The organism is Enterococcus sp. M-BR2 (genome assembly GCF_056612775.1).
The window spans coordinates 1,512,501-1,570,171 of sequence record NZ_CM152743.1; the positions used below are offsets into that span (position 1 = coordinate 1,512,501).

Genomic DNA, 57,671 nt, shown 5'->3' on the forward strand with positions numbered 1-57,671 from the left:
TACCGCACCTTCAACCTGGACATGGGTAGATCACATGGTTTCGGGTCTACGACTACATACTCAAACGCCCTATTCAGACTCGCTTTCGCTGCGGCTCCGTCTCTTCAACTTAACCTCGCATGCAATCGTAACTCGCCGGTTCATTCTACAAAAGGCACGCCATCACCCATTAACGGGCTTTGACTTGTTGTAGGCACACGGTTTCAGGTTCTATTTCACTCCCCTTCCGGGGTGCTTTTCACCTTTCCCTCACGGTACTGGTTCACTATCGGTCACTAGGGAGTATTTAGCCTTGGGAGATGGTCCTCCCGGATTCCGACGGAATTTCTCGTGTTCCGCCGTACTCAGGATCCTCCTAGGTGTCTTCCACATTTCGTCTACGGGGTTTTTACCCTCTTTGACTGACTTTTCCAAGTCATTCGACTATCTGAAAGAACGACCATATTGGAGTCCTACAACCCCAACAAGCAAGCTTGTTGGTTTGGGCTTTTCCCGTTTCGCTCGCCGCTACTCAGGGAATCGAATTTTCTTTCTCTTCCTGCAGGTACTTAGATGTTTCAGTTCTCTGCGTCTACCTCGAATGTGCTATGTATTCACACAATCGTAACATCCTATTAAAGATGTTGGGTTCCCCCATTCGGAAATCTCTGGATCATAGCTTACGTACAGCTCCCCAAAGCATATCGGTGTTAGTCCCGTCCTTCATCGGCTCCTAGTGCCAAGGCATCCACCGTGCGCCCTTATTCACTTAACCTTATCAACCTTTCGGTTGGGTTTTGATCCTTCTTCTAGCGATAGAAGTTAGATCAAGAAAATAAGCAATTGAACTTATTAAAAAACTCTATCCAGCTCACAAATCAGCCTGTGCGGCAAAAAGATCGATCGTCTCATAAAATCAAAGATTTCATGGTCGTCCGCCTATTTTGCTTCAGGCTAAACAATTTGTTTAGCTTTCAAATTCAACGCGGTGTTCTCGGTTTGTATTACTTACATTTACTTCAAATATCCAGTTTTCAATGAACAAAAGTGTTTGAGAGTAAACCTCTCAAAACTGAACAAAGTAAAAACAAATTGTGTAGTCTCCGTAATGTTCCTTAGAAAGGAGGTGATCCAGCCGCACCTTCCGATACGGCTACCTTGTTACGACTTCACCCCAATCATCTATCCCACCTTAGGCGGCTGGCTCCAAAAGGTTACCTCACCGACTTCGGGTGTTACAAACTCTCGTGGTGTGACGGGCGGTGTGTACAAGGCCCGGGAACGTATTCACCGCGGCGTGCTGATCCGCGATTACTAGCGATTCCGGCTTCATGCAGGCGAGTTGCAGCCTGCAATCCGAACTGAGAGAAGCTTTAAGAGATTAGCTTAGCCTCGCGACTTCGCAACTCGTTGTACTTCCCATTGTAGCACGTGTGTAGCCCAGGTCATAAGGGGCATGATGATTTGACGTCATCCCCACCTTCCTCCGGTTTGTCACCGGCAGTCTTGCTAGAGTGCCCAACTGAATGATGGCAACTAACAATAAGGGTTGCGCTCGTTGCGGGACTTAACCCAACATCTCACGACACGAGCTGACGACAACCATGCACCACCTGTCACTTTGCCCCCGAAGGGGAAGCTCTATCTCTAGAGTGGTCAAAGGATGTCAAGACCTGGTAAGGTTCTTCGCGTTGCTTCGAATTAAACCACATGCTCCACCGCTTGTGCGGGCCCCCGTCAATTCCTTTGAGTTTCAACCTTGCGGTCGTACTCCCCAGGCGGAGTGCTTAATGCGTTAGCTGCAGCACTGAAGGGCGGAAACCCTCCAACACTTAGCACTCATCGTTTACGGCGTGGACTACCAGGGTATCTAATCCTGTTTGCTCCCCACGCTTTCGAGCCTCAGCGTCAGTTACAGACCAGAGAGCCGCCTTCGCCACTGGTGTTCCTCCATATATCTACGCATTTCACCGCTACACATGGAATTCCACTCTCCTCTTCTGCACTCAAGTCTCCCAGTTTCCAATGACCCTCCCCGGTTGAGCCGGGGGCTTTCACATCAGACTTAAGAAACCGCCTGCGCTCGCTTTACGCCCAATAAATCCGGACAACGCTTGCCACCTACGTATTACCGCGGCTGCTGGCACGTAGTTAGCCGTGGCTTTCTGGTTAGATACCGTCAAGGGATGAACAGTTACTCTCATCCTTGTTCTTCTCTAACAACAGAGTTTTACGATCCGAAAACCTTCTTCACTCACGCGGCGTTGCTCGGTCAGACTTTCGTCCATTGCCGAAGATTCCCTACTGCTGCCTCCCGTAGGAGTTTGGGCCGTGTCTCAGTCCCAATGTGGCCGATCACCCTCTCAGGTCGGCTATGCATCGTGGCCTTGGTGAGCCATTACCTCACCAACTAGCTAATGCACCGCGGGTCCATCCATCAGCGACACCCGAAAGCGCCTTTCAAATCAAAACCATGCGGTTTCGATTGTTATACGGTATTAGCACCTGTTTCCAAGTGTTATCCCCTTCTGATGGGCAGGTTACCCACGTGTTACTCACCCGTTCGCCACTCTTCTTTTTCCGGTGGAGCAAGCTCCGGTGGAAAAAGAAGCGTACGACTTGCATGTATTAGGCACGCCGCCAGCGTTCGTCCTGAGCCAGGATCAAACTCTCATAAAAAGTTCGAACAATCTTACGATTGTTAAGCTCAATTTGTTTGCTAGCATATTGCTTGCTTGTTAAAAATGTTTGTTGTCTTGAATTGAATCAAGACGCCCTACACATTTGGTTTGTCTTACTTTGTTCAGTTTTCAAAGGTCTACTTCATCGGAAATGTTTTTCCGATTTGTTTTGGCTGCCGTAGCAACTTTTATATCATATCAGAGTGACAAGTGATTGTCAACTCTTTTTTAAAAGTTTTTTCGATTTCGTTTTTCGAAATCTTTCAGCAACTCATTTATCATAACTTGTCGTTTGTTATTTGTCAAGAACTTTTTTGAAGTTTTTTTCGATAGAATCAAGCTTCGCAAGCTGTTCTTTTTTAACGACTCAGTTATCTTATCATGTCATCATAAACATGTCAATAACTATTTTTTAAGTTTTTTCAGAAACGTGATATAACGTCCACTTCGGAATCAACGCTGTTAAATTTATCATGTATTTCTTCCTTGGTCAACTATAAATTAAGCATTACTTTGTGAAATGATTTTTCGATCAATTATTATTATTCGTTATACAACCGTTTTCTACATATTTTGAAAACAAAATGCACTAAAAAATTATCTATAGCAGAACATTTCATTGTCTTTTTTGGATCAAACAATAAAAAAAAGAAGTTTGAAAAAAATTCAAACTTCTTTGCTCGCTTAATCTGTATTTTAGAAGAAAGGCACTCCCTCTACTTCGTAAGTTCCAAGAACAGAGCGCATTTGACCTGGTTCTTCCCAAATATATCCTTCGCCTAATTCTTCTCTTTGATTCTTTTGTTCAGTCTCAAAGACAAACAACGGAACATTTTCCTGATTAATATGTGTATTTGTCAATTCCATCAAACTAATCTTGCTAACATCGATATGAACTATTTCTTTTAAGAAATTAAGTATATTCGCTAAACCAGTCTTCCCTTCAGAAAGTTCCGCTAACGCAAATTCCAACTTGTCATCAATTGAATGGACCAAAAATTTTTTAGAACCATCCTCCAAATGCAACATAATTGTACCAGCAACTCTTTTGCTTGCCAAAATTTCCACCTCGATCACCTTGTTCTATGGCTTACATAAAAATTCTAGCACATTTTCAGAAAAAATACACACTTTTTATTTCTTATTTTCTTTCCGTTCTAATTCAGATAACGCTTCTTCTATCCAAATAGGTAACTGCTCCGCAATAGTGGCAAAACCGATTTTACGATTTTTATTCGTGAAATATCTTTTTCTACGATAAGGAACAGCTGGATTTGTTTTTTCTAATGTTCTTAAAGATAAACTGATTTTTTTGGAATATTCATCAATGTCGATGATCTGAACGGTTACTGGCTGCCCGACTTTTAACAATGAATGGATATTTTTCGTATAACCGGATTGTACTTCCGAAACATGAATAAGTCCTTGCGTCTCATTATCAAGAGAGACGAATGCCCCATAAGGCTGTATCCCTGTTACTTTTCCTTCAATTATTTGTCCAATTTTATAAGTCATCTAATTCCCTCTCTTCGCATTTATCATTATACTGTAAATAGCGCAAAAAAAGAAGCGACGAAAATGACTGGAGGTATTGAGATGATCGAATTTGATAAAAAGATTTCAAGAAAAGATACAGAAAGTGTAAAATGGGACGCGATTGCCGAGACATATCAAATGGATGATTTACTTCCTTTGTGGGTAGCAGATATGGATTTCTTATCTCCCGAGGGGGTAGCTAATGCGTTTAGTGAATACATCAAACACGGAATCTTTGGTTATGCCACTCTATCTGATAAACTCTATCAGGCTATCATTCATTGGGAACGTCAACGCCATGCTGTTGAGTTGACGAAAGAAAATATTGTTTTTACAAGTGGTGTGTTGACTAGTTTAGCTGCAGCAGTACAAACTTTTACAAAACCAGGCGATTCTATTTTGATTCATGACCCAGTTTATCCTCCATTTTCCTCTATTATAGAAACAAATCAACGTCACATTGTTCGAAGCTCTTTGCTAGAAAAAAATAATCATTTTGTCATGGACTTTTCTAACATGGAGAAAAAAATAGAAGAAAACAATGTAAAAGCAATGATCTTGTGCAACCCTCATAATCCAGGAGGTCGCGTTTGGAGCAAAGAAGAATTGAAACAATTAAGCGAATTGTGTTTAAAACATCGAGTGTTTCTGTTTAGTGACGAAATCCATCAAGATTTGACTTTATTCGATCATACATTTACTTCCATGCTGACGATTAATCCCGATTTGGACGATTTGCTCATTGCCTTTACTTCTGCAACAAAGACTTTCAATTTAGCTGCAATCAAAAATTCAATGGTATTTATCAAAAATCCAGAGCTGGAAGCTAAATTTGAAAAACATCTAGTGATGAATCAACAGCACGAAATCAACACTTTTGGTTTGATTGGGACTCAAGCGGCTTATGAGACCGGTGGAGAATGGTTAAACCAACTGATTCCTTACCTAGAAAAAAATGTTCAAACAGTTAATCAGTTTTTTGAACAGCATCTTCCGAAAGTGAGAATAATGAGCCCTGAAGGAACTTATTTAATGTGGTTGGATTTTACCGCTTATATTTCAGACGACCAGAAATTAGAGAATACTCTAGTGAGAAAAGGAAAAGTCGTATTAAATCCTGGTATCACATTTGGTCCTTCCGGTCATGGACATATGCGCTTGAATATTGCTTGTCCAGAAGAAACTTTACTAGAAGGACTTCATCGAATCAAGCACGCTTTAGAAACAACCGAATAAATCAGTTATCAAAGTAAAAGGACGAGACCTTACTAGGTTTCGTCCTTTTCTATAAACACTCCGTATCATACCAAACTATTCTGAAATTTCGATTGTTTCAATCACTATGTCATGTACAGGGCGGTCTTGCGGACCACGTTGCACATTTGCAATTTCATCTACTGTATCCATTCCTTCCAGTACATGTCCAAAGACTGTATGTCGGAAATCTAACCAAGGGGTTCCGCCACCTTTATACGCTTCAATGATTTCTGATGGGAATCCAGCACCTTCCAATTGTCCAAGCATATTAGCTGGCACATTTGTGTTATTTACAATAAAGAATTGGCTTCCGTTTGTGTTTGGACCTGAATTTGCCATAGATAAAGCTCCGCGAAGGTTGAACAGTTCACGACTGAATTCATCTTCAAAACTTTCTCCATAAATACTTTCTCCACCCATTCCTGTTCCAGTTGGATCGCCGCCTTGAATCATGAAATCAGGAATAACACGGTGAAAAATCACGCCATCATAATAACCTTTTTTGGAAAGTTCAATGAAATTTTGAACCGTCTTCGGTGCTAGTTCAGGGAATAATTGGACAGTAATGTCACCACGGTTTGTTTTGATAACAGCTTTTGGTCCTTTTTCACTTTTTAAATCTAGTTGTGGGAATCCCATATTGTTTCCTCCTATTATTTGCATACTTCATAAATAATAATAACATAATACCTAACCTTCCGTAAAAATACCAGATTTGTTTTTCTTTATTTTTTCATCACTGCCTGCATTCCATGAATAAATTCTATGACTGACCATTTCAACTTCAAATATTTTTGAGAAGCATTCTCAATTAAATTCTGCTATAGTGTGAAAAGGGAGGAATTTTTTATGGAAATCTATGACATTACAATTATCGGTGCAGGTCCTGTAGGGATGTTTGCCGCTTTTTATGCAGGAATGCGCCAAGCTAAAACAAAAATCATTGACAGTCTACCTCAACTTGGTGGTCAATTAGCAACATTATATCCTGAAAAATATATTTACGATATCCCAGGTTATCCAGCAATCAAAGCAAGTGAATTAATCGATCAATTAGAAAAACAGTTAACTACTTTTAATCATACATTTCATTTAAAAGAAGAAGTTCTCTCGCTTACTCGTGAAGACGAAGTTATCGAGATCACTACAAATAAAGGCATACATTATTCTAAAGCAGTCATTTTAACTTTAGGGAATGGTTCATTCCAGCCGAGAAAATTGAATTTAGATAATGCTGAAGCATTCGAAAACCACGGATTGGATTATTTCGTAAATGATTTGATGAAATATGCCGGAAAAAAAGTTGCTATTGCTGGAGGCGGCGATTCTGCTATCGATTGGGCATTGATGTTGGAGCCTATTGCAAGCGAAGTTTACCTGATCCATCGTCGTCCGGAATTCCGTGCGCATGAACATAGCGTATCGCGTTTGAAGTCTTCAACTGTCAACTTGCTTACTCCATATCTAATCGATGGATTGTCTGGCAACGCTGGAGAACTGTCAGACATCCGCTTAAAAAAAGTGAAGAGCGATGAAACAATTGATTTGATGATTGATGCTCTGATCGTCAATTATGGATTCACTTCTAATTTAGAACATCTCTCTTCTTGGGGACTTGATAGTACTAGAAATGCCATCACTGTAAAATCAGATATGTCTACTTCTATTCCAGGTGTTTATGCAGCTGGTGATATCTGTATCTATGAAGGAAAAGTGAAACTGATTGCTACTGGGCTCGGTGAAGCACCTACCGCAGTGAACAATGCTTTACACTACATTAATCCAAAAGAACGGACTCAGCCTGGTCACAGCACAAGCTTATATGATAAAAATCTTCGGCCTAGTTGATTTTTTAGATTCCTCTGTATTTCAAGCGAGATCCAAAAGCAGTTTCTTGCATTTTTTTCATGTTCCGTTAACATGAAATAGAGAAAGAAAAAATAAAGGGGGAGCAATAATATGGTCGTCAAAACTGAGACTTTAGAAGAAAAGGCAAGAGAACTATTGAAAGAACGTGGCGTAACTGTAGAAGATATCGCACAACTTGTCATGTTTTTACAAAAAGACTATATTTCTGATTTGACTTTGGCAGATTGTACTGAAAGTGTCAACAGCGTATTAACAAAACGTGAAGTACATAACGCCATTATCACCGGAATCCAATTAGATATATTAGCAGAAAAGAAAAGATTGATGGATCCGTTGCAACACATTATCGAAGATGACGAAGGTCTTTACGGTATCGATGAGATCTTAGCTTTATCAATCGTGAATGTTTACGGTACGATTGGCTTTACGAACTATGGCTATATCGATAAAGTGAAACCGGGTATTTTAAAAGAACTAAACAGCCACGATGGCGTTCATGTCCATACCTTCTTAGATGATATCGTCGGAGCAATCGCTGCTGCTGCTGCCAGTCGATTAGCACACAAAGAACCAGAAAAAAGAAGTCGACTTACTCAATAAATCAAAAAAAGAAAGAAAACGTCTATTTAGACGAGTTCTTTCTTTTTTGTTTGTTTCAAACTATTTTTCCCTAAGAAAAGAAAAATAGCAAAAAATACTTCTAATACTACAAAGAACAAGATAAAGCTATGCATGAAAAATTCTTCTGGAAGTACATTGATGATTGGATCAGTTACAGGATCGAATAACCAGTCATCGTTGTTGAAAAACGTTTCATGAAAAAGGATAAAAAAGCGATCAAATCCAATCATCATGAAAAAACCAAAAATGACTGGCAGCAACATGCCAATCTGAAACGGACGAATCAATCGCCAAAGACGATCATTCTTTTGCAAATATCTGATAAACAAAATACTTGGGATCAGAGTGATGAAAAATACAGCATAATCCACTAAAAACAAAATTTTCACTTCATAAAAATGATGAGCTCCGCTAGCAGAAACTGGAAAGTCCGGCAAACTGAGGACTGTTTGGAAGGGATTATTAAGATAATTCATCAGGTGATCAAAATTTTTCAGTAATGTCTCTTGGTCTAAAGAAGTATAATCCAAAATATGCAAATGTCCGATATCAAATACATACAGCGGTCGAAAATTGATCGTCACTCCAACTGCCAAACTGATCAGTGTCAGAAACAGGCTGAATAATCCGGCATATTCCAACCACCGCCATCTCGAATTTTTCATATTAGAAGCTCCATTCATCCAATGATCGTTTCACAAAGGTAGCTGGGATAGGCAGCCCAGGTACATCTTCTTCTTTTGTGAAACCTGATAAAACGAGCAAAGTATCGATATTATTACGTATCCCTGCTTGGATATCTGTTTCATAGTTATCTCCAACCATGATTACTTCTTCTTTTTGCAGACCTAATACTTCAACGGCTTTATCCATAATGATTGCTTCTGGTTTTCCGATATAAATTGGTGGAGTTTGGGTTGCTGTCTCGACGAAAGAGATGACTGACCCAGCTCCAGGAAGAAGACCACGTTCTGTAGGGATATTCTTATCCGGATTCGTTCCAATGAAAGTAGCCCCTTTTTGAATAGCAAGAGTTGCTTTGACGACCTTTTCATAGGTCAAATAATTATCTAGCCCTACTACTACATAGTCAGGAACCTCTTCTTCCCATGTAAATCCGGCAGCTAAAATCAAGTCAATTAATCCGGCTTCTCCGATAACATACACTTTTTTTCCTTTTCCATCTGCTTTCATGAAATCAATTGTAGCCAAAGTAGCTGTATAAACTGTTTCTGGTGCTACATGAATGTCAAACTCATCTGCTAGACGATTAGCCACTGTTTCTGGCGACTTAGTCGTGTTATTCGTAACAAATAAGAAAGGCAATTTCCTTTTTTGTAATTCTTCCACAAACCGTTTCCCTGCCGGTATAGGTTCCGTCCCGCGATAAATCGTCCCGTCTAAATCAATTAAATATCCTTTATAGTCCATTCATCCACTACTCTTCCCTTTTTCTTATCGTAAATGCTGTTTTTGTTTTTTCCACTTGATTAGATTGTTCTTGTTTTTTTACTTTTTCAGAGGTTTTTGCTGACTCTGTTTTTCGATTTTTAATAACCGGTTTTTTACGATTAGATGTGACTGGTCCTTTTTTCTCATCGATATACGCACGATTATGGTTTTTTTTCTTTTTTCGGCGCTGAGTTGTCTTTTCTTTTTTACCGCCGATTCTTTCGATGACAAAATACGCACAACCAAAATTGCAATATTCGTAAAGATAGTCTTCCAATGAATCAATTCGCTGATCCGGATGCGCCCGTCGATTATCCGCTCGGAAGAATCCTTTTAAACGTAGTTGTTCATAACCCCAATCTCCTACGATATAATCATATCGGGCTAGTACATCACTGTATCGTTCTCCCAGTTTTTCTGCATTAAATCCTTCACGATAATCGGACACAAGCCGATAATGTCTTTCGCCTACCAAAAAATTACTGTCATCTAACAGCGTCACTACTTCACCTTTGACTTTTTCTGCTTTCGGCTCCTCGACGATTTCTTCCAAAGCAGCTGTCAATTCTTCTGTGACTGTTGTTTCCTGTTCAGCTGATGATTTTTTCTTAGCAATTTCTGTTTTATGCTCAACGTTCTGCTGTTCATTTTGTTTTGCAGACATGCGTTCACCACCTATCTTTTTTATTATACCTTGTTTTTATTTGATTGGGTAGTGAGCTTTCAAGTAATCTCCTACCACGCTTCGGATAAATTCAGGAAACAAAAATTCATTTTTTCCAACAATTTCGATCGTTGGAAAAAATGGGACAAACATTAGATGATCGACGGTAGTAAAAGTATAATTTTTAGTCAGATCGACTGGCTTATTCTTCCAAAAAACTTGATGGTTAACGGAGTCATACATGATTCCATTATAGACCATCTGTCCAAAAATCTTGCCGCGAAATCCCATTCCCTTCATCGGATAGTTACGTAAAAACTGACGATTTTTTTCTATTTCTAAAACTAAACGAATCAGATCATTTCCACCCAATGTGACATTCAGCAAGTGCATTGGATGCGGCAATGCCGTGTGAAGCTGATCCTGGTTGACCCGACCTTTTGGAATTTCAGTTAAAAACAGACCACTGTTTAATATTGCGGCGTCCGTCTTTCCTCGTTCTTTTACCGCCTCAAGGGCTACTTGGATAAACGAATGCTCACTGAAGATATCTAGGCTTAAAGAAAACGGCAAATCCGCTACTTCTTTTTCTTTTAGCAGCTCATGCCCCTGTTCTAAGTAACCGTTTACCTCTTGTTCATCTTCTGTAAAAGCTGTCATTGTTTCTGTAGGGATGGCTTTGGCCGAATGCTTAAGGATTTTTTTTTCTTCATCGATGGTTAAATGGACTTCTCCTACATATTGACCGTATTTGCCAGCTGCTGCTATTTGGACATCGTTGACTACATGACCTTCTCTGAATAAATGATGGGTGTGCGAACCTAAAATAACATCAATTGCTGGTATTTCTTTTGCAATTTGTAAATCATCTTGAATCCCGAGATGACTCATCAAAACTAAAACATCCACTTGTGGACGTAAATCTTCGACTAATTCCGGCAAAATATCATATGGATTGCGTATGTCCCAGCCATTTGGATTATACGTAAGCGGGAACGGGGCAGTAAATGCAATCAAGCCAATTTTTGTCTGGTGTTTCGTTGTAATGATTTTATACGGTTTCGTCCATATCGGTGGCTGCAACGTATTTTTATCAAACAAGTTATCAAGGATGATATCAAACTCAGCATGATCATATAAGTGGTTTAGATCTTCTTTGGAATTTCCTACGCCTTCATTGTTTCCTATCGTCGCTGCATCATAACCAACTTCATTCATCAGCAAGATATTCGCCTGTCCATTCGTTGCCTCTGATAATGGATGCCAACGATCCACAAAATCACCTAGATCGACTGCAATCGTTGTCGTATTTTCTTTCTTTTCGTTTTCTCGTTTACGCTGATCTAAGAATCTTCTGATCCTTGGCCAATTTTCTAAATGTGAATGCAGATCATTCGTATGTAAAATCACTATTTTTTCCATGTGTCCTCTCGCCTCTCTTTATCTTCATCATACCACAGGCAGCTTTTTCTTCCATTGAAACAAGCTCCATTTCAGAGCTTTTCCTGTCTCGAAGCAAATTACATAAGTATAATATTCGATAAAATAGTCTGGCTAAAAGAACGAAAAACTATTCAGTTTTACAGCCTAATTATTTCTAGAAATAAAAAAAACAGACCCGAAAGTCTGTCGTCGTTTCATTATAATCAGACACATGGCGGAACCTGCTTAGTGCTGCTTCCTTCCAGACCTGACACGCTTCACAAGCCCACCATTGTCCTAGCCTTTCGGCAAAGAATAGTATACCTTATTTTTCATTCGTTGACCAGTCTTTTTTTAATTTCTTTTTTCGCTGACGTAGCTTTCGGAAAAAGTCAGTCAAAACCCTTCCGCATTCGTCTTCTAAAATGCCACCTTCTACATACGCTTGATGGTTGAATCGTTCGTCTTCCAAAAGATTCATCAAAGTGCCGGCTGTTCCGCCTTTCGGGTCATATGCACCGAAATAAACTTCTGCTACACGAGACAAAATCATCGCGCCACTGCACATAGGGCAAGGTTCCAAGGTAACAAAAAGCGACGCATTTTCTAAGCGCCAACTTCCAACTTTTTCACAGGCTTCCTTGATTGCAAACATTTCTGCATGTGTAGTAGCATCTTGTGTCGTTTCTCTAAGGTTATATCCTTTTCCAATCACTTCTCCCTCTAATACAACCACTGCTCCAATCGGAACTTCATGGAGCACTTCTGCTTTTTTTGCTTCTGCCAATGCAAGGCGCATCCATTTTTCTTTATCTACTGCATCAAGATTTGTATTAACCAATTAACCTTCCCTGCCTTTGTTTTTTCTTGTTTTACTTTAGCATATGACAAAAAGGCTGTAACTAACTTTTTTTTCTATGGTAAAATAAATACAAGAGGTGAACAAGATGAAAATGAATAAATTACTTGCTCTTTACCCACAAGCACAGAAAAAAAACTGTCCAGCGTCAGAAGCTGATATCCTTTCTTTTGCAGTTGATGATGCTTTTATTTGGATTAAAAGCGATTCACTATCCCAACAAGAAACTAGTCTTTTGAAAGCGTTATTCCCTATAGTCAGCGATCAAAAAAAACATCCGTGGTATCACTATCTTTTTAAAGATGCTTCTTGCATCCAAGAAAAAAGCTTTCGTTTGATCCAGCTTCACGTCGAATCGAAAGGAGAATTCTTAAAAAAAGAATGGCAAGATACTATTTTGGAATTATTTCGCTATTCTGCTGATTTCTTCTTTTATACAGACACTGATGCTCTTTTGATCGAACAAAAAAATTGTGATTATCTTGATGCTGCTGAGATCAATGGTATTTTTCTATCTTTAGATGCTGATTTTGATACGACAACATCTGTATTCGTTGGTTCTTTTCATTCACCAGGTAGCGACCTTGTCCCTTTGTTTGCTGAAGAAAGAAGAATTTTTTTAACAGAGCAAAACAATCTCTATACTCACAGCCGTACTTTTTCTATGCAAGATGTTGCTTTACATTACTATACAAAAGATGTCATGAAAGATAGTGCGTTGATCAAAAGTTACATAGAACTGATCAAACAAAATGAAATGGAAGAGATCATTCAAGAATTATGGAATGAATTAGGTAATGTCAGCTCTGCTGCAAAAACGCTGTTTCTTCATCGGAATACACTAAAATATCGAATCGAAAAATTTCAAGAACAATCAGGTTTCAATCTAAAAAAAGCCAATGATTTACTGTTTTGCTACCTTTTATTGATTCATGAGCATGATTAAAGATAAGTTAAAGGGGTTATGACAATAAATTTTGTCACAACCCCTTATTTCAAATGAATAGTGTTCAAAAGCTAGTTTCTCTTACATCATTTTTTCAACAAAATGCATAAGCCGATCTTTTACGTCTTCGGTTGAGTCTTTGATGGAATCACCGTAAACAGAGATTTTCTTTTTTCCTGATTTTATTTTTGCTAACATCCCCATCAAAGAATCCAAGTCACTATCTGACAGATCATCTACGATTTCCATCAATTTTTCATTTCCATCGAATTTGTCGTGGACGAATTTTTTTACTTTTGTCCGAGTAGTCATATGATGGATCTTTTCCATTACTTTTCCCGATACGACGACTGCTGTCGCTACACTGGCAGCGGCTGCTACGCTTAATCCAATTGTTACTTTTGTTGATGTTTTCATAAGTATCAGCTCCTTTTTATCTACTTCAATCATAGCATAGACAAAAAAATAAACGAACTAATCCACTCATCGAAATCAGCGAAATCTTAATCCTTTAGGAAAAAAGTTCTTTACTGTTCCTTTTACTTGTTTACCAAAACCGACAGGTATCTTATCCAATACTAATAAAACCCATCCTTGATCCCCATCACGTTGAAATGTTTCTCCTGCTGTGTAAGATTGCCATTCCTTTTGAGTGATCGACAAACAAGGGATGTTTTCTGTCTTTTTCATAGCAAGTGCTAAGGCATAGCTAGGTTCAAATCGATTCTTTTTGAAATCTCCTAAATGCAAACCTGTACGCATGACTTTCAAACCATCAAGAGAAGGGAGCAACTCAGGAACTTCCCAAAGATGATCGTTGAACACTAAAAGTCTCCCAGTGATTTCATAATGGAAATCCATTGAAAATTCCGTCCAAAGTTTTTCCTGTTCTTTTGTCAATTCTTCTTTCCGTTTCTTACGTACTTTCTTTTCTTTACGTGTTGGGTTTTGTCCATGAAAAGTCAACTTTGCGACAAAATGCCCTTCTCCTTGATTTTCATGAGGCCATATACGTACTGTTTTGTCCAAACCATCTACGCTTCCCCATTCAGGACGTCCTGAACTAACGGTTTGAGACAAAGGGATTTCTTCAATTGTTACTGGATAATTTTCTACAAGCCAGCTAATAATCTCTTCATTTTCTTCTGGTGCAAACGTACAGGTAGAGTAGATCAGCTGCCCTTCATGTTTTAGCATCTTTATTGCTGAAGACAAAATCTCTTGCTGACGTTTTTGACAGTGTAGCGGAGATTCTTCTGTCCACTCTTTTACTGCATTCGGATCTTTTCTGAACATCCCTTCCCCTGAACAAGGCGTATCAACCACGATCCGATCAAAAAAACCGGAAAAATGAGGAACAAGCTCTGCAGGTGCATGATTTGTCACTATTGCGTTCGAAACTCCCCATCGTTCTATATTTTCTGATAGGATCTTCGCGCGTTTCGGAAATATCTCATTTGACACTAACAACCCTTTGCCTCTCATTTGAGCAGCTAATTGGGTCGATTTACCGCCGGGAGCCGCACACAAATCCAACACTTTTTCTCCTGGTTTTGCTGCAGCAGCTGTTCCAACGATCATTGCACTTGGTTCTTGGCTATATTCGTACCCAGCTTGATGGAGGAAAGACTTTCCATTCACGGTGCCAAGAAATCCCTCATTGCTGTAGGGAGCGGGTTGCAATTCTTCACTATGGTAAGTTTGAACCATAGCCAATCCTGCCGGTTTTAGTGGGTTCCACCGAAATCCTTTTTTTGCGCTTCCTTGCTCAAGTGCGCAAAAAAATTCAGTTGATTCTTCTCCTAAAAGAAGACGATATTTTTTGATAAATTGCTGTGGTAACGTTGTAGCTTCCTCCTTCATTCAAATGTTTCGTTAGACATTTTACAATCTTTTTTACGAAAAATAAAGGTGGCTGATCTACTTTTTCATGTTGCTTCCTAAGATAACTGTTCCTTTAAGATACTTTCCAAGTATTCATCCGTCACCTCATTTTTATCCCAAACAGCGTTCATCGTTTCAAAAAAATCTTGAGAAAAATTATCTGAGCTCAAACTTCCCAATGCATTAAGCCAAAGCAATTCAAGCAACTTTTCCTCTTTGATTTTCGTGTGGCCTTTGATGTATGAAAAAAATGGCCGTTTAAATAGCGAATTCATGTCTAATTCAGATTTTGCAATGATTCCACGGATACTTTCATGGATAGAAAAAAAATCTTTCAGCAAGTAGACTGTGCTTAGAACATCATTGGAATTGCATTCAGCTAAGTATCGTTCAAAGCAAACAGTGATTTCTTCTAATATTTTCTCCTTTAACCCGCTGATCGATTTGAAATGTGTATAAATCGGATATGTAGAGCACCCGCAGAAATCCGCCAAATCTCTTGCAGTAATTGATTTCATTCCATATTCTTCCACATATACCATACTTTTGAACAGCAAGTATTCTTTACTATAATTTGTTACTCTCCCCATCATTCTTACCTCCGTCCCTCTTCATCTACCCTCTAATAAATAACGTACAAAATTAAAAAAAAAAAGTGAAATAATCACTGATAATCTTCATAATCACTTTAGATATATCCATTAAAAATCAAGTATATTTACTTATGATACAAGAAAAACTTGACAAAACGCCCTATGAAATAAACAATAGAATAAACAAGGTGATAACAAGATTTAAATAACAATATATACAAACAAAAGGCGATACTCTGTAAGAATAACACACACTGAAATGACTTTCCACTCACAGTTTTTGTCTAACTATATACAAAAACAGAATAAAAGGAGGCTATTATGTTAATTGAAGCAAGAAAAAAAGAGTTGCTTGTTCTGCACAGGGTCATTCAAAAAAAAAATTGTTCTTTACAGGAATTAGCCAATGAATTGCATATTCCAAAACGAACAATCAAAGAGTTGATTCGGAAAGTAAATTTTTCGCTCAAGCAATTTTTATTGATGGAGGAATTTATTTATTCTAACCATAAAGGAGAAATCTACACCAAAGAAACCGATCAGTCTAAAAAGCTAGCTGTATTTTATAAGTTAAGATTACGCTACCTACAAGAATCCAATCGTTTTAATTATTTAATGTTGCTGATTAATTATCCACAATCTGCTGTACCAAAAAAGTATTTACTTGAACAACTTTATATATCGCCCTCCTATCTCGAAAAGCTGACAAAACAACTCAATCATTCATTAAATAAATTCCATTTAAGGATCGTATCTGTACAAAACTGCTGTGTTCTTGAAGGAAACGAATTATCTATCCGCCTTTATCTTTATTTTTTTCTTTCAGATACATTCGAAGGAGACGATTGGCCGTTTTCCTCTCTTGAATTAAATACACTAAAAAAGAAAAGTAAGGATGAGCACAGAGAAAAAAATCCAAAACAAGAAAAAAACATCTATTTATTACTTGCTTTATTCATATGTCGTAACAGACAACAGGCACGTTTTTCGAAAATTTCTCCTGAAATTACTGAATTAATGGATTTGTTGCAGCGTACACATGATTATTCAGAATGCTTTACTTCTTTTTCAGCGATTTATCCCTGTGAAGAGGTAGAAACGGAAAGAGCCTACTTCAATTATTTTTTCTATTGTTTTTTTCCAAATCAAATTTCATTCCAACAAAAACAGGTGATTGGTTTCTTATTTTCCACAAGCAAAAACCTTATTTGCCAACAAGTCGATCAATTGATGACTTACTTAACTCAACAGTTTCCTATCAATCATTTGGAAGACAAAAAACCGATCTATTTTTATTTTCTCGTACTAGCAGTTATTCTTTTGGAACTGTTAGGTGAATCTAGCAGTAGCTTTTCTACACTCTGTTTTCCAGAAACTACCTCCAATCAAACGGCTTCTTTTATACAGGAAAAAAAATTAAGAGAAAAAATCGACACAATTTTTTCAAACTCTAGAAAAAAATTTCAATTAAGTCAATACCTTATTCAATTGATCCAACACTTATTACAAACAGAAATGAAAGAACAATTACTTATCCACTTGCAGATAACCAAACCATTCACAGGGAATTACCATCTGCAAGATCATTTACAGAAACTATTTCACAATGAAGCAATCAAGATTATCGAATGTCCTAAACATGCTGATTTGATTATTACAGATCAACATGAGAAAATATCAGCTGAAACGGAAACTTTCTATCTAGATACAAACCACGATACAGTATTATTCGGTGAGTTGATAAAAGCGATTCAAGAACTGTATATGAAAAAAAGATATGAGAATAAAACAAAGAGCGTGGGACAAAAGTAAAGAACACTTTTGTCTCACGCTCTAAACACGTATAAACGGCGGAAGCAGAAGCAACTCCTTCGGAAATAAGCTGAAATTCACAAAAATTTGAAAAGTAATTTTCGTGAATTCCTTCTTATTTCTTGGAGTTAAACGCTTCTGTCCCAGCCTCTTTATGTTAATCTCTTCGGTTGCCGCCGAACAATAAAATCAAGCGCAACAGCTGAAGGAATGTCGAAAGCGCTGCTGCAACGTAAGTCAATGCCGCTGCAAACAATACGTGTCTTGCCATCGGTACTTCTTCTTCCGTCAGCAGTCCGCCCTCACTCAAAATTTGGATTGCTCGACGAGATGCGTTGAATTCAACTGGTAATGTCACCAATTGAAAGAGTAAAGCTAAAGAAAAAGCAAAAATCCCGATATTGATCAACGTAGAGTTCCAACTAAGCAATACACCTACCATAATCAATGGGAACGAAATCATCGAACCAAAGTTAGCTGCGGGAACAAGTGCCGCACGGATCTTCAATGGGACATACCCCGAAGCATCTTGAACCGCATGTCCGCATTCATGAGCTGCTACACCTATCGCAGCAACTGAAGTAGATTGTGCAGTCGCTTGAGACAGGCTCAGCATCTTATTACCTGAATTGTAGTTATCTGTGAGATCTCCGGCAATTTGTTGAACGCCAACATCATTTATTTGTTGGCTTTGCAATATATATTGTGCTGCTTGTGTACCAGTCACGTTGTTTTTGCTTCTCACTTGATCATATTTGCGGAAAGTACTATTGACATAAGCTGACGCAATTCCGGAAATGACTAATCCAAGAATGACCAAAAGAAATGTCGGATCTAAAAAACCATACATTCCATAACCATACATTGTCGTTTCACTCCTTTTTGTTTCCTTTATTTTATCATTAGTAGCAAGAAAAGAATGTGAAAAGACCTTGAATATTCTTTAATTCTTTTTCACAAATTCCGATTTCAGTTTCATCGGCCCAAATCCTTCTACCTTGCAATCGATATTATGGTCGCCTTCTACTAAGCGGATGTTCTTGACTTTCGTTCCTTGTTTAATGGCACCTGATGCACCTTTTACTTTCAAATCTTTGATCACTGTCACGCTATCACCTTCTGACAGACGGTTTCCATTTGCATCTAATACCACTAATCCGTCTTCTGTGACAGTTTTTTGCTCTTCTTTGCTCCATTCGTTCCCGCATTCTGGGCAAATCAACAAACCTCGATCTTCATATGTGTACTCTGAGCCGCATTCTGGGCAATTTGGTAATGTCATCTTCTTTCTCCTTTAAAATCTTTAGTGAGCACTATTGTAACGGAAAAAGAAGATGTTGAAAAGATACATTTGTGATTTTTACCACAAAAGGAACGTTTTCGAATGAAGTTGTTACTTCGTTTCTCTACTCTTATACGATTGGCAAATGTCTTGAATCTCTTTATAGATTTCCTCTACTTCTGCTAAATCTTTTGCATTCGCACCACTTGCTAATGGGTGGCCTCCCCCATGATGGCGTTTCGCTAACTCATTGATGACTGGTCCCTTAGAACGTAAGCGTACGCGGTAATGTCCTGAAGGTTGCTGAACAAAAATACCCCAAGCTAGTACTTCGTCGATCACTCCAGGAAGAGAAACGATTGAAGCCGTCTCTGAATCATCGATGCCATATTTATCAAGAATTTCTTGCGGAAGGATTATTCTTCCTGCACCATTTTCATCCACCTGGATATTTTGATAAAGATAACCGGAAAGTTTAGCGACTTTCATCGGCATTTGCTCAATCTCTCTATTCAAAGCACTTGCATCAAATGGATAATTTCTCAATATCGATGCAATCTCTAATGTACGGGACGTCGTGGAGGGATACAAAAAGCGCCCTGTATCTCCGACGATTCCCGCATAAAGCAACCGTGCAGCTTCCACGTTCATCTTAAATAATTCAGGAAACATCAAAGCAAATTCTGCAATCATCTCACTACAACTGCTTGCTTTTGTATTTACCCACACAAGATCTCCATAAGGGTCATCATTGGGATGATGATCAATTTTGATCAGCTTTTCTGCTAACTGATATCTTTGATCACTGATTCTAGGTGAATTAGCTGTATCGGTCACGATGACTAGCGCTCCTTGATAAAAGGCATCTTCAACTTCTTGCATTTCTGCTAAAAAGCGAAGACCTTCAATCGTTTCACCTACTTGTCGTATTTCTTTTTCTGGGAAACTTTCCCGTAATAGTTCGGCTAATCCTACTTGTGATCCTAACGCATCAGGATCAGGGCGCAAATGCCTGTGGATAATGATTTTATCGTATTTTTTTATTGTATCTACTATTTCTTGCTGTACTGTCATTTCACTCCTGCTTTCTAAGAACGTTCCATTACTTGACAAACAACGATTGCTTTGGAAACGATGGTATTTTCAATAAATACTTCGATATCCAATTTAGCGGAACGTCTGCCGATTTCCAATACACGTGGACGAATGTCCAACTCGCTTTCCAATTGGATCAGCCGCAAATAATGTAGGTTCACTTGTTCAATCAAGATGTTTCGTTTTTGGTTCATCACCATTGTTTTTTGTGCGACATCAGAAATGATTTCGCTAAGCACGCCAAAAGAAATGGTTCCAACACCATTGACCATTTGTGGTGTCACTACAAATTTGAACTTAGGATTTTCCAAACGATTCCCTTCACGATCGGTATCAATCGTATGGATATTTTCAGATATCTGATCTGAAATCGTATCTGCAATCTGCGGTTGTCGCTGGACAAGCTGCATCGCTTTCATTACATCTTGCCGGGTAATCAAGCCTTCCAATGTCAAGTCATCGGAGACGACCGGCATGACCTCCAGCCCATCCCAGATCATTTGATGACTAACAGAAGCAATACTCATTGTTTTCTTTACACTAATTGGTTCTTTCGTCATCACTCGATCAATGATCTGATTTGGTGATTTCCCTAAAACGTCTTTTGCCGTAACGATCCCCATCAAACGGTGATGGCGATTAACGACTGGAAAACGTGAATGTTGCGTTTCTTCTGACAAACGTTGATAATCAGAAATCGTATCCATCTGATGCAAATAATGTGTCTTTTCCGCCGGCATGTAGATATCGCTAACAAGCATGATATCTTTTTTGATCAATTGGTCACTTAACGCTCGGTTGATCATGGTAGCGACTGTAAATGTATCATAAGAAGTGCGCAAGATTGGCATTTCAAGTTCATCGGCTAGCTTTGCAATCTCAGTAGTCGTATTGAATCCTCCTGTGATCAATACTGCAGCGCCATCTTCCAATGCTAATTTTTGGACTTCCGCCCGATTGCCGACGATCATCAGTGATCCTGGTGTAATATAGCGTTCCATGGCATGTTTAGTCATCGCACCAATGACAAATTTATTCAAGACCTTGTCTAATCCTGCCGAGCCACCTAAAACGTCCCCCTCAATAATCCTGACGACTTCGCCAAATGTCAAACGTTCAATATGTTTTTTTAATTTACGTTCGATACGGATCGTACCTACTCGTTGAATCGTTGAAACTAGTCCGACATTTTCCGCATCTTTGATTGCACGGTACGCTGTTCCTTCACTGACATTCAATTCTTTTGCGATGCTTCTTACAGAAATTCGATTGCCCACAGGTAAACTTTCAATATATTCTAAAATTAAATCATGTTTTGTCGCCATTTTCTGCCTACACTTCCAGCGTTTCCGAGACGCTCATTATTTTTCCTTCGCTATCTTCCAGTAATGCTACAAAAGATTCAGGATCTTGTTCAATGACAGGGAACGTATTGAAATGGATTGGAACGACTTTCTTGGCACGAATTGTTTGTGCAGCCCGAGCCGCATCCTCTGGTCCCATCGTATAGTTATCACCAATCGGCAAGAAAGCAACATCAATATCGAACTCTTCTGCAAGCAATCCTAAATCACTGAAATAAGCTGTATCTCCTGCATGATAAATCGTTTTGCCTTCTGCTTGGATAATGATTCCGCTAGGCTCACCCATATACTGAACGATACCGTCTACTTCATAGCTTGAACTATGCTGTGCATGTACGAATTTTACTGTGCCGAATGGAAATGCATGTTTTCCGCCGATATTCATACCGAAAGAATCTACTCCTCTGCTATTTGCATAATCAGCAATCTCAACAATACTAATAATCGTGGCTTGATTTTCTTTTGCAATAGGAATCATATCTCCTATATGGTCACTATGTCCATGAGTAATCAGCAACCAATCTGTCTTTACTTCTTCTGCAGTTAAATCTGACAACGGGTTTCCTGTAATAAACGGGTCAATCATCACACGTTGGCCATTTTCCATTTCAATCGTTAAACAAGAATGTCCATGATACGTAATTTTCATATTCTACACCTCACGTTTTCTCTGTATCTTTTTTATTAAAACCGATTTCATTACTTGCACATCAATGAAAAAATATAGTTAATAAATATATTTTCATTGGATTGATAGTACAGTATGCACAAAGCAATTGTAACAGATAATACAGGATGCACCAAGTACCAAGCAGATATAATCTCAAGTTTGAGCTCTCTGCTTGGCTCCCCTTCTCGTCACTTAACTAATTAAATCAGCGTAAATAGGATGGACGATTTTTTCTAAATCAGTTACTTTTATTTGGAGGCTTCTCCCGATTTCACCGCTCGACACAATCACTTCTTCTTTTTCTTTTAAAGAACAGTCTGCTAAAAAACAATAATCAGGATGTGCGAGTTTTATTCCAATAGGGGTATTCGCTCCGTGAGGATATCCGGTATGTGTTAAGACAAAATCCATCCCAGGAAAACCGACTTTACGATCGTTCGTCACTTGTCTCGTTTTTTTATAATCTAAATGATCATTCAAAGGAATCAATGCGATGATCACCCCAGTTTTGTTCCCTTTTACTACGAGAGTTTTACATATCAAAGCTGGATCAATCCCTCTTTTTTGTAGTTCTTCTGTGAAAGATCCCTCTACTATATGACTAAAATCAAGTGGTTGATAGCTGATTTTTTGTTCTTCTAAATAACGTTCGACTTTTGTTTGACTCATCATTGATCCACTCCCTTTATTCTATCGTTTATTATAAAGCGAAGGATACTGTATTCAAAAATCATTTGTTTCCCTCAAAAAAAGAGCAAGACGAGCACTCTATAGGGAGAGCCATCTTACTCTTTGTTTATTTCTTATTTCGACGTTGAGTAGCTTCCATAATGACTGGCAAGATCACAGGACGTCGTTTTGTTTGTTCAAATAAGTAACGACCTAATTGATCACGAATGTCTTGCTTTAATTTGCTCCACTCAAAATCATTGCTTTCTAAGTGTTTCTCAACGATTGTTTCAATCATATTGCTACTTTCTTTCATCAGATCACGGCTAGCTTTTACGTAAACGAATCCTCGTGAAGTGATTTGAGGTTTTGAGATGATTTTCTTCTCTCTTCGGCTGATAGTGACAACCGCTACGAAAATCCCATCTTCTGATAAGATTTTCCGATCACGTAAAACAATGTTTCCGATATCGCCTATGCCTAAACCATCAATCATTACATTTTCTGCACTTGTAGTTCCTGCAACACTCATACGCTTATTCTTATATTCCAGCACATCTCCGCGTCCAGTAATATAGATATTTTTGTAAGGCATCCCTACTGCATGAGCCAAATCTGCGTGAGCAGCTAATTCCCGATATTCCCCTTGAACTGGCACAAAATATGTCGGCTTCATCAAATTGATCATCAATTGCAAATCATTAGGATTGGCATGACCAGAAACACGCATATTCTCAGAGATCAATTTCACTGTTCCACCAGCTCGATAAATGATATCTTCCGTTTTCGCCACGATTGTTTCCATCGCGATGCTTGGCGTAGTAGTGATATAAACCAAATCGCCTTCTTCGATCTTGACATTACGGTGTGTGCCGTTTGCCATTTTTTGCAGAGACTTGATGGGTTCACCCATTCGGCCAGTTTCTAAAATGATCAGTTCTTCTGGATCATAGTTTTTCATGTCTTTCAATGTAACAAGTAAATCTTCACTTGGTAATTGAAGTTTTTCTAAACGCATCGCTGTTCGAATAATTCGTTCAAAATCTTGACCAGTCAAGACAACTTTTCGTTGTGCTTTTTCTGCTGCGTCCAATACTTGTTGCACTCGTTGCAAATTACTTGCTACACAGGCGACGATGATGCGTCCTTCCCAATATTTGATTGTATCAAATACTTCATCTGCTATCTGAGCTTCAGAAGCTACTGGTTGAGGATTCTCTGCATTTGCCGATTCACTCAGTAAAGCTAAGACTCCTTCTTTGCCGATTTCTGCCAATCGTGCATAATCTGTTTGATACATCGGGATAGCCGTTTGATCAAATTTAAAATCTCCCGTATAAACGATACTACCTTCTTTTGTTTTCAGATTGATCCCCACTGAATCTGGTATCGTGTGAGTGGTACGGAAAAAGCTCACTACTGTTTCACCAAAGTCGATTTCTGTATGCTCATCTACCACATGGAAATCCTTAAATCCTTTGGCTGCTTCGTTACGACTGACATTCAATTTTGCTAACTCGATCGTCAACTCCGTTCCAAATACTGGTACAGAAATTTTCGACAACAAGTAGGGAAGCGCCCCGATCGCATCTGCGTGCCCATGTGTTAAAAAGACACCAGCTACACGATCAATGTTTTCTTCTAAATACGTAAAATCTGGGATGACGACGTCGATCCCCAACAACTCATTTTCAGGATATTTTAGCCCACAATCTAATATGAAAATATCCTCGCCCACTTCTGCGACATACATGTTTTTTCCATTTTCGCGAACGCCGCCTAATGGGATAATTTTAATGGTACTCACAAATTTCACCTCTTCTTATGACATCCAAGTTTAAAGATGTCGATTTTCTTCTTTATCTAAATTTACGAGCCATTCCAATGAAGCACATGCAAAATCACTAGTTCTCAACTTATGGAGAATCAGCAGGAAAATTACCGGCACATCCGCGTTCTGACAGTTGGTTGGGCATTTTATTTTGGATATACTTCATTAACAAAATGGATCTTTTGCGAAACGCTATAGCCAGAATACTTATATGAGTATTCGGCTGTTCCCCATTATTATACAACAAATGAACTAAATCGCTAGTATCAGCAATTGTTAGAATCACTAAACAAATGAAAATTCCTCTGTAACATCTAGGATTTCTTTTGCTGTTTCTCTTTCATCTCTTCTTCGTCGGTTTGAAACATACTTTTTTCATTTTACCACATTTTTTGCAATAACTATAGTGACTTTTTATATATGCAGAACCTCGTGTTGATGATGTGCAAACAGCATAAGATTTAAGCTAGCTTTAAGATTGGTTGTCTATTATCAAATGCATATACTAGGAGGGATGCAAGATATGAATTTTATGAAAAGTGCATGGAAAAGTACAAAAGTAAAATGGGGACGTTCATTGTTTTTGTTTGCCGTGTTCACAGCCATTCTTATTTTTGTGCTAGCTGGCCTCACGATTCGAAGCGCTGCAGAAGAAGCAGCGAATCAAGCACAAAAAGAAGTTGGAGCAACAGTGACTTTAAGTGCCAATCGAGAAGCTTCATTTAAAAAACAGGAACAAACTTCTTCAAGCAATTCTACCGCTGAAGAACGTCCAGATCCGGGCAGTTTTTCTCTTACCCCAGTATCCTTAACGGACGCGGAAAAAATAGCTAAATTAGATAATGTAAAAAGCTATTCCTTTGAAAGTTCCGCCTCAGCTATGGCAAAAGAGGGAATAACTGCCATCACTAGTTCTGATTCAAGTGAAGACAGTTCAGAAACTACCGATGCAGGCGGTGGTCCTGCCGGAGGAATGGGCGGAAATCCGCAAATGACTCAAGCAGATTTCCAAATCAGCGGTGTGTCAGCAACTGCACAAAATAGTACTTTTTCTGATGGAACAGCAAAAATCACGGATGGTGAAGGAATAGATGACAGCGACAAAGGCACAAACAACGTAGTCATTGATTCTACGCTAGCAGAAGCAAATGACCTGACAGTCGGAGATACTTTCACAATCACGAGTACTGAAGATGAAGATACCACTTATGAAATGACGGTCAAAGGAATTTATGAATCTAGCGAAACAAGTAGCAGTATGGGTATGAAATTCAACTTCATGAATCCGTCGAATACACTTTACACCTCTTATACTTTTGCAAATGAATTAAATGGGACATCTGACGATAACACGATAGATTCTGCTATTTACACTCTATCTGATCCAGATGAAATGGATGAGTTTCTCGAAAAAGCAGAGAAGCTGATCGACACAGATACATTTAGCTTACAAACAAATGATTCCATGTATCAGTCAATGTTGGAACCTTTAAACAATGTGGCAAGTTTTTCTAAAAATGTTGTTTTACTAGTGGCTGTAGCCGGCATTATCATACTTACTCTTATTATTATGATTACCATCCGGGAGCGTCGGCATGAGTTAGGCGTCTTGTTATCTTTAGGAGAATCCAGAAGTAAAATCATTCTCCAATTGTTTACCGAAGTTGCTATTTGTATGATTCTTGCATTAGGAGTTGCTTCGATTAGCGGGAACGTCGTCGCGAATGCCGTGGGGCAGCAGCTACTTGACCAACAGACAGAAACCACGACACAAGACCAACAAGCTCCTGGCGGTGGACAAATGCCAGGTAACGAACAAGGCGGTCAGCGTGGTGGTCAGCAAGGAAACACGAATAATCCATTTGCTGTTTCTGATCAAGTCAGCGAATTGGAAATCAATGTCAAACCTACACAATTAGGACTACTAGCCGGAGTAGCATTTGGAATCAGCCTGCTTTCTGTCTTTTTAGCTTCTATAGGGATATTAAGGTTAAACCCAAGAAAAATCCTATTAAATTAAAGGAGGAATTTGATGTTACGGACAGAACAATTGGGATTTTGGTATCAAGATCCGCAAGATGCGCTTTATAAAGATGTAGAACTGAATTTCGAAGCTGGAAAAATGTACGCTATTTTAGGAGCAAGTGGTTCTGGAAAAACGACTTTTCTTTCGCTTATTTCCGGATTAGATACACCAAAAGAAGGAAAGGTATACTATCAGGATCGTTCACTGAACAAAATCGGGTTAAGAAGTTTTCGTCAAAATGATGTCTCGATTATTTTCCAAGCTTACAACTTGCTTCCTTATTTATCAGCTCTAGACAATGTCATAACAGCAATGGAGATTACTAAAACCAAACAAGAAAATTATCGTCAAGTTGCTTTAGATCGACTAGCTCGTGTAGGAATTGATGAAGTATTAGCAAAAAAACAGGTGACCAAACTTTCAGGAGGTCAGCAACAGCGAGTCGCTATCGTTCGTGCTATCTGTTGCGAACATCAACTGATTGTAGCTGATGAACCTACTGGGAATCTGGATGAGACCGCATCACAAGATATCGTTAAACTTTTCCAAGAAATCGCCCATGAACAAAATCGCTGTATTATCATCGTGACCCATGAGGTCGAAGTAGCAAAAAGCTGCGATGAAGTCTTTGAACTAAAAAATAAAGAATTTCAAAAAATAGAAGTTTAAAAAACAGGATAACGTTCAAACAAAAAATCCGAACCATATCTATATGAAGCAGATACGGTTCGGATTTCTATTTGCTTGATTCATTTAGTAATGAACGTTGTTTATTTGTTTTCATCTTTTCGAGAGAATTTGTCTTTGATTTCATCGCCCAAATCACGAGCTTTTTCTTTGATATCAGAACCTAGTGATTGTGCTTTTCCTTCTGTTTCTTTGCTCTTGTCGTCTGTTGCTTTGCCGTATGCTTCTTTTCCTTTACCGACTACTTTGTCTTTCATGTCTTTAGAACGTCCTTTTAAATCTGCCATTGTGTTTCCTCCTCTTAATTTGTTTATTGATCTACTTTCAGGGTAACATCAACAACAGATACAGACAAACAGAACGCTCGTTTTCTAAAAAAGGATGCGTCAGATAGTGAATCAAAAACTTTTTTCGAAAGTTCCCCATACTTTGACTTCTTTTTCTTGGATCATTATTTCTCCTTTAGCAATAACTGTATCGATATCAAGCGTTTCTTTGTCCAAAATACACAAGTCTGCATCTGCGCCAATTTCAATTTTTCCTTTTTTATCCAATTTCAATATACGTGCTGGGTTACTGGTTATAGCTCGCAAGGCGATTTCCAGAGGAATATTTTCCTTTTGCACAGCTTCTTTGATCCCTACTAGCAATGCCTTAGCACTTCCTACTCCTAGCCCTAGGAAATGATTGTTTTCATCAAAATAAGGCAAGCTTCCTTGTCCATCTGAGGTCATCGTGAAATTATCTAAAGAAACATCTTCCTCAATTAATCGTTTCAGTGCTTTACTGAAGCGCACTTCCCCATCTGTCTTCTCCCAAAAATCAGGATCTTCGCTAGCGGTGAAGTCAATCGTGCCGCCACGTTTAGCAAATGCCACGCAAGCTTCAAATAATTCTGGTGTACGATTCGCATGAGTAGGCAAAAACTGTGTGATCGGAATTTCTGTTTCTTCTACAATTCGTGTCAATAACTCTAGCTTTCTTTTTCCTCCGCCTAAGTGGACATTGATGATCCCAGCTTTTCCCGACAACATGCCTCCTACACGAGCGTCTGCTGCTGCACGGGCGAACTCTTCAAAACTTGGCTGAGAAGAACGGTGATCGGATACTGCGATTTCTCCGATTCCGATGATTTTATCGATTGTTAAAAAGTCTTTGATGATCGAATCTGTTACTGTTTTTACCGGCAATCGGTACGAACCCTCGTACACATAAGTAGAGATTCCTTCTGCTTCAAGTCCTTTCGCTTTGCTGATCAAAGCAGTCATATCACGACCTTCTCCGTCTGTTCCCAAGCAACCGACAACTGTCGTTACACCAGCTGTAGTCAATTGACTTAATGTAACTTCTGGTGTTCGGTTTTGATAACCGCCTTCTCCTCCTCCGCCTAAAATATGGAAATGACAGTCAATGAAACCTGGAGTCAGTACTTTCCCCTCACCTGAAAGTTCTTCTACTTCTACTCCTTCGTAGCCGCCTTCTAGCTGTTCTTCTACAGCCAAAATCTTCCCACCGGCAATCAATACGTCCGTTTTTCCTAAGTAATCTGGTGCAAACACTTCAATTTGTCGGATGATCTTCATACATTTTTCCTCTTTCTTTAAGTATAACTGATGATAGGATCTTAAAAAATAATCCAAACGATAGAATCTTTACTCCTTTGATTTTACCGTAAAATGACGGTTCTTGGAGTCATTTGTCTACTGTTTGGATTACTTTTTTACTTACTTATGTCTCCAGTACTACTGCAGACCGATCGCAATAGCAATCATGATGAAAATAGTTCCCAAAACAAACAGGAATCCTTGCATCTTGATTTGGAACCTTGCCCATTTTGCCCATTCGATTCGAGCAACACCTAACACACCAATCAAGCTAGCTGATACGGGCGTAAAAGCATCCATGAAACCAGAACCAAGCTGATAAGCAAGAACTGCTACTTGTCTAGATACACCGACTAAATCTGCCAATGGAGCCATAATCGGCATGGTCAAAGCTGCTTGTCCTGAATTTGATGTAACAACTAAGTTGAACAAACTTTGGAAGATGTACATCGCCCAAGCGCCAATGACAGCTGGCACACCGGTCAATGCCGTCCCGATTCCATGCAAAATCGTATTCAAAGCTGAAGGAACAGACGCATCGGATCCACCTAAGACGAGAAGGATTCCTTTGGCCATCCCTACTACGATTGCTGTACCAGCTAAATCAGCTGCACCAGATTGGAAAGAAGAAGCGATGTCATTGACTTTCATTCCATCTAGTTTGAAAAGAACAGCAATGATTCCGGCAACTAATCCCATCACAAAGAATTGAGAAGCGATTTCGGGGATGTAATAGCCTTTTTGAGTCACGCCCCAAACGATCCAAACAAGAACAGCTAACATCTCTACTAAAATCAGTTTATGGCCAAGCATGAATTTTTTATTTTCATCAGATGTCTTTTTGATATGAGAACGAAAATAATCATCTGATTTGTAAGTCAACGAACTTTCCGGTTTTTTACGGATTTTTTCTGCATATATCATCATATATCCAGCTGCTAAGGCAGTAACAACTACCCACATAATCAATCGGAATGTCGCACCAGACAACACTGGGATTCCAGCAATCCCTTGAGCCACAGCTACGCTAAACGGACTCATCCAAGAGGTCGCATTTCCGACTTGAGATGCGACATAAGTCACGGTTACTGCTACGATCGAGTCATATCCTAAGGCAATGACGAATGGAACCATCACCATTGAGAATGGAATTACCTCTTCTGCCATCCCAAATGTAGCGCCCCCGAATGAAAAAGCAAAGAATAATAGCGGTAAAGCTAAACGCTCCAGTCCCTTCGTTTTACTGATAAACGCATAGATTCCTGCATCAATCGCTCCGGTACGCATAATAATACCAAAAGCACCTCCGACAACAAGGATCAATGCAGCAATTCCTACAGCAGATCCATATTTATCTCCAGATACTAGACCTTCAAAAACAAAATTTAAGAAGCCAAAGCCACCAAAATCGTCTGTTCCCCATATTTTGGCTGTTTTATGCAATTTTTTAGAAGTATCATAGATATTTTCGCCATACTCATCATAAAGAACATCATCTGTTAAGGAAATTTCATCTAGTTTTTCTTGCGTAAGATTTTTTTCTCCGTCAACAATGACTTTTTCCAATCCTTTTTCAGGAACATCCAATTTTTCACGTTCTGCTGGATGGTCTTGCAGTTCTTCTAATTGATCAAATACATACGATTTATCCAGCTCGTAAGCATAACGGAAGGAATCTTGGCGTAAAACAGTACGAGTACTTGTTTCGCCATTCGCATCTTTATATTCAATGTCTTGCGTGCTGAACTTTCCTGCTGGTACGACAAAAGTCAGTATCCATGCAAAGATGACTACACCAAAAATAATGACATACGTATGCGGTGTCGATAATTTAGTGAAGTCACGTTTCGGTTTTCCTGAAGAATTTGTTTTCTTCAAATTTATTTCTTCCTTTCTTTTCTCAGTAATTTTGATGAATAAAAAATGGATAATCAAATGAATTATACAGTAAAAATGTCAATTCCACATGAATAATTTATTAGAAAATCACTTTTTTCTATTTTGCTTTTTTTCTCATATGTATGACTATTTTTTTCTTTTTCCATTTATATTAAGTATTTTATTTCTCTGTTTTTCCTTAAAATTCTTTTTTTATTTTTAGATTAGCGGAAATCCCGTCCTGATTTTTTCATTTTATAATCGTGAATAAATTGTATTTCATTGCAAAAAAACAAAAAATAATAATAAATATCCATCTCATATCTTTCATTTTTTGTATATTTTCTTTCTATTAGAAAAAGGAATATTCTTCGACAATTTTGTTATATCAGGTAAACTTCATTGCAATAATGATAACAAATGTACTATAATTACGTTGTAAAGAGTTTTGGGGAAGACTCTTTCATCAACGTGTATTAAGAGACAAGAAAGAATCCATTCGGATTCTTTCTTGTCTCTTTTTCCGCTATTTTTTTATCTATCTAGTATTACATATTTTTGTAGCTCTTTTTTTCTCATTGTGAAACAACTTATAAAAATAACGCACTTTCGAAAAAAAAGGCTGACCTCTGGAACTAAACAAACTTAAAATAACAAAAAAATAAAAAATGATCATTACTGCTCTTCTTTAAAAATCGTTTTCTTCGTTTCAAACACTCCATATTTACGTGGAACACCATTTTTTTAAAGAAAATTTGGTCATTATGTGGAAAACTATTTTCCTCTTGTTTCCTGAACTAGCTGTTTTGCTGTAAAATACAAAACTTGTTGAAGCAAAAAGATCGTTGCAAGAGAGGCTGTTCCACAGATTGCTGGATCTAAATTCGGCAAAGTCAAGACTGCATCATGCAGATTGGCATGGTTATCCAAAACTAAATCAGCAAATTCAAATAATCTCAAACCACTGCTATGCTGGGACTTGATGCTTCGTGACAAATCAAACCCAGTAACAATGATCAAAGGATGTCCATTTTCTTTGATCCATTGAGCCAACTCAATGATTGCTGGATTTCTTCCTTCATTCGAAAGAAGAAGAAAAATGTCTTCTGGTTTGACAGAAAGCTCATCAATAATCGCTTGTCCTGCCCCTTCTAGCGTTTCATAGACACCTCCGGCTGGGTTCTCAATCAATATACTTGGCACAAGGTCCGGTGTTTGATCCCAAAATTCAAATGCTACACCACTTAGTGTGCGTCTAGCATATATCTGCAATCTGCCGCCTTGATTGATTTGTTTCGCAATCCAAGTTCCTGCTTGAACCATCAACGGCTCTTCTATCCTTAATTTCTCTTCCAATTGGTAATAATAGTCAAAATAACATAAACTCATTTTTCTCTCCCGCCTAGCTATACTTGACATGAATAGAAACAGCTGCCTAATCTAAGGAACTACATAAAAAACAGAAGATAAACAGTAACACATGCGGTCTTTGCTGTTTCAAACGCAAAAAAGGTATTGAACGAATACGCCCAATACCTTGACATAGCAAATAAAACAACGTGCAGACCATAGAAAATCTCTACATAGGGGTAGAATTTTCCCCTTAGATTAGGTACAATAAATAAGGTCGATGCACTGCATTGACTATGGCAAAATGATCGGTCAGGGTGTATGAGTGTGACTGGTCATTCCCTGATTCTTAGCGCCAACTAAGGGTCAGGGAGCCTTTTTTTATTCAGCTGTTTCTATCTGAACTCATTGTAAGTAATCTCTTATTCAAGTGCAAGTACGAAAATACAAAAAAACATTGGTATGATTTTTTTACAAATAAATAACATAAAAAAAAGGAATGACTTGTCCCTATGTAGCAAGCATTCCTTTTTGAAAAGATTCTTTTAAATAAGTAAAAAAAGTTTTTTTTCACCAATTAAATAAATCTCTCAACTCAATAATTTATCCATTCTTTTATCTTTTTTTGCGTATACATACTAAATATTACCGTCTTCTTCTCGCTCTTCTGCTTTGTTCTGGAGAATCTGTACTAGAAAAAGTAGCGGCATGTCTACCTTTTTTTCCGATCCGAGACTTTCTTTTCCTATAAGGAATATAAATGATCAGATACAATACAGCAAAAAATAAGGCAAATATGCAAGCTTCCCAACTACCTAACGCCAGTTCAATCATCAAGCTAGCAACTGCAACAGACGCTGCATACCAGATAAAAATCAGGAATCTTTCTTTTTTTCTGACCATTTTGAACATGATAAATAGACTAATGAGCAATAGCGGTAACACAAATACCCAATTACTTCCTTCCATCAGCCACTTGAGTATATCAAGTAGCGACTGCGCAACAGCGACTAATTTTCCCATAGTGGACACACACCTTTTTTATAATTAAAAAAATTCGCCTTTTTATTCTACTATGAATCTTCTGGATTGGCTTTCATTTCTCTTATGTAATCATTTTCTTTTATGTAACTTAAAAAAAAATTAAACCATTAGCAGAAAATTTCCTAAATATATTCACGAAAGTCTTTTTTTATCTTTCATTTTTCCTCGTCTTCATTCACTTAACGTCAAAAAATAAAAACGACAGTTGCGCAAATGACGCACAAGCTGCCGCTTTAACACCCATTTGATTTTTATTCTCAGCAGGTCACTTATTTCCAGTTAATTTTCTGTTCTTAGCTCTTTGCCCAACTGGATAATATATGCGCTTAACGATGCACCGATTTCCGGATGATGAAGTCCATATTCAATATTTGTCTTCATATATCCTAGCTTATCGCCTACATCATATCTTTTTCCTTTAAATTCTCTCGCATAGACCGCTTCTGTTTGGTTAAGGGTCTGGAGCGCATCCGTTAGTTGTATCTCGTTCCCTGCTCCTGGTTCTTGAGTTGCTAATATCTCAAATATTTTAGGAGTCAGCAGATAACGTCCGATAATGGCTAAATTGCTTGGTGCTTTTCCAAGTTCAGGTTTTTCTACAAAACCATTTACTCTGCAACGTCCCTTTTCGTTATCCGTTTTAGGATTAATAATTCCATATTTAGAGGTTTCATTTTCTGGTACACGCATGACGGCAACAGCAGAAGATTGTGTTTCTTCATAATCCATCATCAATTGTTGAGTCAGTGGGATATCATCTTTCATCAAATCATCCCCGAGCATGACAACAAATGGTTCATTCCCTATGAATGCTTTTGCTTGAAGAACGGCATCCCCCAGTCCTCTTGGATGAGATTGACGGATGAAGTGAAGATTGACATGAGTCGTTTCTTCAACTAAAGCGAGTAGTTCTGTTTTTTCCTTTTCTCGCAAATTGTTTTCCAATTCGATATTTGCATCAAAATGATCTTCGATGGGTCTCTTTTCTTTTCCCGTTACGATCAAGATATCTTCAATTCCCGAATTCAATGCTTCTTCCACAATAAATTGGATCGTTGGCTTATCCACGATTGGAAGCATTTCTTTTGCCATGGCTTTTGTTGCCGGCAAAAAACGTGTTCCTAGCCCAGCGGCAGGAATAACTGCTTTTTTGACCTTCACTTGCTGTTCCTCCTAAACGACGATTACCTGTTAATCATCTATTTAACGAAGAGAAAATTCATTCTCCATTTTTCCGTCACGTAGCATGATTTCTTTTGCGGCTTTTTTAATATCTTCTCCATTATACAAAACATTATAGATGGTTTGAGTAATTGGCATCTCAACACCTAGCTGTTGTGCTAGCTCGACTGCTGCTTTTGTCGTTGCCACACCTTCAACGACCATTCCCATGTTTTCCAAAACTTCTTCCAGTTTATGCCCTTGTCCTAGTAAGTTACCGGCACGCCAATTACGGGAATGAACACTTGTACAAGTAACAATCAAATCCCCAACGCCGCTCAAACCGATAAACGTCAGCGGATTGGCACCCATTGCTACACCAAGACGACTAATTTCTGCTAATCCGCGAGTCATGATTGCCGCTTTTGCATCGTCTCCGAACCCTAGCCCATGGATAGCACCGGCACCAATAGCAATGATATTTTTTAATGCTGCGCCAGTTTCTACACCAATCACATCATTATTTGTATAAATCCTGAAATAATCATTCATGAATAATTCTTGTACATAAGCAGCTGCTTTTTGATCAATACTTGCAGCTGTAATCGTTGTGATATCATGAACTGCTACTTCTTCCGCATGACTAGGGCCAGATAATACGACGATTGCCTGTCGTTTTTCTTCTGGAATTTCTTCAGCCAAAACTTCTGAGATTCGTTTATGCGTATCTTGTTCTAGTCCTTTACTTGCATGGATAATGACGGGCTTAGTATTCATTTTACCAATAAGTTCCTGAGCGACTGAACGGATCGCTTTTGTCGGAACGACAAACAAAATAGCATCTGCGTCATCCACTGCTTCTGCCAATTCTTTATATCCGATAATCGATTCTGGAATCGTCAAATCAGGTAAAAAATGTTGGTTTGTATGATACGTATTGATTTCGTCAATCTGTTCAGGTACATTTCCCCAAATACGGACATCATGCCCGTTTTCTGCCAATGTCTGTGCTAAAGCAGTGCCCCATGATCCAGGACCAAGAACTGCGATTTTTTGTTTCATGGATATTCCTCCAAATAAATAATTGATAATTTCTATTATAGTATACATTTCTTAAAGTTTGGACTAATTTCCATTGTTTTTAAGTGTTTGTTTAATTCTTTTATCGACTTTCACTTAAAATAATCTATTTAATGTTGCAATAGCGTACATTTTAATTTTTTTCTTTTTACACTTGTTATACTTTATTTGTCACTAAGAGAAAGGAGGTTTGACTATGTTTCCATTACCATTACCATTGGGAGGCTGGGAAGTTTCTCCTAACAACCCTTAATTGAAGCTACATACAAGAAGAGGCTGGGACAGAAGCGTTTAACTCTAAGAAATAAGAAGGAATTCACGAAAATTACTTTTCAAATTTTTGTGAATTTCAGCTTATTTCCGAAGGAGTTGCTTCTGCTTCCGCCGGTTATACGTGTTTAGAGCGTGAGACAAAAGTAAAGAACACTTTTGTCTCACGCTCTTTGTTTAAGTCAACACATGGTAGAAATTTTGATAACAGTCGTATCCTCCTTATTCCGAGTAAATGATGTGACATGCAGTTATACATCAGGCTTATCGTTTCTTGATACACAGTGTTCAATCAGCTCACCCTCGATATTAGATTAAAAAACGGCAAAATATGAAAAACTATTTTGCCGTTTTGTTTCTGTAATATTTAGGTCAAAATACTGATTCCACAACCGCTTGATATAAACGGTGTTACAGAAGTAGCCTCTATCACGACCTCATCATCAACTTATTTTTTGCCATAAAGAGAAGGCCGTATCTGGTGCCCAATGTGCGGCTGCAATATGCGCTTGCACGCAACGATATTGAATACCATTATATGTGACTATGTCTCCTACTTGATAAAAAGTACCGACTGTCCAAGAATTTCCTTGGCCGTTCTCGTCTAGGGTTCTTGCCGTGACAGACTGGCTTAGTAAAGAAGCGCCTGTCTGATTGACTGCACGAACTTGATAGCGATACGCAGTAGAAGCTGTCAAATTTTGATCTTCAAATACAGCGGTTTGTGAGGTAGCGATCTTCTTGCCATCTCTGTATATTTCATAATAAAGTACTTCTTCCAATAAGCTGTTTTCTTGCCATACCAAACGAACTGTTGATTGTGTCACATGATTGATGCTCAACCCGTTTGGTATAGAAGGTGCTGGTAAAACTGCTGCTTCTTGAGTGCGAATGTTCAAATCATCAGAACGTGCAGAAATATTTCCTGATGTATCGACAGCTTCAATCGTATAAGAATAAGTCGTTTCTGGCTGTAAACCTGTATGTATATAATTCGTAGTGTTGCTTGTTCCTACTAATCGATTGTTTTCATAAATATTATAATGTGACACACGGACGTTATCTGTTGATTCAGTCCAAGACAATGTGACCGTCGTACTTGTTGCTGTTCCTCGAAGATTGGTCGGTTTAGAAGGTTTCTCTGTATCTGGTTCTTGTTCCTTAAATAGATTTTGATAAGCTTTCGCAAATGATTCATTATAAGAAATACCAGCTGAGTTTACCCCTTCGTCCCAGTTCACGCTCCAAGTCATCAAACCTTTTAAAGGTGTACGTTCTTTTTCCATTTGTTCGAATACTTGATAGACAACGGATGGATCTTGCACATAACCGTTGGCTGCCGCATCGTTATTTGCTGGAATCCCCAAAGCCAGACGATCTGCTGGTATCCGAATGTATCCACTCTCTCCGTTATGCAAGGCTTTTGACATACCATATAAGAAATCATATTTTCGACTGTCATTGTTCTGAGCAATCCATTCGTCGCCCACGCTTAATCCGTCGCCCGCCTGATTATATAGTTGTGGTGCAATAAAATCGTACTCATTTTCTAATGCAGTGATATATGGGACATAGCCTCCCGCTGTTCTCAAATAAGGGAATTCAGGTGCCATAGAAATAATAAAGTGTTTTCCTTGCTTTTTATAATGATCTCGCACGATTTTCAACGCTTCTGGAATCACTTGCTGGTTATCACCTGCCGTAATGGCGCTTTGTTCTAAATCAATTTCTAACCCATCAAATCCATAGGTTTCTACCAATCGAATCACTTCATCTGCAAATGCTTGTTCTTGCCCTCGATACAATTCGATATGGGAATCCGCTCCGCCTAGAGAAATGATAACTGAGCGTCCTTCTTCATTCAGGGCAGCCACTTTGCTTCTGAATTCTTCATCACTCATATTAAATGGCTCAAATGTAGGAATCCCTTCGCCTTTCATAAAAGATACTGCGATGACATTATAAAACGGATTGATCTTTCCTAAGTCTGTCTCTGCTGGTTTCCCACCTCTATATCCCGCACCTTGCTCTGGTACCCAATTATGATAATAACCAACAGCAATTTGCTTTTCTGAGATATCCGGCATCAATGCCGCAGAATCTTGTGCAGCATATATAGTTTGTCCACCTCCAGCGAAACAGCCGATTGCTGCCAATGACAGCCAAAAAATTTTTTTCATTCATCATACCTCCTAATATTTGGTAACTATAGTTTATTTTAACAACGACTGTTTTTCATTTTTTGTATGTTATTACAACATAAATAAAAATTGCTTTTAAAGAATGAGCACTTTTTATCAAAAATAGTGCATAATTGACATTTTCGTCCTTAGATAACAGCCTTGTGTTATCTTATATTCATAAAAAACGTATGGAGGTAACTTACATGATAAAACATGCTTCTTTAATTCGAAAACTAAGAAAAGAACGTGGACTGACACAAGCTCAATTAACAGAGGGGCTTTCTCAGCGTGGGACATTAGCTGCTTTTGAATCTAGAGGAACAAAAATCAGTTTTGAATTGTTAGTGGATTACCTTGAACGGATGAATGTCACACTTGAAGAATATCAATTTTTGCTGAACAACAATACTCTTACAGGTAAACAAAAACTTTCTAATTACCTGATCACAACAAAATATTTAACAAAAGAGCAAGAGAATGAACTACTAAAAGAATATAAAAAAACTGGGAATATTTATTATCGCCTGCTATATACGCAACGTATACTAATTGATCAATATCTGGGAAACCGAAAACTCACTCGTTCGGAAACTTTGACAGAAGTTTCTATTATCAAAAAGTACTTGGAAGGTATCGATACATGGGGACACTATGAACTTTCTATTTTTTCCAATTGTTTATTTATATTCGATGACGAGTATATTTATCATTCTTTTCAGCGTAGTGTCACAAAAATGAAAGCATACGTCGATACTGCTCATTATTCCGAATTATTATCAAATTTTCTTTTGAACGGGATACATCTATCTTTTCATCGTTCTTCTGTTTTTCTTAGAAAACTATTTTTAGGAGAATGGAAAAAAGTAAGTGACCGTTATAAACATACGTTAGACTTAGCCCGTTACAAAGCATTCACTGCTTTAGCTCTATTAGCAGATGGCAATGAACGAGCACTAGAAGAAATTGACGAAGCAATCCATTTCTTTGAATGGCTAGGACTAGAGGAAGTGAAAGAAGAGATTATTGAATTGAGAGATTCTCTTTTGAAAAAAACTATACATAAAAATGATAAGGCTATTTATCAATAGTCATTCTTCTAGTTTTTTATTTTTATTGCAATACCATACAAAAAAATAACATTCAGATAATACATTTTATACTATCTTATGAAAAGGAAACCCTTTCTTAAAATATTTTATCTAACTGGAGGAATCATCAAATGAAAAAAAGTACTTTATTGGGATTAGGAATGTTACTTGCTACAACAGGAATCGCCGCTTTGTCTTCTGTAGATGTCTCGGCTCATGGCTATGTTTCACAACCTATCAGCCGTGGCTATCAAGGTGCTCTAGATAGTAGGAATAATTGGCAAAGTGCTTTTGAAAAGTATGGTCGTATCATCAACGAACCCCAATCTTTAGAAGCACCAAAAGGATTCCCTTCGGCTGGACCTGCAAATGGTCGGATTGCTTCTGCTAATGGTGCAGTAGGTGACTTTGTTTTGGATAAACAAACAGCTACGTTATGGACAAAAAACAACTTAACTACTGGGGCAAACCGATTCACTTGGCATTTCACAGCTGACCACGCAACGACGAAATGGCACTATTACATGACTAAAAATGGTTGGAATCCAAATGCCCCATTGAATAGAAATGACCTGGAATTCATTGGTGAAGTAAATAATCGTGGCAATATGTCTAATACTAATCCGACTCATACAATCAATATTCCTAGCAATCGTCTGGGGTATCATGTCATTTTAGCAGTTTGGGATGTAGCTGACACAGATAACGCATTTTATAATGTGATCGATGTCAATGTTCAAAATCGTAATGCATTAACTGACTTGGAAAACAACTAAAAAATAAAGGGAGCAGTTGTCGCTGCTCTCTTTATTTTTTATATTCTTTTCATCCAATCGATCCTAATAATCAAACTGACGATAGTAGCGGCGTATCTCTAATGGATGACAATTCATCTGTTCGACATGTGCATCGATACGCTGTGTCACTGCATGCATCAATAAGAAAGACAACACACGTCCGCGATATTTTTCGCTGATACCTTCTACTGGATAGTCTTTTGTATCTATCAATTTATAATTACTACAAATTTTTGGCAAAAGTTTAGCTACACGTTCAGATAACACTCTCTGTTCATCTTCGCCTAAAAATAAAGTGACTGGGGTCGTTTCTTCAACGATCTCTAACGTCCCGTGAAGAAACTCGGCAGCATGGATAGATTTCGATGGGAGCCAGCTTTGTTCTTCCCAATAACACATGGCATATGAATAAACAGCTCCCCATTGATTCCCTGCTCCGATAAAATAATGCATGCTATCACGTCGATGCTTTTCTGCAAATGATAAGCCAAATGCATCTGCTTTTTTCTCTGCTTCAACTAACCCTGTTGGCAAATAATGTTCGAGCTGTTCATAGTACTCTGAGTAATCTTCGAATTCCCCATGCAAATACATCAATCGATCTGCTACCATAAAAAATTTGATTTGTTCTGTTCCGGGAGCTGGATAAGTAACCACAAAATCGCATAGTTGAGACAACTTACTCTCCGCTTTATCGATAAATCCAATCAGTGTCGCTCCTACTTTCTTGATTTCTTCTACTGCTTTCACTACTTCTTGGGTTGTCCCAGTAACAGAGGACACGACAACGATAGAATCTTTTGTTAATCTTTTGTTCCCAGTAGTGTAATATTCTGCAGCATGCTGTACAAAGACAGGCAAGTTGCTTTTCCCATTCATATAAGTGACAGCTTGCATCGAAGAAGCATACGTTCCACCGATTCCTAAATAATAGACAGCATCGAATTTTTTCGTATAAAGTTTATCGATGATTTTTTCTACTTGCGGACGTAAAGCTAGTGCCCCTTTTATTGCTTTGATTTGTTCTTCTTCATTGAATTTCAACATGATTTCCACCTCTTATAATTTACTTTTCAAGACTGTATCAAAGTCTTCAAAGATTTTTTTGTTCAAGTCGATTCCTTTAGCTGCTGCGATTTTATAAGCGAATAGTTGAAATGGAACGACAAGTGCTAATATAGACAGATATTCATTACATTCTATTGCTAATCCAAGTGTTTTTTCGTCTCTTGCTTTTTTTGTGGTAATTGTGAGAGTCTCTCCAACATACTGACTCATATATCTCCGCAACTTTTGTGAACGTTCCTTATTTTCATTGTCACCTTCAATAAAGAACAACAAATGGGAAGCATCAGCCTCTAGATATGGGCCATGCATGTAAGCTTCTAACTCAAATCCTTGTGACGGGACACGGATTGTTTCCGTCAATTTCGTTTCTGCTTCTTTCGCTGTTCCCCAGTTTGGACCATAACCAATAGTGATGAAGCGTTGTGTTAAACGAAACAAACTTTGATGTTCATCAAAAAATTCTTCCGTTTTTTGAATAATCACTGGTAAATGATTGATTATTTTGTGTAACTGTTGCATGTAGTTTTGTTCTATTTCTTTGCTGATATTATTTTTACTTATCCCAATTCCTAGCCCTAAGAGTAGTAACTGTAAGACAGTAGCAGAATAGCCTTTTGTAACGAAGCCAACTGTTTCTATCCCAGCACCTAAATCAATAATCTGTGTAGCTTCTAAAGCAAGTGGACTTTGTACGTCATTTGTGACAGCAATAATCGGTATTTCTTGTTTTTGGATCATTTTTACTGCTTCAACAGTAGAAGCACTTTTCCCACTTTGTGACACAGCAATCACAGTATCGATTGATGGAGAAAGTTTTCCATAATGAGCAAAATGAAAAGGTTCTTGAATATCGACAGTTAGCTCGCCATAAGATTCCAATGCCGGCTTCGCTGCTAAACAAGCGTTGTAAGAAGAACCCGTTGCTAGCATCAGCAGATTCGTTGTTTTTTTCATTTGTTTTCTTGTCGAAAAATCATTCTTTTTCAAGATCGTACTTAGTACTTCCTTTTCTTCATAAATATAATCTTGCATCGTAACCATTTTCTCTGCTCCTTTTCTAAAAAATCCCTATCCACGAACCAAAAATCCCAAAGAAAGCTAGTCCGATCAAAATCGTTAATGGTTTTACTTCTTTTTTCAATAGATAAAACACTACACCAAATGCACCCAGACATAAGATATTTGGGACAATATCATCAAAAATACTTTGAACAGTCACAGCATTTTCTCCTGAACCGATTTTTAAAGGAATATTGATGGTAATCATCGTGGCAGTCATTGCTCCGACGACCATCAACCCAATGATAGACGCGCCTAATGTCAAACTTTCCATCATCCCGTTTGCCTGAATCTTTTTCAAAAAACCCGTTCCTAAGCGATAACCCCAACCTGTTGCTAGATAGCGGAACAGAATGTGCGGAATATTGAAAATCAAAATGAACAAGATAGGTCCTAAAATATTTCCTTGCATGGCTAAAGAGGTGCCCACACCTGTGGCAATCAATCGCAAAGTTCCCCAAAAGAAAGAATCCCCTAACCCTGCAAGGGGTCCCATCAAAGATGTTTTGATACTGTCGATCGCGGTCACATCAAATTCAGGATCATCCTTATTTTCTTCCTCCATTGCAGCCGTGATCCCTAAAATCAATGTAACGATATGTGGGGTCGTGTTGAAAAACTCTAGATGCCGTTTCAAAGCTGCTGCCATTTCTTCTTTCGACTGATATAACTTTTTCAAAATCGGAATCATTGCGTAAACATAAGCCATATTCATCTGTCGTTCATAGTTCCAAGAAAACTCCATTTGAAAAGAACGCCAGAATACATGATTCAGTTCTTTTTTCGTTATTTTGCTATTTTTACTCTCAGAATTCTTCATCTTCTTCGACCTCCCCTACAGTGGTTTGAAGTGGCAGTTGACGGACATTCATGATATTGACTACCACAACGGCTAAAATTGCACCAAAAATAGCTACTCCGGTCACAGGAATCTTTAAGTAAGAAGCTATAGCGAAACCTAAGAAAAAGTATGGTGCAACTTGTTTGTTAATCAGCAAGCGAGCGAGCATCGCGAAACCAAGAGCTGGAATCAACCCTGTAGCTACTGACAAGCCATTCTGAACGAAGTCAGGAATCTTATTGAGTAGATTCCCGATCGTATTGCTTCCCACCATATACGAAACCATTACTACAACACCAAGCATCAAGGAAAGACCGAACCCGGCAAGCAAGTGCATATGCTCGACTCCTTTATAGTTTCCTTCTTCTGCATAACTGTCCGCTTTATGGTTCATAATTGGAATCAAAAGACCTAAGTAAATATTTTTCAATATCAATGTCAACGTAGCAATTGGTAAACCTAGTAAAAGTGCCGTTTCCGTACCAGCTCCAGCTGTGATAGCAAAAGCCGTGCCTAAAATTCCTCCGGTCACCACATCAGGGGGGATCGAAGCACCTACTGAGAATGATCCGATAAATGCTAACTCCAAAGTGGCGCCCATTATGATCCCAGTTTTTACATCACCCAACACGATTCCTGTAAACAGTCCCGTCACAATTGGACGAGAAAGCAGTGATGTCCCTAATGCATATTCTGATTGTGCGATAAATGCAACGATTCCTAATAAGACTGCTTGTACAATCATTGAGTTTCTTCCTTTCTTACAAAACTTCCCTTACGTCCACTTTTTTATCTGCCGGTACTTGACGGATCTCCACTTCTATTTGTTTGTCAATCAATCTTTTCAATCGTTCCTCCTCTTCTGGTAAAATATTCACCGCTTTTCCAATACTGCGAGTACCAGGTTTCGCCTTGATTCCTCCTAAGTTGATGGTTTTGATTTCTGGATACGCTTCTGCCAGCTTATATGCGTCCTCGATTGATTCCACTACGATGAATAGCTTATATTTATCTGTCACCCCGCTTTTCAATGCGGCAATCGAGTCATCAATGGATTTGATTACTAGTTTGACTCCTTGCGGCTTGGCTAATTTGATCGTTGTCTTTCGTATCTCATTAGTAGGCACATCATCATTCGCAATCAAAATACAATCTGCACCTATTGTTTGTGTCCAAGAAAAAGCTACTTGTCCGTGTAATAACCGATGGTCAACTCTTGTCAATACAATCATTCTTCTTCCTCCTAAAATTCATCTTCTTCTATTTCCTGATTGATCCGTTCGTTACAAAACTGGATCATTTTTTTTGAATCAGTTAGCACCTGCTGGATCAAAACAGTTGTCTGTACTTCAGCGTCCAACCGAGATACTAGCTCAATCAAGAGTGGCAAATTCAATCCGGCAACAAGATAGACATGATCCTGATTGATATATTGTAAGAATTCATTGTTGACACTTCCGCCAAAAAGATCCGTCAGAACAATGATTTCTTTATCTTTGTACCTCATAAACAGCTGACTTACTGATTCCGTTAAATCAAAATTCTCATCAGTATAGCAGTCCAATGCAGTAATAGAATGATTTTTCCCATAGATTAGCTCTAATGAATCTAGTATCCCTGAAGCAAATTTACCATGGGAAGCTAAGATAATTTCTCTGTCCACTTTTTCATCTCCTCTTTTTACTTACACATACTAAAAAAGCAAGTTGTGTGCCAAAGTTAGTGGCCACAACTTGCTTATGTTCAAAATTCTTCTTCTATCGAGAGTAACTCTGTACTTTCACTCAAAATATCACAGATATAGGCAATCTCAGAACGAGGGATCATGACACTATAATGCTCTTCAATGACACTAAATGCAGATTTAATGGCAAATATCTCTTCTTTTTGACACTGTTCCCATTTCTCTAATCCTTGATAGGTTTCAATTGGCATTTGTCGAATCAAACGTTCGATTAGACAACTCACATGGACATATAACGCTAGTTTTTTGGGATTACTGATTCTTCGATTCAACTGCACCTCTAATTCTCGCATAAAATGATCGATTTCCTCCATCACCTTTTCTGTATCTAGAATAGTCACAGAGTCCAGTACTTTCTCCAATGAAAAATTGCGAATGATGTTCTGGTTGAATGTTTCCTTATCTGAAACATTCATAGCAGAATCCAACCATTCTGCCAGTACAGACATCTTCTCTCCTGAGATGAGGTCTTCTAATGAAAGATAGTCGATATCGGTGATAGCAGGATCTGCGGTACCTATGATCCCTACGATTTCGTATATGGAAAACAGTGGGTCCCTGTTTTTCTTATCTTTTAATCGCTGATATTCATATGGGATGATTTTCAACTGACAAGTCGTAGGCAAGCTTTTCTCTAGCAGTGCACTTAGGTGAGCCGCCGTGCCGATTCCAGTGAAGCAGGTAGTAATGAGTGCTTTGGGTTTATTTTCTTGTGGATAGAGGAGCCGCCATTCTGGTTTGGTTTGACGAACAGCCTCTTCTGCTATTTCTTCTAATGCTGCATTTTTTTGCAAGCATTCCCCTACTGTGATGGCTAAAGGTGTCGTCACATTATTTAAAATCAAAAGTGGTACAGATAGTTGTTTTTTAAAAAACTGATGGATTTCTTTCAGAGATCCCATATCTACTAATATGATCAATCCATTTGAAACATCGCTGTTTTCGCAATAATCCACAATTTCTGAAGCAATCTGCTGTGGAGTGACATCTAGCGGCATATCAAATGATTCAAATAGATCTTCTTGTAATAAACGATTGACCACATTTGCCATACTGCTAGCAGTTGCATAACCGTGCGCAGCAATCATTGCTTTTGGCAGTCGTTTTTCTTTTGACCATTTTGCTTTTTTTAGATAGATCGTCAGTAAAATCCGATCCATACTAGTGACTTCAATATCTAATTTAATCTTACTCAGTTCCAAGATTCGCTGGACATAATGATAGCTAGATGGATAAGATTGAGAAACCTGTTTTTCTAATTCTTTGATTAGTTGGATAATCGCATGTTCTTCCGGTAACCATTTGACAGTGCTTCGCTGATAAAGATAGTAACTCAAGGCATAGACACTGTTTCCATCGAACTTGATTTGATAGGCAGACTCCATTTGTCGAAAGGTCTCACGGATAGATTGAGTCCAATAAACCAACAGCTCGTGTTTTTCTTGTCTACTGGTCTCAAACAGCAAAAAATCAAATAATTGGATCACTTCTTGTTTTAGTTTTCCTTCGCAAGAATATAGAAGACACTCATTTTTTTTGAAATCAAGCAGGATCTGCTCAAAACTTTTAACGATTCGTTGCTGTTCTGGTTGTTGCTTTTCCATCAATTGTTCTAAGGTCTGGTCTTGCGTGATATAGATTCCTTGCTGTGCTGTATTTTTGGTAATGGGCTCAGCGAGTAGTTCTTTTTGCAAATGATGGATGGTGACATGGATCTCCGACTGTTCACGTTGTTCAGCATACGCTTTTGCCGCTGAAACTTTGACAATATTTTTCAGCTCTCCTATGTTTCCAGATAAGTTTTGACCTGCTAGAAGTGACAAAACTGGGCCACTGACTGACAAAGGGCTCCCCATTTTTCTTTGTTCCTCGATAAAAAAAGAGTAAACCAGTTCTAGCCGTTCATTTCGACTACGCTGATTGAGTGCAGGTAGTTCGATTCGGATAGGTATTCTTCGAATGAAAGTGGTTAAGAAATGACTAGTGGTCTCCTCTGTTGTGGCAAAAAAAAGACGTGTTTTGATCCGCCGTGACACATTAGGTTCTCCCATACGATAAATCACACCTTGATCAAGATAGGTGAATAGTTTTTCCTGCCCTTCTGGTGTTAAGCGATGTACCTCGTCTAAAAACAAGATTCCACCATCTGCTGCTTCGAAAGCCCCTTTTTTATTTTCTTCTGCTCCAGTGTAAGCTCCTTTGACATGTCCAAACAAATTGCTAGTCAACAGTTCAGGATTATCTGCATATTGTGCACAATTGAAAGTGATGAATGGTGCAGAGTCCTCTAGTAAATCATGAAGTAGACAATACTGATAGACTAAATGGACTAAATAACTTTTACCTGTGCCGCTTTCGCCTGTGATCAAAAGTGGCAGTCCGCCATCTGGATAGTAAAGAGCTGTTTTGATTTGTTCGATACTTTCTTTCAAACTGGCGTCGTGTCAGATCATAAAAGAGAATAAATCTTTTGGTTGTGCGAAAAAAGGCTGTTCTTCTTTAAGATCATTGATAGAAAAATAAAAATTCGTACGTAACTGAAAAAATTGTTTTTCAAAAGCTTCTTTGTGGAAATAAACCACTGGACGAGAATTGATTTTGACTAGTAGTTTCTCCTCGTTCAACTGGTTCAAATAATGACTGACTGTGTTTCTTTTTACCCCAAAATGTTCAGCCAATCTTTGTGCTGTAAAGACCTCGTTCATATGGTTGAGATCGAAAAAGGCTGTCTGGTTCTCTAAGTAGCATAAAATTTCGTTTTTTAACAACTTATTCACCCCTACTCCATCATAGAAAACGGATTCATTTTGTCAATAAAATCTTTAATAAAGAGTTGAAAAATATGTCTTGTTATAGACAGCAGCTTACTTATCCCTTATAATTTTTATTCTAAAAACGAACAGTTCCTTCCGGTTTTTATACTGGAATTTCCAAACAATAAAGAAAGAACAAGGAGGCTATGACTATTCAATGAAATCGGATAAATCTAAAAAGAGGAAGTATACTTCTTGGAAAACTTTTCGCGAAATCATCGGATCTTATCTCGCTGTGGTTGTGTTTTTACCTTTGCTTTATATGGCTATGACAGAACAAACCCGTTTTATCGATGTAGATACGCAATATATAGCCGAAACAGGATTTTTATTTATCTTTATCTTGATTTTTGCGCTCTATAAATCCTTCCACACAAAATAGGAGGCACAGCTCTCAATTTTTCTGTCTGCTTTTTGTTATTACAAATCCTTATATCTGGTATAACAACAATTTATTGGCGTAACGAGGAAAAACGAGTTATGATGCTTTCAGAGAGTAAAGAGGTACTGTTGTCACCATCCTTTTTATTGATTACGTACACCACTCTTAGTTTTTTCCCATTGATTAAGAAAACAAGGTAGAAACATCACTGTTCCTGCCTTGTTTTCTTTTTCGTGTGCTGTTTTGATATCAAAATCGCAAACGGCTTTCTACATAGCGATATTGATAATGAGAGGTTGTATTCGTTACACCAAACTTAATAGAAGCGTTTCTTCCTACTCCGATGTTCACCCCTGCATTCCAAGTTGTTGAACCATTATTGAAGAAGTCGCCATTTACAATGTAAAAAATACGGTTAGCATCTTCTAAATGAACATAAACAGTTCCACCAAATTGTTTCGACAAACCATTATATCCGCGGATCATTTCAACTCGTAGGATTCTTTTGATAGCCCTAAAATTTCCACTTTCACTGGTCTCGCAATAAAAGCGCATCGTGGGTCTATAACTAGCATTGACTGTGAAAGATTGCGATAATGTTCTGTATGTTGCTCTTGCTGTACGTGCTTGTCTTGCACTTTCATCTGTGAATCCAAGCTCTTGTTGTGCTTGGATAATAGGGATGCCGTTTTCTTTTGCTACTTCTCGCACCATTTCATCAAAAGTGAGTACGGGACTTATGTTTATCTCTTTCTTTTCATTTGATATGTCGATCACTGATGCATCCACTTCTACAGCAAACACAGGCTGTCCGATATTACTTACCCCCCCCTAAAGTTGCCACACATAATAAACCAATCAACGATTTTTTCATTCTCATATCCCTTCTTTCAACATTAATTAGCTTTCCCACAAACAATTTGTTACAATAACTTTATAGCACAAAAAGAAAACGATTTCAACAACTTTTAAAAAAGGAGAATAAACTATGAAAACAAAGCTTTTATTAGATTTAATAACATCGTTACTTTTAATTTTTTCGCCAAAAATAACGATGGTTTTTATGGAAAATGAAGCTTCGCCCTCCCCATTTTATGAGATTTTATTCATTACTAAGATCATTTGCTTTATACTCGCTGTTTTTTACTTAAATCATGGAATCACTACTTTTTTATTTTCAAAAAATAAATAGCGCTCCATTGATGATTCTGTACCTGATCCACCTTTTGCACACGATTCATTTATAAAAAAATCGGACAAAATAGACGTTTGGAGGAATGAAGAGACCGGGATGAATTTCCCGTTCTCTTTCTTTTTTTCTAAAAAATACTCTATTCAATCTCTAAAATCTCTTCATAATAAAACTTTCATTTATGAAAAGGCTTGTTCTCTTTTCATTCTAAATTTCCTAAGCTACAATGTGGTAGTACTTGTTTTTTCAACTGTAGACAAATAAATAATAGGAGGAATCATATGATTCAGTTATTACGTTATGCAAAAGATTATCGTAAGCAAATCATTTTGGGTCCGTTCTTCAAGTTTCTTGAGGCTGTCTTCGAACTTGTCCTACCTTTAATGATGGCTTCCTTGATCGATAATGGACTAAAAATGAATGACCGAGGAAAAATCATTGAAATGGGCTTATGGATGGTCGCTATGTCTGTGATTGGTCTGATTTGTGCTATCATTTGCCAATATTACGCTTCAGTAGCTTCACAAGGATTTGGTACAGAGTTGCGAAATCAGCTGATCAAAAAAATCAATACTTTCTCTCACAACGAGTTGAATCATTTTGGAACAGATACCTTGATCACTCGAATGACAAACGACATCAATCAGCTTCAACTAGCTTTAGCAATGGTCATTCGTTTATTGATTAGAGCACCATTTTTAAGCATCGGTTCAGTAGTCATGGCTTTTGTGATCGACTGGGAAGTAGGTCTGTTTTTCTTAGCATTATTGCCTATTTTCTCCATCATTTTATTTTTTATCATCAGAAAAACTGTTCCTCTCTATCAAAAAGTGCAAGAAAAACTAGACCAGCTCAATGAACACGTCAGCCAGAATCTTAGCGGCGTTCGTGTCATACGTGCATTTGCACAGACAAAAAAAGAAACAGAAAAGTTTGATAAAAGCACAAATGATCTAGCGAACAATTATTTACGTGTTTCCAATATCTCTGCCCTTTTATCACCTGCTACGACCTTGATCATGAATGTCGGAATCATTTGTTTGCTAACAGTTGGCGGGATCAAAGTAAACATTGGTAGTTTGCAACAAGGACAAGTTCTTGCTTTGATCAATTATATGAATCAAATGCTTTTGGCACTGATCGTTGTTTCAAACCTCGTCGTGATCTTCACACGTGCCGAAGCTTCAGGTAATCGAGTAAAAGAGGTTCTAGACACAGAGAATTCGATTCTTGAAGCCGAGATCAGTACTACTCCCGATTTTTCTTCTGAATCGATTCTCGCTTTTGATCACGTTGACTTCCGTTATACTCCTGATTCTGGGCTTTCTCTTCAAGGGATTACATTTCAGCTGAAGCGAAATACGGTCCTTGGAATCATTGGTCCAACGGGAAGCGGGAAAACGACTTTGACTCAATTGATTCCGCGCTTCTATGATGTCAGTTCCGGTACAGTCATAATGGATGGAATGGACGTTCGATCTTGGCAGCTGGATCATCTTCGTCAGCAAATCGCCCTTGTTCCCCAAACTTCCGTGTTATTTACTGGGACTATTCGTGAAAACCTTCAATGGGGTAAGCAAGATGCCACAGAAGATGAGTGTTGGGAAGCCCTGAAAATCGCTCAGGCAGAAGAATTTGTACGTCAGCTTCCAAATGGTTTAGATACAAAAGTCATGGAAAACGGAAAAAATTTCTCCGGCGGTCAAAAACAGCGACTAACGATTGCAAGAGCTTTGATTGCCAAGCCAGAATTACTGATTTTAGATGACTCTTTGAGTGCGTTGGATTATCAGACTGACTTGGATTTGCGTAAGGCGCTGCAGACTTATCTTGGCAGTACAGTGATCATTATCTCCCAACGTGTCCGCTCCATTCAAGAAGCACACCATATCTTAGTGATGGATCAAGGAAAGATCGCTGCTCAAGGTACGCATGAAGAATTACTTGCTCAATCAGCGGAATATCAGGAAATCGTCGCATCACAGGAGGAAGAATAGTTATGAAAGTAAAAAAATTATCCTTGCAGACACTCCGTCGCTTCATCCCTTATCTTACTGCTTATGCGAAAGACATTTGGCTAGCTGTATTACTAGGGATTATCAACGGGATCGCAACAGTTGTGATGACGTTACAAATTGGCCAAAGTATCGATCAAATGATCGGAGAAGGACAAGTTCGCTTCAATCGACTATTCCATTTACTGATTCTGTTCGGTGGAATCGTTTTGATCAATGTAGTCAGTCAATGGCTCATCCAAGTATTAAGCAATCGGTTAGCTTACTTGTCCGTTGCAACATTAAGAAAAGATGCTTTTGCCCATTTAAATCGATTGCCACTTCGTTATTATGATCAAAATTCTCATGGAAATATCGTCAGTCGATTTACAAATGATATGGACAACATTTCTATTGCGATTTCTGCAGCCTTCAATCAATTGTTTTCCGGAGTTGCGATTATCCTTCTTTCGTTTATTTTTATGATGCGTCTAAGTCCACTTCTGACATTGGTCGTTCTTTGTTCCACACCGATTATTTTCCTTGTGAGTTGGATCGTTGCTCGTGCTTCGCAAACAAATTTCGATAGACAGCAAAGAATCATTGGGGAGATTTCGGGCTTTGTGACCGAACGAATCGGTAATCAGAAAATCGTGAAAGCTTTTCAGCAAGAAGAAGCTAGTCAACAGCAATTTGAACTGTTAAATGCTGATCTATATCAAAAAGGACAACGGGCACAATTTTCTTCTTCCTTGACAAACCCGTCTTCTCGTTTTGTAGATCACCTTGCTTATTTATCGATTGGTTTGGTTGGCGGCCTATTGGCATTGAAGAGTGGTTCGTCAATCACTGTTGGTGTGATTTCCAGCTTTACGATCTACTCAAGTCAGTTTTCTAAACCATTTATCGAACTTTCTGGAATCACGACACAACTGCAAACCGCTTTTTCTGGTCTAGAACGAGCATTTGATTTGATCGATCAACCAGAAGAAACGCCTGATTTGCCAGATGCCTATGCCTTGGAACCCAAAAATATCAAAGGAAAAGTCTCTTTTGATCATGTTTCTTTTTCTTATGACCCCAAACAGCGTTTGATCGAAGATTTCAATTTTACTGCTTATCCAGGTCAAACCATTGCTATAGTAGGAAAAACAGGAGCCGGAAAATCCACACTTGTTAATTTGCTGATGCGTTTTTATGACACAACAAAAGGAACGATTACAATCGATGACCATGACATCCGCTCTATCCAACGTGATACATTACGTAAAAGTTTTGGAATGGTGTTACAAGATACTTGGCTATTTGACAGTACATTGCGAGAAAATCTTCGTTTTGGGAATCCGGAAGCAAGTGACGCAGAAATCAATGATGCCCTAAAAGCTTCTTATATGTATGAATTTGTTGAACGTTTGCCGGAAAAATTAGATACTAAGATTGGCGGTCAAGGGTTAAAGATATCAGATGGACAACGCCAACTGTTGACGATTGCTCGAACGATGATCAGTAATCCGCCTATGCTGATCTTAGATGAGGCTACTAGCTCAGTCGATACATTGACAGAGAAAAAAATCCAACAAGCCTTCTTAGCAATGATGGAAGGTAAAACCAGTTTTGTTATTGCCCATCGCCTGTCCACAATCAAAAATGCGGACCAGATATTAGTGATGGATCAGGGAGCCATTGTCGAAATGGGCACCCATGATGAGTTGCTTCAAAAAGATGGTTATTACCGACGGCTCTATCAAGCACAATTCACAGCACAATAAAAACAAGCAGTCTTCTGGGATGGGAAGACTGCTTGTTTTTTATTTAGCGTGGATCGCTAAACTTCTTAAAATTTTTTTGTAAGGAATACTACGTCCTACGTAATAAATGGCAATTGATTGAATCGGTAACCATATCACTGTTTTTAACAGGCGGGGCGCCCAAACGACCCAGCTGAACAATGGCACATGGTACATCAACGCAAGCCATAATGGTGTCAAAAATAAGTTTATGATCAGCGTGACACTAAGCGTAGCCAAAATCGCATTTTTCCAAGTGATTTCTTTTCGATAGAAAAAGAATCCGTAGATTGCTCCTTCAATAAATGCATTCAATGTAAATCCAATAAAAAATGTAGATTTTGAGAAGAGAGCCATTCCTACTAAATCAGCTAAAACTGCGCCTATCCCTGACCAAAAAGGACCAAAAAGAATGCCCATGATCACTTGTGGAATAAATGTGACACTGATTTTAATAAATGGGGTCTCGATTGCTACCAGACGGGACAACGTGACCATCAATGCAATCAGTAAGCCCATAATAGCAATCATACGTGCGTCTAACCGGTGTTTCTTCATTTTTAGCATCTCCTTTAAGAGCTGCTACATCGTATCATGCAGCGAATGCGAAAATAAAACCGCGAACATTACGTCCTTCGTCCAAGAGGCAACATCCCATCCTCTTAGCACTTAACGCTTTATTTTCTACTCTGTATTATTTTTGGGATCTTTTCCCACAGAAACTATAGCATATTTTCACATTTACTGCAAACACGAAAAACTAATATTATTGGTTATATTATACAATACGTTCGTATTATATTGCATATTTTCAGTTTGTTTAGCTTTTATAGCTACATATAGACGAACATTAAACGTTATTTTTCCATACACTTGTCCATCAAAATGAAAGTGGACGTTTGTCTATTTCATGGACGATTCTTCGAAAATCTAGGAAGCCGGCTTCCAGTCCTCTTAGCAGCACCTCAGCTGTTCCGATATTCGTAGCCAACGGAATCTCATAAACGTCAGATAAACGGATAAGTGCTGTTACATCTGGTTCATGCGGCTGTGCAGCCAACGGGTCTCGAAGAAAAATCACCAAATCTAACTGGTCCTCCGAGATCATTGCTCCAATTTGCTGATCTCCGCCTAACGGTCCGGATTTAAACCGATGAATGGGCAAGCCGGTCGCTTCCGTGATACGTTGTCCAGTCGTCCCGGTAGCAAAAAGTTCATGTTTTTCCAATATTGTTTTATACGCTGTTGCTAATTTCACCATCATAGATTTTTTTCGGTCATGAGCGATCAAAGCGATTTTCATAAGAGACACTCCTTTTGATATGGTTAACATACTTATTTACTCCAGTGTATCAGTTTTTATTTCTTATGGATATTTATTGAAGCTTAAAACTAGCACATTGACAAAAAAAAGAAAAAATTCTTGTTCAACATGACATTGAACTTAGTTAACGCTTTCATTTATACTTAAATCAGTTAATAAAACTAAAAAAGAAAGTGTGGAACGTATTATGGTAGAAATGGCTCTGAAAAACGTATATAAAAAATATGATAATGCAGAAAATTATTCTGTGACTGATTTTAATCTATCAATCAAAGACCGTGAATTTATCGTTTTTGTTGGTCCTTCCGGTTGTGGAAAGTCAACTACTTTGCGAATGATTGCGGGACTGGAAGATATCTCTGAAGGAGAACTAAATATTGGCGGAAAAGTCATGAATGACGTGGCACCTAAAGACCGTGATATTGCCATGGTTTTCCAAAACTATGCATTGTATCCTCACATGACTGTTTATGATAATATGGCTTTTGGTTTGAAATTACGTAAATATGATAAAGCAGACATTAAAAAGCGTGTGGACAATGCAGCAGAGATCCTCGGACTGACAGAATACTTGAAACGAAAACCAGCTGCTTTATCTGGTGGACAACGACAACGTGTAGCATTAGGACGTGCAATCGTTCGGGATGCCAAAGTCTTCTTGATGGATGAACCATTGTCAAACTTAGATGCTAAATTACGTGTAGCCATGCGTGCTGAGATTGCCAAACTTCACCAACGTCTTGAAACAACGACAATCTATGTTACTCATGATCAGACAGAAGCGATGACTATGGCTGACCGAATCGTTATCATGAAAGACGGATTTATCCAGCAAATCGGTACACCGAAAGAAGTTTATGATACACCAGTCAATATGTTCGTTGCCGGCTTTATTGGATCTCCTGCCATGAACTTCTTTAATGTGACATTGAAAAACGGTGTCATCACAGATGGACATGGGCTTAAGCTTCGTATTCCTGAAGGGAAAAACAAAGTATTAGTTGAAAAAGGTTATGAAGGAAAAGAAGTTATCTTCGGTATTCGTCCAGAAGACATCCACAGTGAACAAGTAGCCCTTGAAGCTTCACCTGAAGCCGTAGTCAAATCAGAAGTTGTCGTTTCCGAATTACTTGGTGCTGAAACGATGCTTTACACAAAAACTGGTTCTACTGAGTTCATCTCAAAAGTAGATGCAAGAGATTTCCATAAACCAGGCGAAATAGTCGAGCTTGCCTTCAACATCAGCAAAGGCCACTTCTTTGATAAAGAAACCGAACAAGTCATCAAACTTCCCTAATCTGCCCCCTTTAGAGCTACGCCAGAAAATAGTGGTGTGGCTCTTTTTAGGACAAAAAACTCTCCTCTTAGCGGATTTATTATCCGTTAGCAGATGAGAGTTTTTCTTTGATAGTTCATTAGTATATCGTTTTCTTCGCGTACCCTTGAATCGATTCTTTCCGATTTCCTTTTTTTGCTGCCGTAAATACCGGGATATCAAAATATTTGCTGAGTGTTCCTGCTATAAAATAAGCAATATTATAATCAACCAAACTGTGGATGAGTCCAACAATTCCCATCAAGATGAACACTGTATAAAAATACCCTTGAGAGTAATACGTGTCAGGCATATTACCGATGAAGTAAAAGATGCTGACTACTAGCATTTCTACTAAAGAATGAATCACACCTATCACAAAATTGAACCCTTGAAAACGCCAATTAGTAAAAGTAAACTGTCCATTCTTTAAAACGATACTCGGATGCTTCTGCAAGTACCATGCCCCAATCAATGCAAATACAAGATGTGACAATGCGCGCAATGCAATGATAACTGGCGTTGTCAAAAAGAAACCGAATGTCGTACCTAGCGCAACAGCCACTGCAACTCCTGGTGTAAAAAACATCGCAATAAATAATGGCACATGAGACGCTAATGTAAAAGAAGCAGGTGGAATCATGATTTTAGGCATAACCATTGGGATAATGACCCCCATCCCAATCAATAAAGCAGAAATCGTTAGTTTTCGAACTGAATTTTTTCTCATTTTTTCTCTCTCCTAATATGTCTTGACACTTAAATGTCGACTTAGTATAACTTACTTACTAATAACTGTCAAGACACATATTCTTTTCTAAATCCATACAAAATGAGTGTGAGTATCAAGTATAAGAATTTTTGATCAAGAGACAAAAATAGGAGATGTGACAAAATTTGTGTCACATCTCCTTGTTCATAATGGGAATCAAAAGCTTGCCTCAGCGGCGATAAGACCAACCAAATCAAAAATAGGAGAAGCTATTTTTTGAAATTGCTCCTTGTACCTCAGAGTTAAATGGCAGGCTCACAACCTCTTTTTTTACTGCTTATTTTCTGACATCGCATTGCTTAATGCGGCAAATTCTTGTAATGACAACGTCTCTCCACGACGTTTTGGATCGATTCCAGCCGTTTCCAAGCTTTTTGATAACCATGTTTTTGTCTGATCATCTTTGCCATACGAATGCTGCAAATTATTCCAAAGCGTTTTTCTTCTTTGCTGAAATGCAGCTTTTGTCAATCGGAAAAATGCTTTTTCGTCCGTCACTTCTACTGCCGGTGTATCTCTTCTTGTCAGTTTCAAAATCGCTGAATCTACATTTGGCTGAGGGACAAATACTGTTTTTGGTACGATGAAGGCTAAACTGGCTTCCATATAATATTGAACAGCAATCGATAATGAACCGTATGCTTTCGTTCCTGGTTCAGCAGAGATTCGATCAGCTACTTCTTTTTGCATCATGACGACTAATTCATCTACGACCAAATCCGATTCAAGAAAATGCATCATGATGGGCGTCGTAATATAATAAGGTAAATTTGCTACGACTTTTAACGGAAGCTCTTCATGAAATGTTTCTCTTACGGCTGTTGATAAATCCGTCTTCAGAATATCTTGATGTATGATGGTCACATTGTCATAGGGTTGCATCGTATCAGCCAATACAGGGATCAAACGATCATCAATCTCAAATGCTACGACTTGCTTTGCATGCATCGCTAATTGTTCTGTCAATGCGCCGATTCCTGGCCCAACTTCGATCACGTTCGTTCGTTCATCTATTTGCGCAGTTTCTACGATTTTTCTTAAAATATTTGGTTCAGTGAGAAAATTTTGTCCTAAACTTTTTTTAAATGAAAAACCATGTTTCAATAAAATCTCTTTTGTTCTAGAGGGTGTCGCGATTTCACGATATTCACTCATGTTGTTCCTCCACTATTTTCATTGCTTGTGCGAGCTCTTTCGGCGTGATACGAAACATCTTCAAACGTTTTTCCAATTGTTTGCCATTCGTATAACCGATACGCAACTCATCACCTAGTTTTTCTCGTTTTTCTTTTGCTTGTGCTCCAGCTATTAAACCATAGTCTAAAAGGTCTTGTCTAGTGATTTCAGAAACAGCCGTTTGGGAAATATCTGGCGTCACAACCTTTTTCAATGCTTCTAAAATAGCAGCATCACTTGCATGCTCAACACCAAGACTTCCCTTTTTCTTTGGTTTAGCTTGTGTACGCGGTAAAAAAGCATGTTTTGCTTGGGGAACAGCTTCCATAATGATTTTTCTTATTTTTTCTCCTGAAAAATCAGGGTCGGTAAAAACGATCACCCCTCGAGTCTCTTGGGCATGTTCAATTTGCATCAGGATATCTTCATTGATAGCAGAACCAATCGTTTCTATCGTATCTGCATCAACTACTTCCCGAAGCCTTCTTGTATCGTCTTTTCCTTCAACGACTATAATCTCTTGAATCTTCATCTTATCCATGTTCGCTTA

Annotated in this window: 52 protein-coding genes, 2 rRNA genes, 1 other RNA gene, 1 pseudogene and 1 riboswitch (2 of these 57 cut by a window edge); of the genes and pseudogenes, 13 read left to right on the forward strand and 43 right to left on the reverse strand. The window is 38.4% G+C overall.

What is annotated here, in order from left to right; all coding sequences use genetic code 11:
• The 4 genes from AC1F25_RS07405 to AC1F25_RS07420 all read right to left on the reverse strand — a co-directional run.
• A 23S ribosomal RNA gene (locus AC1F25_RS07405) occupies nucleotides 1–754 on the reverse strand; it reaches 2,161 nt to the left of the window's first position.
• A 344-nt stretch (nucleotides 755–1,098) separates the two neighbouring features.
• Nucleotides 1,099–2,658, reverse strand: a 16S ribosomal RNA gene (locus AC1F25_RS07410).
• Together the 16S and 23S rRNA genes form the textbook arrangement of a ribosomal RNA operon.
• 698 nt (nucleotides 2,659–3,356) lie before the next feature.
• On the reverse strand, nucleotides 3,357–3,719 hold the full coding sequence (locus tag AC1F25_RS07415; protein ID WP_002310196.1) for a hypothetical protein: 363 nt from the start codon (nucleotides 3,717–3,719) through the stop codon (nucleotides 3,357–3,359).
• Nucleotides 3,720–3,794: 75 nt separating this feature from the next.
• On the reverse strand, nucleotides 3,795–4,175 hold the full coding sequence (locus tag AC1F25_RS07420; RefSeq protein WP_002290989.1) for a CvfD/Ygs/GSP13 family RNA-binding post-transcriptional regulator: 381 nt from the start codon (nucleotides 4,173–4,175) through the stop codon (nucleotides 3,795–3,797).
• A gap of 63 nt (nucleotides 4,176–4,238) precedes the next feature.
• Here AC1F25_RS07420 and AC1F25_RS07425 point away from each other — a divergent pair, with 63 nt between their 5' ends.
• On the forward strand, nucleotides 4,239–5,432 hold the full coding sequence (locus tag AC1F25_RS07425; RefSeq protein ID WP_479994004.1) for a MalY/PatB family protein: 1,194 nt from the start codon (nucleotides 4,239–4,241) through the stop codon (nucleotides 5,430–5,432).
• 75 nt (nucleotides 5,433–5,507) lie between these two features.
• Here AC1F25_RS07425 and AC1F25_RS07430 read toward each other — a convergent pair whose 3' ends face one another.
• Nucleotides 5,508–6,092 (reverse strand): peptidylprolyl isomerase, encoded by a 585-nt coding sequence (locus AC1F25_RS07430; RefSeq protein WP_002310193.1) that lies wholly within the window; start codon nucleotides 6,090–6,092, stop codon nucleotides 5,508–5,510.
• A 210-nt stretch (nucleotides 6,093–6,302) separates the two neighbouring features.
• On the opposite strand from AC1F25_RS07430, the gene AC1F25_RS07435 reads away from it, so the two are divergent.
• Nucleotides 6,303–7,301 carry an NAD(P)/FAD-dependent oxidoreductase gene (locus AC1F25_RS07435; protein WP_479994005.1) on the forward strand — a complete coding sequence of 333 codons (999 nt, stop codon included), beginning with the start codon at nucleotides 6,303–6,305 and terminating at the stop codon, nucleotides 7,299–7,301.
• A 111-nt stretch (nucleotides 7,302–7,412) separates the two neighbouring features.
• Nucleotides 7,413–7,922 (forward strand): phosphatidylglycerophosphatase A family protein, encoded by a 510-nt coding sequence (locus AC1F25_RS07440; RefSeq protein WP_002290997.1) that lies wholly within the window; start codon nucleotides 7,413–7,415, stop codon nucleotides 7,920–7,922.
• Between the two features lie 26 nt (nucleotides 7,923–7,948).
• Here the strand turns inward: AC1F25_RS07440 and AC1F25_RS07445 are convergent, their stop codons facing one another.
• From AC1F25_RS07445 to tadA, 6 genes are all read right to left on the reverse strand, one after another.
• The gene (locus AC1F25_RS07445; protein ID WP_002310190.1) at nucleotides 7,949–8,608 is read right to left on the reverse strand and encodes a TIGR01906 family membrane protein; all 660 of its coding nucleotides are present in this window, start codon (nucleotides 8,606–8,608) and stop codon (nucleotides 7,949–7,951) included.
• A gap of 1 nt (nucleotide 8,609) precedes the next feature.
• Complete coding sequence (locus AC1F25_RS07450; RefSeq protein WP_002310189.1) at nucleotides 8,610–9,374, reverse strand: TIGR01457 family HAD-type hydrolase; 765 nt, start codon at nucleotides 9,372–9,374, stop codon at nucleotides 8,610–8,612.
• A 7-nt stretch (nucleotides 9,375–9,381) separates the two neighbouring features.
• On the reverse strand, nucleotides 9,382–10,059 hold the full coding sequence (locus AC1F25_RS07455) for a YutD family protein (protein ID WP_002310188.1): 678 nt from the start codon (nucleotides 10,057–10,059) through the stop codon (nucleotides 9,382–9,384).
• A gap of 36 nt (nucleotides 10,060–10,095) precedes the next feature.
• Entirely contained in the window at nucleotides 10,096–11,481 is a 1,386-nt protein-coding gene (locus AC1F25_RS07460; RefSeq protein WP_047927849.1) for a bifunctional metallophosphatase/5'-nucleotidase, read from the reverse strand.
• A gap of 217 nt (nucleotides 11,482–11,698) precedes the next feature.
• Nucleotides 11,699–11,785: signal recognition particle sRNA small type (gene ffs / locus AC1F25_RS07465), an RNA gene on the reverse strand.
• A 21-nt stretch (nucleotides 11,786–11,806) separates the two neighbouring features.
• Entirely contained in the window at nucleotides 11,807–12,322 is a 516-nt protein-coding gene (tadA, locus tag AC1F25_RS07470) for a tRNA adenosine(34) deaminase TadA (RefSeq protein WP_002344017.1), read from the reverse strand.
• A 106-nt stretch (nucleotides 12,323–12,428) separates the two neighbouring features.
• Between tadA and AC1F25_RS07475 the strand changes: the two genes are divergently transcribed.
• The gene (locus tag AC1F25_RS07475; RefSeq protein ID WP_002310185.1) at nucleotides 12,429–13,286 is read left to right on the forward strand and encodes a helix-turn-helix domain-containing protein; all 858 of its coding nucleotides are present in this window, start codon (nucleotides 12,429–12,431) and stop codon (nucleotides 13,284–13,286) included.
• Nucleotides 13,287–13,367: 81 nt separating this feature from the next.
• Here the strand turns inward: AC1F25_RS07475 and AC1F25_RS07480 are convergent, their stop codons facing one another.
• The 3 genes from AC1F25_RS07480 to AC1F25_RS07490 form a co-directional block, all read right to left on the reverse strand.
• Nucleotides 13,368–13,703, reverse strand: a complete 336-nt coding sequence (locus tag AC1F25_RS07480; protein ID WP_002291007.1) for a hypothetical protein — start codon at nucleotides 13,701–13,703, stop codon at nucleotides 13,368–13,370.
• A 75-nt stretch (nucleotides 13,704–13,778) separates the two neighbouring features.
• A complete protein-coding gene (locus AC1F25_RS07485) occupies nucleotides 13,779–15,149 on the reverse strand; it encodes an RsmF rRNA methyltransferase first C-terminal domain-containing protein (RefSeq protein WP_479994006.1) in 1,371 nt (456 codons plus the stop codon).
• Between the two features lie 77 nt (nucleotides 15,150–15,226).
• Nucleotides 15,227–15,763: a TetR/AcrR family transcriptional regulator gene (locus AC1F25_RS07490; RefSeq protein WP_002310182.1), complete on the reverse strand. Its 537-nt coding sequence runs from the start codon at nucleotides 15,761–15,763 to the stop codon at nucleotides 15,227–15,229.
• A 321-nt stretch (nucleotides 15,764–16,084) separates the two neighbouring features.
• Between AC1F25_RS07490 and AC1F25_RS07495 the strand changes: the two genes are divergently transcribed.
• Entirely contained in the window at nucleotides 16,085–17,575 is a 1,491-nt protein-coding gene (locus AC1F25_RS07495; RefSeq protein ID WP_479994007.1) for a helix-turn-helix domain-containing protein, read from the forward strand.
• 157 nt (nucleotides 17,576–17,732) lie between these two features.
• Here the strand turns inward: AC1F25_RS07495 and AC1F25_RS07500 are convergent, their stop codons facing one another.
• The 7 genes from AC1F25_RS07500 to AC1F25_RS07530 form a co-directional block, all read right to left on the reverse strand.
• Nucleotides 17,733–18,440 carry a zinc metallopeptidase gene (locus AC1F25_RS07500; RefSeq protein WP_002310178.1) on the reverse strand — a complete coding sequence of 236 codons (708 nt, stop codon included), beginning with the start codon at nucleotides 18,438–18,440 and terminating at the stop codon, nucleotides 17,733–17,735.
• 78 nt (nucleotides 18,441–18,518) lie between these two features.
• Nucleotides 18,519–18,857 (reverse strand): zinc ribbon domain-containing protein YjdM, encoded by a 339-nt coding sequence (locus AC1F25_RS07505; RefSeq protein ID WP_002310177.1) that lies wholly within the window; start codon nucleotides 18,855–18,857, stop codon nucleotides 18,519–18,521.
• A gap of 111 nt (nucleotides 18,858–18,968) precedes the next feature.
• A complete protein-coding gene (locus tag AC1F25_RS07510; protein ID WP_002291016.1) occupies nucleotides 18,969–19,931 on the reverse strand; it encodes a DHH family phosphoesterase in 963 nt (320 codons plus the stop codon).
• Nucleotides 19,932–19,945: 14 nt separating this feature from the next.
• Nucleotides 19,946–21,277, reverse strand: a complete 1,332-nt coding sequence (locus AC1F25_RS07515; RefSeq protein ID WP_479994008.1) for a DRTGG domain-containing protein — start codon at nucleotides 21,275–21,277, stop codon at nucleotides 19,946–19,948.
• 7 nt (nucleotides 21,278–21,284) lie between these two features.
• A complete protein-coding gene (locus AC1F25_RS07520) occupies nucleotides 21,285–21,965 on the reverse strand; it encodes a metal-dependent hydrolase (RefSeq protein ID WP_002310175.1) in 681 nt (226 codons plus the stop codon).
• A gap of 213 nt (nucleotides 21,966–22,178) precedes the next feature.
• A complete protein-coding gene (locus AC1F25_RS07525) occupies nucleotides 22,179–22,658 on the reverse strand; it encodes a YbaK/EbsC family protein (protein ID WP_479994009.1) in 480 nt (159 codons plus the stop codon).
• Nucleotides 22,659–22,782: 124 nt separating this feature from the next.
• Nucleotides 22,783–24,462: a ribonuclease J gene (locus AC1F25_RS07530; RefSeq protein WP_002287130.1), complete on the reverse strand. Its 1,680-nt coding sequence runs from the start codon at nucleotides 24,460–24,462 to the stop codon at nucleotides 22,783–22,785.
• Nucleotides 24,463–25,009: 547 nt separating this feature from the next.
• Here AC1F25_RS07530 and AC1F25_RS07535 point away from each other — a divergent pair.
• A complete protein-coding gene (locus AC1F25_RS07535) occupies nucleotides 25,010–26,506 on the forward strand; it encodes an ABC transporter permease (RefSeq protein ID WP_479994010.1) in 1,497 nt (498 codons plus the stop codon).
• Nucleotides 26,507–26,518: 12 nt separating this feature from the next.
• Entirely contained in the window at nucleotides 26,519–27,181 is a 663-nt protein-coding gene (locus AC1F25_RS07540; protein WP_002291026.1) for an ABC transporter ATP-binding protein, read from the forward strand.
• 101 nt (nucleotides 27,182–27,282) lie between these two features.
• Here the strand turns inward: AC1F25_RS07540 and AC1F25_RS07545 are convergent, their stop codons facing one another.
• The 8 genes from AC1F25_RS07545 to AC1F25_RS07580 all read right to left on the reverse strand — a co-directional run bounded on the left by AC1F25_RS07545 (nucleotide 27,283) and on the right by AC1F25_RS07580 (nucleotide 37,766).
• Nucleotides 27,283–27,486, reverse strand: coding sequence for a CsbD family protein (locus tag AC1F25_RS07545; protein ID WP_002291027.1), 204 nt, complete (start codon nucleotides 27,484–27,486; stop codon nucleotides 27,283–27,285).
• Nucleotides 27,487–27,597: 111 nt separating this feature from the next.
• Nucleotides 27,598–28,782 carry a beta-aspartyl-peptidase gene (gene iadA / locus AC1F25_RS07550; protein ID WP_479994011.1) on the reverse strand — a complete coding sequence of 395 codons (1,185 nt, stop codon included), beginning with the start codon at nucleotides 28,780–28,782 and terminating at the stop codon, nucleotides 27,598–27,600.
• Between the two features lie 159 nt (nucleotides 28,783–28,941).
• Nucleotides 28,942–30,681, reverse strand: coding sequence for a putative basic amino acid antiporter YfcC (yfcC, locus tag AC1F25_RS07555; RefSeq protein ID WP_479994012.1), 1,740 nt, complete (start codon nucleotides 30,679–30,681; stop codon nucleotides 28,942–28,944).
• 774 nt (nucleotides 30,682–31,455) lie between these two features.
• Nucleotides 31,456–32,070, reverse strand: coding sequence for an SIS domain-containing protein (locus AC1F25_RS07560; RefSeq protein ID WP_479994013.1), 615 nt, complete (start codon nucleotides 32,068–32,070; stop codon nucleotides 31,456–31,458).
• 606 nt (nucleotides 32,071–32,676) lie between these two features.
• Nucleotides 32,677–33,054: a hypothetical protein gene (locus tag AC1F25_RS07565; protein ID WP_002291036.1), complete on the reverse strand. Its 378-nt coding sequence runs from the start codon at nucleotides 33,052–33,054 to the stop codon at nucleotides 32,677–32,679.
• A 300-nt stretch (nucleotides 33,055–33,354) separates the two neighbouring features.
• Nucleotides 33,355–34,236 carry a UTP--glucose-1-phosphate uridylyltransferase GalU gene (gene galU, locus AC1F25_RS07570; protein WP_002291038.1) on the reverse strand — a complete coding sequence of 294 codons (882 nt, stop codon included), beginning with the start codon at nucleotides 34,234–34,236 and terminating at the stop codon, nucleotides 33,355–33,357.
• Nucleotides 34,237–34,278: 42 nt separating this feature from the next.
• A complete protein-coding gene (locus AC1F25_RS07575; protein ID WP_002291040.1) occupies nucleotides 34,279–35,298 on the reverse strand; it encodes an NAD(P)H-dependent glycerol-3-phosphate dehydrogenase in 1,020 nt (339 codons plus the stop codon).
• A gap of 731 nt (nucleotides 35,299–36,029) precedes the next feature.
• The gene (locus AC1F25_RS07580) at nucleotides 36,030–37,766 is read right to left on the reverse strand and encodes a fibronectin type III domain-containing protein (RefSeq protein ID WP_479994014.1); all 1,737 of its coding nucleotides are present in this window, start codon (nucleotides 37,764–37,766) and stop codon (nucleotides 36,030–36,032) included.
• Between the two features lie 206 nt (nucleotides 37,767–37,972).
• Between AC1F25_RS07580 and AC1F25_RS07585 the strand changes: the two genes are divergently transcribed.
• Entirely contained in the window at nucleotides 37,973–38,857 is an 885-nt protein-coding gene (locus AC1F25_RS07585; protein ID WP_002310160.1) for an Rgg family transcriptional regulator, read from the forward strand.
• Nucleotides 38,858–38,988: 131 nt separating this feature from the next.
• A complete protein-coding gene (locus AC1F25_RS07590; protein WP_002335193.1) occupies nucleotides 38,989–39,633 on the forward strand; it encodes a lytic polysaccharide monooxygenase auxiliary activity family 9 protein in 645 nt (214 codons plus the stop codon).
• Between the two features lie 63 nt (nucleotides 39,634–39,696).
• On the opposite strand, the gene AC1F25_RS07595 is transcribed toward AC1F25_RS07590, so the two are convergent.
• From AC1F25_RS07595 to AC1F25_RS07625, 7 genes and pseudogenes are all read right to left on the reverse strand, one after another.
• Nucleotides 39,697–40,701, reverse strand: coding sequence for an SIS domain-containing protein (locus tag AC1F25_RS07595; protein ID WP_479994015.1), 1,005 nt, complete (start codon nucleotides 40,699–40,701; stop codon nucleotides 39,697–39,699).
• Nucleotides 40,702–40,713: 12 nt separating this feature from the next.
• Nucleotides 40,714–41,763 (reverse strand): SIS domain-containing protein, encoded by a 1,050-nt coding sequence (locus AC1F25_RS07600; RefSeq protein WP_002310157.1) that lies wholly within the window; start codon nucleotides 41,761–41,763, stop codon nucleotides 40,714–40,716.
• A gap of 16 nt (nucleotides 41,764–41,779) precedes the next feature.
• Nucleotides 41,780–42,601, reverse strand: a complete 822-nt coding sequence (locus AC1F25_RS07605; protein WP_002291048.1) for a PTS system mannose/fructose/sorbose family transporter subunit IID — start codon at nucleotides 42,599–42,601, stop codon at nucleotides 41,780–41,782.
• Nucleotides 42,588–43,367 (reverse strand): PTS mannose/fructose/sorbose/N-acetylgalactosamine transporter subunit IIC, encoded by a 780-nt coding sequence (locus AC1F25_RS07610; protein WP_002291049.1) that lies wholly within the window; start codon nucleotides 43,365–43,367, stop codon nucleotides 42,588–42,590. Before AC1F25_RS07610 ends, AC1F25_RS07605 begins: the two co-directional genes overlap by 14 nt.
• A gap of 16 nt (nucleotides 43,368–43,383) precedes the next feature.
• On the reverse strand, nucleotides 43,384–43,854 hold the full coding sequence (locus AC1F25_RS07615; protein ID WP_002287114.1) for a PTS sugar transporter subunit IIB: 471 nt from the start codon (nucleotides 43,852–43,854) through the stop codon (nucleotides 43,384–43,386).
• Between the two features lie 11 nt (nucleotides 43,855–43,865).
• Entirely contained in the window at nucleotides 43,866–44,285 is a 420-nt protein-coding gene (locus AC1F25_RS07620; protein WP_002291050.1) for a PTS sugar transporter subunit IIA, read from the reverse strand.
• An 80-nt stretch (nucleotides 44,286–44,365) separates the two neighbouring features.
• Nucleotides 44,366–47,143: pseudogene (locus tag AC1F25_RS07625) on the reverse strand (sigma-54-dependent transcriptional regulator).
• A 193-nt stretch (nucleotides 47,144–47,336) separates the two neighbouring features.
• On the opposite strand from AC1F25_RS07625, the gene AC1F25_RS07630 reads away from it, so the two are divergent.
• Nucleotides 47,337–47,561 (forward strand): hypothetical protein, encoded by a 225-nt coding sequence (locus AC1F25_RS07630; protein WP_002310155.1) that lies wholly within the window; start codon nucleotides 47,337–47,339, stop codon nucleotides 47,559–47,561.
• Nucleotides 47,562–47,810: 249 nt separating this feature from the next.
• Here the strand turns inward: AC1F25_RS07630 and AC1F25_RS07635 are convergent, their stop codons facing one another.
• Nucleotides 47,811–48,365: a hypothetical protein gene (locus AC1F25_RS07635; RefSeq protein ID WP_002320202.1), complete on the reverse strand. Its 555-nt coding sequence runs from the start codon at nucleotides 48,363–48,365 to the stop codon at nucleotides 47,811–47,813.
• Between the two features lie 669 nt (nucleotides 48,366–49,034).
• Between AC1F25_RS07635 and AC1F25_RS07640 the strand changes: the two genes are divergently transcribed.
• Entirely contained in the window at nucleotides 49,035–50,750 is a 1,716-nt protein-coding gene (locus AC1F25_RS07640) for an ABC transporter ATP-binding protein (RefSeq protein WP_002310151.1), read from the forward strand.
• 2 nt (nucleotides 50,751–50,752) lie between these two features.
• The gene (locus AC1F25_RS07645; RefSeq protein WP_002310150.1) at nucleotides 50,753–52,516 is read left to right on the forward strand and encodes an ABC transporter ATP-binding protein; all 1,764 of its coding nucleotides are present in this window, start codon (nucleotides 50,753–50,755) and stop codon (nucleotides 52,514–52,516) included.
• Between the two features lie 39 nt (nucleotides 52,517–52,555).
• Here AC1F25_RS07645 and AC1F25_RS07650 read toward each other — a convergent pair whose 3' ends face one another.
• A complete protein-coding gene (locus AC1F25_RS07650) occupies nucleotides 52,556–53,092 on the reverse strand; it encodes a folate family ECF transporter S component (protein WP_002310149.1) in 537 nt (178 codons plus the stop codon).
• Nucleotides 53,093–53,129: 37 nt separating this feature from the next.
• Nucleotides 53,130–53,228, reverse strand: a riboswitch (THF riboswitch).
• A gap of 186 nt (nucleotides 53,229–53,414) precedes the next feature.
• On the reverse strand, nucleotides 53,415–53,837 hold the full coding sequence (gene mgsA / locus AC1F25_RS07655) for a methylglyoxal synthase (RefSeq protein WP_002310148.1): 423 nt from the start codon (nucleotides 53,835–53,837) through the stop codon (nucleotides 53,415–53,417).
• Between the two features lie 208 nt (nucleotides 53,838–54,045).
• Between mgsA and AC1F25_RS07660 the strand changes: the two genes are divergently transcribed.
• Nucleotides 54,046–55,155 (forward strand): ABC transporter ATP-binding protein, encoded by a 1,110-nt coding sequence (locus AC1F25_RS07660; RefSeq protein ID WP_002310147.1) that lies wholly within the window; start codon nucleotides 54,046–54,048, stop codon nucleotides 55,153–55,155.
• Between the two features lie 118 nt (nucleotides 55,156–55,273).
• Here the strand turns inward: AC1F25_RS07660 and AC1F25_RS07665 are convergent, their stop codons facing one another.
• From AC1F25_RS07665 to AC1F25_RS07680, 4 genes are all read right to left on the reverse strand, one after another.
• A complete protein-coding gene (locus AC1F25_RS07665) occupies nucleotides 55,274–55,903 on the reverse strand; it encodes a hypothetical protein (protein ID WP_479994016.1) in 630 nt (209 codons plus the stop codon).
• 312 nt (nucleotides 55,904–56,215) lie between these two features.
• The gene (gene rsmA / locus AC1F25_RS07670; RefSeq protein ID WP_002310145.1) at nucleotides 56,216–57,100 is read right to left on the reverse strand and encodes a 16S rRNA (adenine(1518)-N(6)/adenine(1519)-N(6))-dimethyltransferase RsmA; all 885 of its coding nucleotides are present in this window, start codon (nucleotides 57,098–57,100) and stop codon (nucleotides 56,216–56,218) included.
• Nucleotides 57,093–57,662 carry a ribonuclease M5 gene (rnmV, locus tag AC1F25_RS07675; protein WP_002310144.1) on the reverse strand — a complete coding sequence of 190 codons (570 nt, stop codon included), beginning with the start codon at nucleotides 57,660–57,662 and terminating at the stop codon, nucleotides 57,093–57,095. The genes rsmA and rnmV overlap by 8 nt, the downstream gene beginning before the upstream one ends.
• On the reverse strand, nucleotides 57,655–57,671 hold the end of the coding sequence (locus AC1F25_RS07680) for a TatD family hydrolase (protein ID WP_002315759.1). It continues 760 nt past the right edge of the window; 17 of the gene's 777 nt are visible here — the last part of the coding sequence; its start codon lies off the right edge, out of view; its stop codon occupies nucleotides 57,655–57,657. The genes rnmV and AC1F25_RS07680 overlap by 8 nt, the downstream gene beginning before the upstream one ends.

What these genes read in the sequence shown, in the direction of transcription:
- rnmV (WP_002310144.1), bottom strand. Translation starts at nt 57,662, where the DNA reads ATGGATAAGATGAAGATTCAAGAGATTATAGTCGTTGAAGGAAAAGAC.
- AC1F25_RS07590 (WP_002335193.1), top strand. Translation starts at nt 38,989, where the DNA reads ATGAAAAAAAGTACTTTATTGGGATTAGGAATGTTACTTGCTACAACA.
- AC1F25_RS07600 (WP_002310157.1), bottom strand. Translation starts at nt 41,763, where the DNA reads ATGGTTACGATGCAAGATTATATTTATGAAGAAAAGGAAGTACTAAGT.
- AC1F25_RS07455 (WP_002310188.1), bottom strand. Translation starts at nt 10,059, where the DNA reads ATGTCTGCAAAACAAAATGAACAGCAGAACGTTGAGCATAAAACAGAA.
- AC1F25_RS07480 (WP_002291007.1), bottom strand. Translation starts at nt 13,703, where the DNA reads ATGAAAACATCAACAAAAGTAACAATTGGATTAAGCGTAGCAGCCGCT.
- AC1F25_RS07640 (WP_002310151.1), top strand. Translation starts at nt 49,035, where the DNA reads ATGATTCAGTTATTACGTTATGCAAAAGATTATCGTAAGCAAATCATT.
- AC1F25_RS07420 (WP_002290989.1), bottom strand. Translation starts at nt 4,175, where the DNA reads ATGACTTATAAAATTGGACAAATAATTGAAGGAAAAGTAACAGGGATA.
- AC1F25_RS07575 (WP_002291040.1), bottom strand. Translation starts at nt 35,298, where the DNA reads ATGAAACAAAAAATCGCAGTTCTTGGTCCTGGATCATGGGGCACTGCT.
- AC1F25_RS07460 (WP_047927849.1), bottom strand. Translation starts at nt 11,481, where the DNA reads ATGGAAAAAATAGTGATTTTACATACGAATGATCTGCATTCACATTTA.
- AC1F25_RS07505 (WP_002310177.1), bottom strand. Translation starts at nt 18,857, where the DNA reads ATGACATTACCAAATTGCCCAGAATGCGGCTCAGAGTACACATATGAA.
- AC1F25_RS07495 (WP_479994007.1), top strand. Translation starts at nt 16,085, where the DNA reads ATGTTAATTGAAGCAAGAAAAAAAGAGTTGCTTGTTCTGCACAGGGTC.
- AC1F25_RS07605 (WP_002291048.1), bottom strand. Translation starts at nt 42,601, where the DNA reads ATGAAGAATTCTGAGAGTAAAAATAGCAAAATAACGAAAAAAGAACTG.
- AC1F25_RS07500 (WP_002310178.1), bottom strand. Translation starts at nt 18,440, where the DNA reads ATGTATGGTTATGGAATGTATGGTTTTTTAGATCCGACATTTCTTTTG.
- AC1F25_RS07490 (WP_002310182.1), bottom strand. Translation starts at nt 15,763, where the DNA reads ATGATGGGGAGAGTAACAAATTATAGTAAAGAATACTTGCTGTTCAAA.
- AC1F25_RS07650 (WP_002310149.1), bottom strand. Translation starts at nt 53,092, where the DNA reads ATGAAGAAACACCGGTTAGACGCACGTATGATTGCTATTATGGGCTTA.
- AC1F25_RS07510 (WP_002291016.1), bottom strand. Translation starts at nt 19,931, where the DNA reads ATGACAGTACAGCAAGAAATAGTAGATACAATAAAAAAATACGATAAA.
- AC1F25_RS07450 (WP_002310189.1), bottom strand. Translation starts at nt 9,374, where the DNA reads ATGGACTATAAAGGATATTTAATTGATTTAGACGGGACGATTTATCGC.
- AC1F25_RS07545 (WP_002291027.1), bottom strand. Translation starts at nt 27,486, where the DNA reads ATGGCAGATTTAAAAGGACGTTCTAAAGACATGAAAGACAAAGTAGTC.
- mgsA (WP_002310148.1), bottom strand. Translation starts at nt 53,837, where the DNA reads ATGAAAATCGCTTTGATCGCTCATGACCGAAAAAAATCTATGATGGTG.
- AC1F25_RS07440 (WP_002290997.1), top strand. Translation starts at nt 7,413, where the DNA reads ATGGTCGTCAAAACTGAGACTTTAGAAGAAAAGGCAAGAGAACTATTG.
- AC1F25_RS07615 (WP_002287114.1), bottom strand. Translation starts at nt 43,854, where the DNA reads ATGATTGTATTGACAAGAGTTGACCATCGGTTATTACACGGACAAGTA.
- AC1F25_RS07445 (WP_002310190.1), bottom strand. Translation starts at nt 8,608, where the DNA reads ATGAAAAATTCGAGATGGCGGTGGTTGGAATATGCCGGATTATTCAGC.
- AC1F25_RS07565 (WP_002291036.1), bottom strand. Translation starts at nt 33,054, where the DNA reads ATGGGAAAATTAGTCGCTGTTGCGCAGTCGCTACTTGATATACTCAAG.
- AC1F25_RS07540 (WP_002291026.1), top strand. Translation starts at nt 26,519, where the DNA reads ATGTTACGGACAGAACAATTGGGATTTTGGTATCAAGATCCGCAAGAT.
- rsmA (WP_002310145.1), bottom strand. Translation starts at nt 57,100, where the DNA reads ATGAGTGAATATCGTGAAATCGCGACACCCTCTAGAACAAAAGAGATT.
- AC1F25_RS07430 (WP_002310193.1), bottom strand. Translation starts at nt 6,092, where the DNA reads ATGGGATTCCCACAACTAGATTTAAAAAGTGAAAAAGGACCAAAAGCT.
- AC1F25_RS07475 (WP_002310185.1), top strand. Translation starts at nt 12,429, where the DNA reads ATGAAAATGAATAAATTACTTGCTCTTTACCCACAAGCACAGAAAAAA.
- AC1F25_RS07585 (WP_002310160.1), top strand. Translation starts at nt 37,973, where the DNA reads ATGATAAAACATGCTTCTTTAATTCGAAAACTAAGAAAAGAACGTGGA.
- AC1F25_RS07610 (WP_002291049.1), bottom strand. Translation starts at nt 43,367, where the DNA reads ATGATTGTACAAGCAGTCTTATTAGGAATCGTTGCATTTATCGCACAA.
- AC1F25_RS07660 (WP_002310147.1), top strand. Translation starts at nt 54,046, where the DNA reads ATGGTAGAAATGGCTCTGAAAAACGTATATAAAAAATATGATAATGCA.
- AC1F25_RS07435 (WP_479994005.1), top strand. Translation starts at nt 6,303, where the DNA reads ATGGAAATCTATGACATTACAATTATCGGTGCAGGTCCTGTAGGGATG.
- iadA (WP_479994011.1), bottom strand. Translation starts at nt 28,782, where the DNA reads ATGAAGATCATCCGACAAATTGAAGTGTTTGCACCAGATTACTTAGGA.
- AC1F25_RS07665 (WP_479994016.1), bottom strand. Translation starts at nt 55,903, where the DNA reads ATGAGAAAAAATTCAGTTCGAAAACTAACGATTTCTGCTTTATTGATT.
- AC1F25_RS07520 (WP_002310175.1), bottom strand. Translation starts at nt 21,965, where the DNA reads ATGAAAATTACGTATCATGGACATTCTTGTTTAACGATTGAAATGGAA.
- AC1F25_RS07485 (WP_479994006.1), bottom strand. Translation starts at nt 15,149, where the DNA reads ATGAAGGAGGAAGCTACAACGTTACCACAGCAATTTATCAAAAAATAT.
- AC1F25_RS07525 (WP_479994009.1), bottom strand. Translation starts at nt 22,658, where the DNA reads ATGATGAGTCAAACAAAAGTCGAACGTTATTTAGAAGAACAAAAAATC.
- AC1F25_RS07595 (WP_479994015.1), bottom strand. Translation starts at nt 40,701, where the DNA reads ATGTTGAAATTCAATGAAGAAGAACAAATCAAAGCAATAAAAGGGGCA.
- AC1F25_RS07580 (WP_479994014.1), bottom strand. Translation starts at nt 37,766, where the DNA reads ATGAAAAAAATTTTTTGGCTGTCATTGGCAGCAATCGGCTGTTTCGCT.
- AC1F25_RS07515 (WP_479994008.1), bottom strand. Translation starts at nt 21,277, where the DNA reads ATGGCGACAAAACATGATTTAATTTTAGAATATATTGAAAGTTTACCT.
- AC1F25_RS07630 (WP_002310155.1), top strand. Translation starts at nt 47,337, where the DNA reads ATGAAATCGGATAAATCTAAAAAGAGGAAGTATACTTCTTGGAAAACT.
- AC1F25_RS07535 (WP_479994010.1), top strand. Translation starts at nt 25,010, where the DNA reads ATGAATTTTATGAAAAGTGCATGGAAAAGTACAAAAGTAAAATGGGGA.
- AC1F25_RS07425 (WP_479994004.1), top strand. Translation starts at nt 4,239, where the DNA reads ATGACTGGAGGTATTGAGATGATCGAATTTGATAAAAAGATTTCAAGA.
- AC1F25_RS07560 (WP_479994013.1), bottom strand. Translation starts at nt 32,070, where the DNA reads ATGAGTTTATGTTATTTTGACTATTATTACCAATTGGAAGAGAAATTA.
- AC1F25_RS07645 (WP_002310150.1), top strand. Translation starts at nt 50,753, where the DNA reads ATGAAAGTAAAAAAATTATCCTTGCAGACACTCCGTCGCTTCATCCCT.